Annotated in this window: 52 protein-coding genes and 1 tRNA gene (1 of these 53 running past the window's edge); 8 read left to right on the forward strand and 45 right to left on the reverse strand. The window is 72.3% G+C overall.

Translation table 11 applies throughout. The annotated features are described in order from the left end of the window. A protein-coding gene (gene pgl / locus M3148_RS03295; RefSeq protein WP_251303213.1) for a 6-phosphogluconolactonase crosses the window boundary here: on the forward strand, positions 1-228 show its 3' portion. 549 nt of this gene lie to the left of the window's left edge; only the last 228 of its 777 coding nucleotides appear in the window; its start codon lies beyond the left edge, outside the window; the stop codon is at positions 226-228. A 607-nt stretch (positions 229-835) separates the two neighbouring features. Here the strand turns inward: pgl and M3148_RS03300 are convergent. From M3148_RS03300 to uvrA, 11 genes are all read right to left on the reverse strand, one after another. Further along, positions 836-1189 carry an RNA polymerase-binding protein RbpA gene (locus M3148_RS03300; protein ID WP_251303214.1) on the reverse strand — a complete coding sequence of 118 codons (354 nt, stop codon included), beginning with the start codon at positions 1187-1189 and terminating at the stop codon, positions 836-838. A gap of 15 nt (positions 1190-1204) precedes the next feature. Further along, positions 1205-1447 carry a preprotein translocase subunit SecG gene (secG, locus tag M3148_RS03305; RefSeq protein WP_110851082.1) on the reverse strand — a complete coding sequence of 81 codons (243 nt, stop codon included), beginning with the start codon at positions 1445-1447 and terminating at the stop codon, positions 1205-1207. Between the two features lie 152 nt (positions 1448-1599). After that, positions 1600-2385: a triose-phosphate isomerase gene (gene tpiA / locus M3148_RS03310; RefSeq protein WP_251303215.1), complete on the reverse strand. Its 786-nt coding sequence runs from the start codon at positions 2383-2385 to the stop codon at positions 1600-1602. Positions 2386-2389: 4 nt separating this feature from the next. After that, positions 2390-3580, reverse strand: a complete 1191-nt coding sequence (locus tag M3148_RS03315; RefSeq protein WP_251303216.1) for a phosphoglycerate kinase — start codon at positions 3578-3580, stop codon at positions 2390-2392. Positions 3581-3676: 96 nt separating this feature from the next. Further along, positions 3677-4684 carry a type I glyceraldehyde-3-phosphate dehydrogenase gene (gene gap / locus M3148_RS03320; protein ID WP_251303217.1) on the reverse strand — a complete coding sequence of 336 codons (1008 nt, stop codon included), beginning with the start codon at positions 4682-4684 and terminating at the stop codon, positions 3677-3679. A 225-nt stretch (positions 4685-4909) separates the two neighbouring features. Further along, on the reverse strand, positions 4910-5890 hold the full coding sequence (whiA, locus tag M3148_RS03325; RefSeq protein ID WP_251303218.1) for a DNA-binding protein WhiA: 981 nt from the start codon (positions 5888-5890) through the stop codon (positions 4910-4912). A 91-nt stretch (positions 5891-5981) separates the two neighbouring features. Beyond that, positions 5982-6980 (reverse strand): gluconeogenesis factor YvcK family protein, encoded by a 999-nt coding sequence (locus M3148_RS03330; protein ID WP_251303219.1) that lies wholly within the window; start codon positions 6978-6980, stop codon positions 5982-5984. Then, a complete protein-coding gene (rapZ, locus tag M3148_RS03335) occupies positions 6977-7945 on the reverse strand; it encodes an RNase adapter RapZ (protein WP_251303220.1) in 969 nt (322 codons plus the stop codon). Before rapZ ends, M3148_RS03330 begins: the two co-directional genes overlap by 4 nt. Before the next feature lie 4 nt (positions 7946-7949). Further along, the gene (gene uvrC, locus M3148_RS03340) at positions 7950-10133 is read right to left on the reverse strand and encodes an excinuclease ABC subunit UvrC (protein WP_251303221.1); all 2184 of its coding nucleotides are present in this window, start codon (positions 10131-10133) and stop codon (positions 7950-7952) included. A 5-nt stretch (positions 10134-10138) separates the two neighbouring features. Then, a complete protein-coding gene (locus M3148_RS03345) occupies positions 10139-10624 on the reverse strand; it encodes an OsmC family protein (protein WP_251303222.1) in 486 nt (161 codons plus the stop codon). A gap of 47 nt (positions 10625-10671) precedes the next feature. Next, complete coding sequence (gene uvrA / locus M3148_RS03350; RefSeq protein WP_251303223.1) at positions 10672-13512, reverse strand: excinuclease ABC subunit UvrA; 2841 nt, start codon at positions 13510-13512, stop codon at positions 10672-10674. Between the two features lie 84 nt (positions 13513-13596). Between uvrA and M3148_RS03355 the strand changes: the two genes are divergently transcribed. Continuing rightward, a complete protein-coding gene (locus M3148_RS03355) occupies positions 13597-14238 on the forward strand; it encodes an MBL fold metallo-hydrolase (protein ID WP_251303224.1) in 642 nt (213 codons plus the stop codon). Between the two features lie 49 nt (positions 14239-14287). On the opposite strand, the gene M3148_RS03360 is transcribed toward M3148_RS03355, so the two are convergent. The 10 genes from M3148_RS03360 to polA form a co-directional block, all read right to left on the reverse strand. Beyond that, positions 14288-15292: a TerC family protein gene (locus M3148_RS03360; RefSeq protein ID WP_251303225.1), complete on the reverse strand. Its 1005-nt coding sequence runs from the start codon at positions 15290-15292 to the stop codon at positions 14288-14290. A 203-nt stretch (positions 15293-15495) separates the two neighbouring features. Then, entirely contained in the window at positions 15496-17589 is a 2094-nt protein-coding gene (gene uvrB / locus M3148_RS03365) for an excinuclease ABC subunit UvrB (protein ID WP_251303226.1), read from the reverse strand. Between the two features lie 62 nt (positions 17590-17651). Further along, positions 17652-18695, reverse strand: a complete 1044-nt coding sequence (locus M3148_RS03370) for a hypothetical protein (RefSeq protein WP_251303227.1) — start codon at positions 18693-18695, stop codon at positions 17652-17654. Continuing rightward, positions 18688-19041 (reverse strand): PadR family transcriptional regulator, encoded by a 354-nt coding sequence (locus tag M3148_RS03375; RefSeq protein WP_251303228.1) that lies wholly within the window; start codon positions 19039-19041, stop codon positions 18688-18690. The genes M3148_RS03370 and M3148_RS03375 overlap by 8 nt, the downstream gene beginning before the upstream one ends. A gap of 21 nt (positions 19042-19062) precedes the next feature. Further along, complete coding sequence (gene coaE / locus M3148_RS03380; protein WP_251303229.1) at positions 19063-19686, reverse strand: dephospho-CoA kinase; 624 nt, start codon at positions 19684-19686, stop codon at positions 19063-19065. Position 19687: 1 nt separating this feature from the next. Further along, entirely contained in the window at positions 19688-20302 is a 615-nt protein-coding gene (locus M3148_RS03385; RefSeq protein WP_251303230.1) for a pyroglutamyl-peptidase I family protein, read from the reverse strand. Positions 20303-20372: 70 nt separating this feature from the next. Next, a complete protein-coding gene (gene rpsA, locus M3148_RS03390; RefSeq protein ID WP_251303231.1) occupies positions 20373-21881 on the reverse strand; it encodes a 30S ribosomal protein S1 in 1509 nt (502 codons plus the stop codon). Between the two features lie 174 nt (positions 21882-22055). Further along, positions 22056-23081, reverse strand: a complete 1026-nt coding sequence (locus M3148_RS03395; protein ID WP_251303232.1) for a 6-phosphofructokinase — start codon at positions 23079-23081, stop codon at positions 22056-22058. Positions 23082-23341: 260 nt separating this feature from the next. Then, positions 23342-24133, reverse strand: a complete 792-nt coding sequence (locus tag M3148_RS03400) for a class I SAM-dependent methyltransferase (RefSeq protein WP_251303233.1) — start codon at positions 24131-24133, stop codon at positions 23342-23344. 28 nt (positions 24134-24161) lie between these two features. Beyond that, the gene (gene polA, locus M3148_RS03405; protein WP_251303382.1) at positions 24162-26789 is read right to left on the reverse strand and encodes a DNA polymerase I; all 2628 of its coding nucleotides are present in this window, start codon (positions 26787-26789) and stop codon (positions 24162-24164) included. Positions 26790-26922: 133 nt separating this feature from the next. On the opposite strand from polA, the gene M3148_RS03410 reads away from it, so the two are divergent. Further along, on the forward strand, positions 26923-27345 hold the full coding sequence (locus tag M3148_RS03410; RefSeq protein ID WP_251303234.1) for a PaaI family thioesterase: 423 nt from the start codon (positions 26923-26925) through the stop codon (positions 27343-27345). 14 nt (positions 27346-27359) lie between these two features. Here M3148_RS03410 and M3148_RS03415 read toward each other — a convergent pair whose 3' ends face one another. Further along, on the reverse strand, positions 27360-27980 hold the full coding sequence (locus tag M3148_RS03415) for an ANTAR domain-containing response regulator (protein WP_251303383.1): 621 nt from the start codon (positions 27978-27980) through the stop codon (positions 27360-27362). Between the two features lie 185 nt (positions 27981-28165). Here M3148_RS03415 and M3148_RS03420 point away from each other — a divergent pair. Then, positions 28166-28239 (forward strand) — tRNA-Leu (locus tag M3148_RS03420). A gap of 16 nt (positions 28240-28255) precedes the next feature. On the opposite strand, the gene M3148_RS03425 is transcribed toward M3148_RS03420, so the two are convergent. From M3148_RS03425 to M3148_RS03435, 3 genes are all read right to left on the reverse strand, one after another. After that, on the reverse strand, positions 28256-29437 hold the full coding sequence (locus tag M3148_RS03425; RefSeq protein ID WP_251303235.1) for an FAD-dependent oxidoreductase: 1182 nt from the start codon (positions 29435-29437) through the stop codon (positions 28256-28258). Between the two features lie 74 nt (positions 29438-29511). Continuing rightward, on the reverse strand, positions 29512-30393 hold the full coding sequence (locus M3148_RS03430; RefSeq protein WP_251303236.1) for a manganese catalase family protein: 882 nt from the start codon (positions 30391-30393) through the stop codon (positions 29512-29514). 76 nt (positions 30394-30469) lie between these two features. Beyond that, the gene (locus tag M3148_RS03435; protein WP_251303237.1) at positions 30470-31183 is read right to left on the reverse strand and encodes a hypothetical protein; all 714 of its coding nucleotides are present in this window, start codon (positions 31181-31183) and stop codon (positions 30470-30472) included. Between the two features lie 105 nt (positions 31184-31288). On the opposite strand from M3148_RS03435, the gene M3148_RS03440 reads away from it, so the two are divergent. From M3148_RS03440 to M3148_RS03450, 3 genes are all read left to right on the forward strand, one after another. Continuing rightward, positions 31289-32527, forward strand: a complete 1239-nt coding sequence (locus M3148_RS03440) for a sensor histidine kinase (protein ID WP_251303384.1) — start codon at positions 31289-31291, stop codon at positions 32525-32527. Then, positions 32511-33197, forward strand: coding sequence for a response regulator (locus tag M3148_RS18260; RefSeq protein ID WP_251303238.1), 687 nt, complete (start codon positions 32511-32513; stop codon positions 33195-33197). The genes M3148_RS03440 and M3148_RS18260 overlap by 17 nt, the downstream gene beginning before the upstream one ends. 128 nt (positions 33198-33325) lie before the next feature. Beyond that, on the forward strand, positions 33326-33544 hold the full coding sequence (locus M3148_RS03450) for a hypothetical protein (protein WP_251303239.1): 219 nt from the start codon (positions 33326-33328) through the stop codon (positions 33542-33544). 69 nt (positions 33545-33613) lie between these two features. On the opposite strand, the gene M3148_RS03455 is transcribed toward M3148_RS03450, so the two are convergent. Then, positions 33614-34471 (reverse strand): DUF1353 domain-containing protein, encoded by an 858-nt coding sequence (locus M3148_RS03455; RefSeq protein WP_251303240.1) that lies wholly within the window; start codon positions 34469-34471, stop codon positions 33614-33616. A gap of 78 nt (positions 34472-34549) precedes the next feature. Between M3148_RS03455 and M3148_RS03460 the strand changes: the two genes are divergently transcribed. Next, entirely contained in the window at positions 34550-35263 is a 714-nt protein-coding gene (locus M3148_RS03460; RefSeq protein ID WP_251303241.1) for a hypothetical protein, read from the forward strand. 115 nt (positions 35264-35378) lie between these two features. On the opposite strand, the gene pyk is transcribed toward M3148_RS03460, so the two are convergent. The 19 genes from pyk to M3148_RS03555 all read right to left on the reverse strand — a co-directional run bounded on the left by pyk (position 35379) and on the right by M3148_RS03555 (position 56992). Further along, a complete protein-coding gene (pyk, locus tag M3148_RS03465) occupies positions 35379-36803 on the reverse strand; it encodes a pyruvate kinase (protein WP_251303242.1) in 1425 nt (474 codons plus the stop codon). 71 nt (positions 36804-36874) lie between these two features. Further along, positions 36875-38371 (reverse strand): glutamate synthase subunit beta, encoded by a 1497-nt coding sequence (locus M3148_RS03470; protein ID WP_251303243.1) that lies wholly within the window; start codon positions 38369-38371, stop codon positions 36875-36877. Beyond that, on the reverse strand, positions 38364-42935 hold the full coding sequence (gltB, locus tag M3148_RS03475) for a glutamate synthase large subunit (protein WP_251303244.1): 4572 nt from the start codon (positions 42933-42935) through the stop codon (positions 38364-38366). Before gltB ends, M3148_RS03470 begins: the two co-directional genes overlap by 8 nt. 249 nt (positions 42936-43184) lie before the next feature. Next, entirely contained in the window at positions 43185-43613 is a 429-nt protein-coding gene (gene nusB / locus M3148_RS03480) for a transcription antitermination factor NusB (protein ID WP_251303245.1), read from the reverse strand. Between the two features lies 1 nt (position 43614). Next, positions 43615-44178: an elongation factor P gene (gene efp / locus M3148_RS03485; protein ID WP_251303246.1), complete on the reverse strand. Its 564-nt coding sequence runs from the start codon at positions 44176-44178 to the stop codon at positions 43615-43617. A gap of 28 nt (positions 44179-44206) precedes the next feature. After that, on the reverse strand, positions 44207-44578 hold the full coding sequence (locus M3148_RS03490; protein ID WP_251303247.1) for a hypothetical protein: 372 nt from the start codon (positions 44576-44578) through the stop codon (positions 44207-44209). Then, on the reverse strand, positions 44575-45192 hold the full coding sequence (locus M3148_RS03495; RefSeq protein WP_251303248.1) for a hypothetical protein: 618 nt from the start codon (positions 45190-45192) through the stop codon (positions 44575-44577). The genes M3148_RS03490 and M3148_RS03495 overlap by 4 nt, the downstream gene beginning before the upstream one ends. Before the next feature lie 46 nt (positions 45193-45238). Beyond that, positions 45239-46318 carry a 3-dehydroquinate synthase gene (gene aroB / locus M3148_RS03500; RefSeq protein WP_251303249.1) on the reverse strand — a complete coding sequence of 360 codons (1080 nt, stop codon included), beginning with the start codon at positions 46316-46318 and terminating at the stop codon, positions 45239-45241. Continuing rightward, the gene (locus tag M3148_RS03505; RefSeq protein ID WP_251303250.1) at positions 46315-46860 is read right to left on the reverse strand and encodes a shikimate kinase; all 546 of its coding nucleotides are present in this window, start codon (positions 46858-46860) and stop codon (positions 46315-46317) included. The genes aroB and M3148_RS03505 overlap by 4 nt, the downstream gene beginning before the upstream one ends. Further along, entirely contained in the window at positions 46857-48068 is a 1212-nt protein-coding gene (aroC, locus tag M3148_RS03510) for a chorismate synthase (RefSeq protein WP_251303251.1), read from the reverse strand. The genes M3148_RS03505 and aroC overlap by 4 nt, the downstream gene beginning before the upstream one ends. Before the next feature lie 58 nt (positions 48069-48126). Further along, a complete protein-coding gene (locus M3148_RS03515; protein WP_251303252.1) occupies positions 48127-48714 on the reverse strand; it encodes a prepilin peptidase in 588 nt (195 codons plus the stop codon). Further along, positions 48704-49639 carry a shikimate dehydrogenase gene (locus tag M3148_RS03520; RefSeq protein WP_308203205.1) on the reverse strand — a complete coding sequence of 312 codons (936 nt, stop codon included), beginning with the start codon at positions 49637-49639 and terminating at the stop codon, positions 48704-48706. Before M3148_RS03520 ends, M3148_RS03515 begins: the two co-directional genes overlap by 11 nt. A gap of 2 nt (positions 49640-49641) precedes the next feature. Further along, on the reverse strand, positions 49642-50811 hold the full coding sequence (gene mltG, locus M3148_RS03525; protein ID WP_251303253.1) for an endolytic transglycosylase MltG: 1170 nt from the start codon (positions 50809-50811) through the stop codon (positions 49642-49644). Then, on the reverse strand, positions 50808-51302 hold the full coding sequence (gene ruvX / locus M3148_RS03530) for a Holliday junction resolvase RuvX (RefSeq protein ID WP_251303254.1): 495 nt from the start codon (positions 51300-51302) through the stop codon (positions 50808-50810). The genes mltG and ruvX overlap by 4 nt, the downstream gene beginning before the upstream one ends. Beyond that, a complete protein-coding gene (gene alaS / locus M3148_RS03535) occupies positions 51299-53995 on the reverse strand; it encodes an alanine--tRNA ligase (RefSeq protein WP_251303255.1) in 2697 nt (898 codons plus the stop codon). Before alaS ends, ruvX begins: the two co-directional genes overlap by 4 nt. Positions 53996-54033: 38 nt before the next feature. Then, entirely contained in the window at positions 54034-54267 is a 234-nt protein-coding gene (locus M3148_RS03540) for a hypothetical protein (RefSeq protein WP_251303256.1), read from the reverse strand. Then, positions 54267-54614 (reverse strand): DUF948 domain-containing protein, encoded by a 348-nt coding sequence (locus M3148_RS03545; RefSeq protein WP_251303257.1) that lies wholly within the window; start codon positions 54612-54614, stop codon positions 54267-54269. Before M3148_RS03545 ends, M3148_RS03540 begins: the two co-directional genes overlap by 1 nt. Positions 54615-54722: 108 nt before the next feature. Further along, the gene (gene rpsD / locus M3148_RS03550) at positions 54723-55355 is read right to left on the reverse strand and encodes a 30S ribosomal protein S4 (RefSeq protein ID WP_110851040.1); all 633 of its coding nucleotides are present in this window, start codon (positions 55353-55355) and stop codon (positions 54723-54725) included. Positions 55356-55654: 299 nt separating this feature from the next. Continuing rightward, positions 55655-56992 carry a replication-associated recombination protein A gene (locus M3148_RS03555; protein ID WP_251303258.1) on the reverse strand — a complete coding sequence of 446 codons (1338 nt, stop codon included), beginning with the start codon at positions 56990-56992 and terminating at the stop codon, positions 55655-55657. Positions 56993-57068: the final 76 nt, after the last annotated feature.

Genomic DNA, 57068 nt, shown 5'->3' on the forward strand with positions numbered 1-57068 from the left:
GAGCGGGTCAGCCTCACGCTCCCGACGCTGTGCTCGGCGCACCAGGTGTGGCTCGTCGTCTCCGGCGAGGGCAAGGCCCCGGCCGTCGCCGCCGCTCTGGCGCAGACCTCGCTGCCCGAGGAGGACGGCCGCACCGGCGACGGCGAGAGCGTCCCTGCCGGCCGGGTGCAGGCGAGCGGCCGTACCCTGTGGCTCGTCGACCTCGCCGCCACCTCCGCCCTCGCCTGAGCTGAGCCCACCGCCCCGCCCCTGCACCCCCCTCCCCGCCGACAGCCGGATTCCTCCGCCGCCGACGCCGGCACCCCACCCGCCGACAGCCGGATTCCTCCGCCGCCGACGCCGGCACCCCACCCGCCGACAGCCGGATTCCTCCGTCGCTGCGACGGCCCGAGCGATCTCGCTAGGACGCTGCGAGCCGTGGTGTGCGGCAGGCTCCCCGCTTACCGACTGCACCGCGTGGGCGTACCGAAGGTGGGCTTCCCGGCGCAGCGGAGGGTTCGGGCCGTCGCGGCAGGGGTGCGACCGGAGGAATCCGGCTGTCGCGGCGGGAGCGCGACCGGAGGAATCCGGCTGTCGCGGCGGGAGCGCGACGGGAGGAATCCGGCTGTCGCGGCGGGAGCGCGACGGGAGGAATCCGGCTGTCGCGGCGGGAGCGCGACGGGAGGAATCCGGCTGTCGCGGCGGGAGCGCGACGGGAGGAATCCGGCTGTCGCGGCAGGGGTGCGACGGGAGGAATCCGGCTGTCGCGGCAGGGGTGCAACGGGAGGAATCCGGCTGTCGCGGCAGGGGTGCGACCGGAGGAATCCGGCTGTCGGCGTATGAGGTGCTGGTGCTGCTAACGCGTCGTGCCGCGGCGGGCGCGGAGGGCGGTGAGGGCTTCCTCGAGGAGGGCCTCACCGTCGGCGTCCGTGCGACGCTCCTTCACGTACGCGAGGCGCGTCTTGTACGGCTCGTTGCGCGGGGGCTCCGGCGGGGCCTCACGGTCCTGGCCGGCGGGCAGCCCGCAGCGCGGGCAGTCCCAGGTCTCGGGCACGACGATCTCCGGCTCCGTGGCGAAGCTCGGGCTCGTCTCGTGCCCCTTGGCGCACCAGTAGGTCACCCGGACGCGAGGGGCGGCCTCGCCGCGCTCGGCCTCGCCCATGGGGCCTGCACCGACGCGGGACCCGCGGATCGCACTTCCTCCAGCCATGGTGGTTCTCCCCGCTCAGACGAAACGCTGCATGAGGCCGAGGAGGACGATCGCCGTCCCCCACAGGAGGGAGATGCCGATGGTGATGCGGTTGAGGTTCCGCTCGGCGACCCCGGAGGAGCCGATCGAGGAGCTGATCCCGCCACCGAACATGTCCGAGAGGCCACCACCCTTCCCCTTGTGCATGAGGATGGACAGGATGAGGAAGATGCTGGTGAGGACCAGCAGCACCTCGAGAACGATCCGGAGGGCATCCACGAGCCGGAGGCTCCTTTCGGTGAACGGGCGGGCGGCGGCGCAGCCGCAACCCGACCAGGATAAGTGATGACGGCCTCGTCGTGGACCAACTTGGCCGGGACACGCCACGGCCCCCGGTCGCAGGTCGCGTCCGGGGGCCGTGGCGGGGCGTGTCAGGCGTGCTGCTGGTAGCGGACGATCGCCGCGAACTCCTCGGCCTGGAGGCTGGCGCCTCCGACGAGGGCGCCGTCGACGTCCTCCTTGGTCATGATCGAGGCGACGTTCCCGGACTTCACCGAGCCGCCGTACAGGACGCGGACGGAGTCGGCGACCTCCTGGCTGTACAGCTCGGCGAGGCGGCCCCGGATCGCGCCGCAGACTTCCTGCGCGTCCTCCGGGGTGGCGACCTCGCCGGTGCCGATGGCCCACACGGGCTCGTAGGCGATGACCGTCTTCGCGGCGGCCTCCGCGTCGAGCCCGGCGTAGGCGCCGTCGACCTGCGCGAGGGTGTAGGAGACCTGGTCGCCCGCCTGGCGGACGTCCAGCCCCTCCCCGACGCAGATGATCGGGCAAATGCCGTGGGCCAGGGCGGCCTTGGCCTTCGCGCCGACGAGGGCGTCGTCCTCGGCGTGGAACTGGCGCCGCTCGGAGTGCCCGACGACGGCGTAGCTGACGCCGAGCTTGGCGAGCATCGCGGCGGAGATCTCACCGGTGTAGGCGCCCTTGTCGTGTGCCGAGACGTCCTGCGCACCGTAGCGGACCTCGAGCTTGTCGCCGTCCACGAGGGTCTGCACGGAGCGGAGGTCGGTGAACGGCGGCACGACGACGACCTCGACGGCCGAGTAGTCGTGGTCCTTGTCCTTGAGCTCCCAGGCGAGCTTCTGCACGAGGTGCGTGGCCTCGTGGTGGTCGAGGTTCATCTTCCAGTTGCCCGCCATCAGCGGGGTGCGGTTCGTCATGGGCTCAGTCTTCCAGAACCGCGACGCCGGGAAGGACCTTGCCCTCGAGGTACTCGAGGCTCGCGCCGCCACCGGTGGAGATGTGGTCGAACTTGTCCTCGTCGAAGCCGAGGACGCGGACCGCGGCGGCGGAGTCGCCGCCCCCGACGATGGTGAAGCCGGCGGCATCCTGCATCGCCTGGGCGACGGCCTTGGTGCCGGCGGAGAAGGCGTCGAACTCGAAGACGCCCATCGGGCCGTTCCACACGATCGTCTTCGCGTCGGCAATCTTCTCGGCGAAGAGGCGGCCGGAGTCGGGGCCGATGTCCAGGCCCATCTGGTCGGCGGGGATGGCGTCGGCCGGGACGACGGTGGCGGGTGCGTCGGCCTTGAACTCCGGCGCCACGACGATGTCGGTGGGCAGGACGATCTCGACGCCGTTGGCCTCCGCGTCGCGCAGGTAGCCCTTGACCGTCTCGACCTGGTCCTCCTCGAGGAGGGAGGTGCCGACGTCGTAGCCCTTGGCCGCGAGGAAGGTGAAGACCATGCCGCCGCCGATGAGGAGGCGGTCGGCCTTGGTGAGGAGGTTGCCGATGACGCCAAGCTTGTCGGACACCTTCGAGCCACCGAGGACGACGACGTAGGGCCGCTCCGGGTCACCGGTCGCCCTGCTCAGGGAATCGATCTCCTTGAAGACGAGCTGCCCGGCCGCGTGCGGCAGACGCTGGGCGACGTCGTAGACGCTCGCCTGCTTGCGGTGCACGACACCGAAGCCGTCGGAGACGAAGAAGTCGGCGAGGAGCGCGAGCTCGTCGGCCAGGGCGCCACGCTCGGCCTCGTCCTTGGACGTCTCGCGCGCGTCGAAGCGGATGTTCTCCAGGAGGAGGACCTGGCCCTCCTCGAGGTACTGGGCCTTGGCCTTGGCGTCCTCACCGACGGTGTCCTCGGCGAGGAGGACCTCGCGGCCGAGCAGCTCGCCGAGGCGCTTCGCGACGGGCGCGAGGGAGTACTTGGGCTCCGGCGCGCCCTTGGGGCGGCCGAGGTGAGCGGTGACGATGACCTTCGCGCCGGCGTCGAGCAGGGCGGTGAGGGTCGGCAGGGCGGCGCGGATGCGGCCGTCGTCGGTGATGGTCGTGCCGTCGAGCGGGACGTTGAAGTCGGAGCGGACGAGGACGCGCTTGCCGCGCAGGTCGCCCAGGGTGTCGATGGTCTTCATGGCTCTCCTAGAGTCGGGTGCGGACGCACGGACGCCCGCGTGCCGCGTTCGGCGGCACGCGGGCGTCCGTGTTCACTGCTGGGTGGAGGCGACGCCTCAGAGACGCGCGCCCACGTAGCTGGCGAGCTTGACCAGCGAGCTGGAGTAGCCGAACTCGTTGTCGTACCAGCTGAGCACCTTGACCTGGTCGCCGATCACCTTGGTGAGGCCGGCGTCGAAGATCGAGGTGTGCGGGTCACCGACGATGTCGGAGGAGACGATCGGGTCCTCGGTGTACTTGAGGATGCCCTGGAGCTCGGGGGTCTCGGCGGCGGCCTTCATCGCGGCGTTGACCTCCTCGACCGTCACCTCCTTCTCGACCGTGAAGGTGAGGTCGGTGGCGGAGCCGGTCGGGACCGGCACGCGCATGGCGTAACCGTCCAGCTTGCCCTTGAGCTCGGGGAGCACGAGGGAGACGGCCTTGGCCGCACCTGTCGTGGTCGGCACCATGTTGAGAGCCGCGGCGCGGGCGCGACGCAGGTCCTTGTGCGGGCCGTCCTGAAGGTTCTGGTCAGCCGTGTAGGCGTGGATCGTGGTCATGAGGCCACGGACGATGCCGAAGTTCTCGTGCAGGACCTTGGCCATCGGGGCGAGGCAGTTGGTCGTGCAGGAGGCGTTGGAGAAGATGTGGTGCTGCTCGGCGTCGTAGTCGGTGTGGTTGACACCCATGACGAAGGTGGCGTCCACGTCCTTGCCGGGCGCGGAGATGATGACCTTCTTGGCTCCGGCGTCGAGGTGCGCCTTGGCGGCGTCACGGGCCACGAAGCGGCCGGTGGACTCGATGACGATGTCGGCACCGAGCTCGCCCCATGGGAGCTGGGCCGGGTCCTTCTCCGCGGAGACGTGGATCTTCCTGCCACCGACGGTGATGGACTCCTCGTCGTAGGAGACCTCCTCGTCGAGCACGCCCATGATCGAGTCGTACTTGAGGAGGTGGGCGAGGGTCTTGTTGTCGGTGAGGTCGTTGACGCCCACGATCTCGAGGTCCGAACCGCTCTTGAGGGCGGCGCGGAAAAAGCTACGGCCGATGCGGCCGAAGCCGTTGATACCGACGCGGATGGTCACTATGTCCTCCTCTAGTGCGCCGCTCGGCGCACACACAAGTCGACTGTCGAAGTAGCGCCCGTGGGGCGCCGTGGGGGGCCCGCCATCAAGGCTGGGCCACCAGCACCTACAAACCTACACCGGGACAAAAGGGGTCGCAGGGACGTAGGTCCGACGTGGACACGACCGATCTGTCCGCTCTCGGCGAACCCCGTCCTGCGGCCGTGACACGGGTCACTCCGCGGCTCAGAGGTCGTACATGTCCGGGGTGAGGACCGCCTCGGTGTCACCGACGCCGAGCTCGTGGGCGCGCTTGTCCGCCATGGCGAGCAGCCTGCGGATCCGGCCGGCGACCGCATCCTTGGTGAGCGGCGGGTCGGAGAGGGCGCCGAGCTCCTCGAGGCTCGCCTGCTTGTGCGCGAGTCGTAGCTGACCGGCCTGGAGCAGGTGGTCGGGCACGCCCTCGCCGAGGATCTCGAAGGCGCGCTCCACGCGGGCGCCGGCCGCGACGGCGGCGCGCGCCGAGCGGCGCAGGTTCGCGTCGTCGAAGTTCGCCAGGCGGTTGGCGGTGCCGCGCACCTCGCGCCGGGTGCGGCGCTCCTCCCAGGTGAGGACGGCGTCGTGCGCGCCCATGCGGGCGAGGAGCGCGGAGATGTCGTCACCGTCGCGGACGACGACGCGGTCGACGCCGCGGACCTCGCGGGCCTTGGCCGACACGTCCATCCGGCGAGCCGCGCCCACGAGCGCGAGCGCGGCCTCCGGGCCGGGGCAGGTGATCTCGAGGGCCGAGGAGCGCCCGGGCTCGGTGAGCGAGCCCCGGGCGATGAAGGCGCCGCGCCACGCGGCGACGGCCTCACCGACGCCGCCGGACACGACCCCCGGCGGGAGCCCGCGCACGGGGCGGCCACGGCCGTCGAGCAGCCCGGTCTGGCGGGCCAGGGACTCCCCGTCCTTAACGACGCGCACGACGTAGCGGTTGCCGCGCTTGAGGCCGCCGCCGGAGACGACGACGACGTCGCTGGAGTGGCCGTAGATCTCCGCCATCGCTTGGCGCAGGCGCCGGGCCGCGACGCCGAGGTCGAGCTCGGCCTCGATGACGATGCGCCCGGAGATGATGTGCAGCCCGCCCGCGAAGCGGAGCGTGGCTGCGACCTCGGCCTTGCGCGTGGACATCCTGTCCACCTGCAGCCTGGCCAGCTCGTCCTTGACGGACGCCGTCAACGACATGGCCGACTTTCTCCCGCTCACCGTGCTCCCTCGTCCCACGGCCCCCGCGCGGGGGCCAGCCTGCACCTTCTCATGGTCTGCCGCTCGATCCTCACGAGGGCCCCGTGGCCTCGCCCACATCGCCCAGCACGTCGTCGAACGCGTCGCGGTAGGCGGCGGCCAGCCGGAGCGGGTCGTGGCGGGGCGTCCCGTCGCCCGCGCGGACCTGCCGCAGGAGCACGCGCGCACCCAGGCCGCGGGCCGCGGCGAGCAGGCCATCGATGTCGTCGACGGCGGCAGGGTCGGCGAGGACGACGTCGATCCGCAGGTCGGGCGCGTGCTCGACGAGCGTGTGGAGGTGGTCGGCCGCCGACATGCCCTCCGTCTCCCCCGCCTGCGCCGAGAGGTTGAGCGTGACGGCGCGCCGTGCGTCGGTCTCCGCGAGGGCGCGGGCGAGCTCGGGCACGAGCAGGTGCGGGATGACCGAGGTGTACCAGGAGCCGGGACCGAGGACGACCCACTCGGCCTCGCGAACGGCGCGGACGGCCTCAGGATGGGCGGGAGGTTCCTCGGGGATGAGGCGGACCGAGCTGATGTTCCCGCTCGTCACCGCCACCCGGGACTGGCCCCGCACGACCCGCTCCTGCTCCGTGCCGTTCATCCGCACGCGCGCCTCGATGTCGAGCGGCACCGCGGCCATGGGCAGCACGCGGCCCCGGGCGCCGAGCAGTCGGCCCACCCAGTCCAGGCCGGAGACCTCGTCGCCCAGCAGGTCCCACAGCGCGACGATGAGGAGGTTGCCCAGCGCGTGCCCGTTCAGCGGTCCGGACGAGCTGAAGCGGTGCTGGAGGACGTCACGCCACGTGAGCCCCCACTCGGAGTCGTCGCACAGCGCGGACAGCGCCATGCGGAGGTCGCCGGGGGGCAGCGCACCGAGCTCGTGCCGCAGGCGGCCGGAGGACCCGCCGTCGTCGGCGACGGTGACGACGGCGGTGAGGGCGCTGCACACGTGGCGCAGCGCCCCGAGGGTGGCGGCCAGGCCGTGCCCGCCGCCGAGAGCCACGACGCGCGGCCCCCGGACGCCCGCTGAGGGCCACTGCTCCGCGGTCACTCCCGCCCCACGTCTCGGTGGAGGGTGCGCACCTGCAGCCCACGGTCACGAAGCTCCTCGCCCATCGCCTCCGAGACGGCCACCGACCGGTGGCGCCCCCCGGTGCAGCCGACGGCGATCGTCACGTTGTTCTTCAGCTCACGCTCGTAGCCGGCGATCACGGGCTCGAGGGTGTCGACGTAGCGGTCGATGAACTCCCGCGCGCCGGGCTGGTCGAGAACGTACCGGTTGACGGCCTCGTCCTTCCCGGACAGGTGCCGCAGCTCGGTCACCCAGTACGGGTTGGAGAGGAATCGGACGTCGACGACGTGGTCGGCGTCGAGCGGCAGGCCGTGCTTGAAGCCAAAGGACACGAGGGTGATCTGGACCGGCTGGGCACCGGCCTCCCCGACGCGCTGGCGGATGTGGCGCGCGAGGTCGTAGGGGCTGAACTTCGTCGTGTCGATGATGGAGTCGGCGCGGCGGCGCAGCTCGGCGAGCAGCTCGCGCTCCTGGGCGATGCCGTCGAGGATGCGGCCGTCCCCCTGGAGGGGGTGGGTGCGGCGGACCTGCTCATAGCGGCGCACGAGCTCGGCGTCGTCCGCCTCGAGGAACAGGATGCGGTACTCCAAGCCATGGCCACGCAGCTCGTCGAGGATGCTGAGGAGCTCGGCGAAGAACTCCCCGCTGCGGACGTCGACGACGGCCGCCAGGCGCTGCACCCCTCCCCCGGAGGCGGTCATCATCCGGGCGAGCGGCTCAAGCATCCGCGGCGGCAGGTTGTCGACGACGAACCAGTCCATGTCCTCGAGCGTGTTGGCCACCCGGGTGCGGCCGGCCCCGGACATCCCGGTGATGATGAGGAGCTCGCGGCGGTCCGCCCCCGGGGGCGGCGTCTCCGCCTCGAGCAGCGGGATGCCCTCCGGCACGGTCTGCGGTGCGCGCTCGTCGCCCTCGGCCGGGCCCTGTCCTCCTGAGGTGCTCATCTCCCTAGGATGCCAGGCCGGATCGGTCGCCGTCGGCGTCCTCGGCCGCGAGGCCGTCCCCGGCAGCGACGGTGGCGTCCGGCCCAGCGGCGGCGTCGGACGTGGCGCCGGTGGTGCCCGCGACGGCCTCCCCGGCAGCGTCGCTCGGAGAGGTGACGGCCTCCCCCGCGGCGTCCGGTGTGGCGCCGGTGGGAGCGGTGACCTCCTCGGCCGAGGGGCCGCTCGGTGCGGTGGGCGCCGTGCGGAGGGCGTCGACGACGGCCTGCGCGGTGCGCGGACCGACGCCCTTGACGGCGGCGATCTCCTCCGCCGTCGCCTTGCGCAGGCCGGCCACCGACCCGAAGTGGGCGAGCAGCGCCTTGGCGCGGGTGGGACCGAGGCCGGGGACGTCGTCGAGGACCGAGCGGGTCATCGCCTTGCTCCGCCGCCCGCGGTGCGCCGCGATGGCGAAGCGGTGGGCCTCGTCGCGCAGCCGCTGGAGGAGGAAGAGCCCGGGGCTGGTCCGCGGCAGGACGAGGGGGAAGTCCTCCCCCGGCAGCCACACCTCCTCGAGGCGCTTCGCGAGGCCGACGAGGGCGACGTCCTCGACGCCGAGCTCCTCGAAGACCCGCTGCGCCGCCGCCACCTGCGGCTGCCCGCCGTCCACGACGACGAGGTTGGGCGGGTAGGCGAAGCGGGTGGGACGCCCCGTCTCGGGGTCGACCGGGCCGGAGACGAGCGGCTTGCCGTCGTCGTCGACCGCGCCCTCGCGGGCGGAGCGGTAGTGGCGGAACCGGCGGGTGAGCACCTCGGCGATCGCCTCGGTGTCGTCCCGGGCGCCGCTGCCGTCCGCGCCGCGGACGACGAAGCGGCGGTAGGCGTTCTTGCGGGGCAGGCCGTCCTCGAAGACGACCATGGAGCCCACCTGGTGGGTGCCCTGGGTGTGGGAGATGTCGTAGCACTCGATGCGGAGGGGCGCCTCCTCGAGGTCGAGGGCCTCGGCAAGGTCCGCCAGCGCCTGGGAGCGGGTGGTGAGGTCGCCCGCCCGCCGGGTCTTGTGGAGCACGAGGGCGTGCTCGGCGTTGCGCCTCACGGTCTGGGCGAGGGCGCGCTTGTCCCCGCGCTGCGGGACCCGCACGGACACGGCGGAGCCGCGCAGGCCGCTGAGCCAGTCGGTCACCTGGGGCAGGTCGGCGGGCAGGACCGGCACGAGCACCTCCCGCGGGACCGCAGAGGTACGGGACGACTCCGTCTCGTCGTCGGCGTCGGTGCCGAGGTCGCCGTAGACCTGCTGGAGGAGCCGCTCGACGAGCTCGGCGTCCGTCGCCTCCTCAACCTTCTCCACCACCCAGCCCCGCTGGCCGCGGACCCGCCCGTCCCGGACGTGGAACACCTGGACGGAGGCTTCCAGCTCGTCGGAGGCCATCGCGAAGACGTCGGCGTCGGTGCCGTCCGGCAGGACGACCTCGTTCTTCTCCACGACCCGCTTGAGGGCGCCGAGGTCGTCGCGCAGGCGGGCCGCGCGCTCGAAGTCGAGCTCGCCGGCCGCGGCCTTCATCTCGCTCTCAAGGCGGCGCACGAAGGGGCGGGTCTGGCCGCCCATGAACGCGCAGAAGTCCTCGGCGAGGCGGCGGTGGTCCTCCACCGAGATCCGCCCGACGCAGGGTGCCGCGCACTTGTCGATGTAGCCGAGGAGGCAGGGGCGCCCGGAGCGCTCGGCACGCCGGTACACGCCGTTGGAGCAGGTGCGCACCGGGAAGACGCGGAGCATGAGGTCGACGGTCTCGCGGATCGCCCACGCGTGGCCGTAGGGCCCGAAGTAGCGGTTGCCCTTGCGGCGGGCGCCGCGCATCACGGTGGCGCGGGGCACCGTCTCGGACATCGTCACCGCGAGGTAGGGGTAGGACTTGTCGTCGCGGTACTTGATGTTGAAGCGGGGGTCGTACTCCTTGATCCAGGAGTACTCGAGCGCGAGGGACGCGACCTCGGTCTCGACGACCGTCCACTCCACCGAGGCGGCCGTCGTCACCATCTGTCGGGTGCGCGGGTGGAGGTTTGCGATGTCCTGGAAGTAGCTGCCGAGCCGTGAACGGAGGTTCTTCGCCTTGCCGACGTAGATGACACGGCCGTGAGCGTCGCGGAAGCGGTAGACGCCGGGCGACGTCGGGATCTCCGACGGACGAGGGCGGTAGGTGGACGGGTCGGCCATACCGCTCAGCCTACGTGCGCCTCCCGGGCGGGCGGCGCCGGCTGCACCCGCACGGGGCAGCTGAGCGAGCGCGCGATGTGGTTCTGCACACGGGCGTCCTCGTGGAGGCGCACGGCCGCCTCCTCGCTGATCGGCAGGGCGTAGGTGACCCGCGGGCGCAGGACGATGTCGGAGAACGGTCCGGAGTTGGCGCCCTCGATGCGCTCGGTCGCCGTCGCGACGTCGGTGTAGCCGACGACGACGACGCCCTGCGCCGCCGCGGTGCGCAGGAACCACAGCATCTGGGACTGGGAGACCGCGCCGACGAAGAGCTCCTCGGCGCGGTACCGGGACACGTCAGCAGCGACCTTGCGGTCGGAGGTGGCGAGCAGGGTCGGCTTGCCCTCGACGCGCACCTCGTGGTCACGGGAGTAGGAGGTGTAGCTCCGCGTCCCGGTGTCGTCCGCGCCGGTCCAGTCCACGGTCACCGTGTAGGTCTGCAGTGCGCCCATGGCGCCACCCTAGCCCGCGGTGACCGTCGTCACGTCGGCTTTGCCACTCAGCCGCCCAGGACTTCCGCGAGGAAGCGGCCGGTGTGCGAAGCCTCGACCTTGGCCACCTGCTCAGGGGTGCCCTCGGCGATGACCGTGCCACCGCCCGAACCGCCCTCCGGACCCATGTCCACGACCCAGTCCGCGTTCTTGATGACATCGAGGTTGTGCTCGATGACGATGACGGTGTTGCCCTTGTCGACGAGGTTCTGCAGCACCTCGAGGAGCCGGCGGATGTCCTCGAAGTGCAGGCCCGTCGTCGGCTCGTCGAGGACGTAGGCGCTGCGGCCGTTCGTGCGGCGCTGGAGCTCGGAGGCGAGCTTGACGCGCTGCGCCTCACCACCCGAGAGGCTCGTGCCGCTCTGGCCGAGGCGGACGTAGCCGAGGCCGACGTCGACGAGGGTGTTGAGGTAGCGGGAGATCTTCTGCGAGGCGGAGAAGAACTCGGCGGCCTCGGAGATCGGCATGTCGAGGACCTCGGCGACCGTCTTGCCCTTGAAGCGCACCTCGAGGGTCTCGCGGTTGTACCGCGCGCCGTGGCACACCTCGCAGGGGACGTAGACGTCCGGGAGGAAGTTCATCTCGATCTTCAGCGTGCCGTCCCCCTTGCACGCCTCGCAACGCCCGCCCTTGACGTTGAAGGAGAAGCGCCCGGGCCCGTAGCCGCGAACCTTGGCCTCCGGGGTCTCGGCGAAGAGCTTGCGCACGTGGTCCCACACGCCGGTGTAGGTGGCGGGGTTGGAGCGTGGCGTGCGGCCGATCGGGCTCTGGTCGACATGGACGACCTTGTCGAGGTGCTCGAGGCCGGTGACGCGGGTGTGGCGGCCGGGGACGCGGCGGGCCCGGTTGAGCTCGTTCGCCATCACCGTGTAGAGGATGCCGTTGACGAGGCTGGACTTGCCCGAGCCGGACACCCCGGTGACGGCGACGAGCACCCCGAGGGGGAAGTCGACCGTGACGTTCTGGAGGTTGTTCTCCCGCGCACCGACGACGCGCACCTTACGGCCCTTGTCGATCGGACGGCGGACGGCGGGCATCGGGATGGAGCGCCGGCCGGAGAGGTAGGCGCCGGTGAGCGACTCCTCGTTCGTCAGCAGCTCGGGCAGGTGGCCGGAGTGGACGATGTGGCCGCCCTGCTCCCCCGCGCCCGGGCCGATGTCGACGATCCAGTCGGCGACCCGGATCGTGTCCTCGTCGTGCTCGACGACGATGAGGGTGTTGCCGAGGTCGCGCAGCCGCACGAGGGTGTCGATGAGCCGGCGGTTGTCGCGCTGGTGCAGCCCGATGCTCGGCTCGTCGAGGACGTAGAGAACGCCGACGAGGCCCGAACCGATCTGGGTGGCGAGGCGGATGCGCTGCGCCTCCCCGCCGGACAGGGTGCCGGCCGGGCGCGCGAGGGTGAGGTAGGTGAGGCCGACGTCGACGAGGAAGCCGAGGCGCGCGTAGATCTCCTTGAGCACCTGGCCGGCGATGGCCCGCTCGCGGGCGCCGAGGTCGAGGGTGTCGAGGAAGGGGGCGATGTCCTCGATGGGCATCGCGCACAGGTCGGCGATGGACAGGCCGCCCAGCTTGACGGCGAGGACCTCGGGCTTGAGGCGCGCGCCCTTGCAGACCGAGCACGCCACCTCGCGCATGTAGCCCTCGTAGCGCTCCCTGGAGGAGTCGGACTCGGTCTCGGCGTGCTTGCGCTCGACGTAGGTGACGGCGCCCTCGAAGCCGGTCGAGTAGGCGCGCTCCCGGCCCCAGCGGTTGCGGTACCGCACGTGGACCTCGTGGTCCTTGCCGTGGAGCACCGCCTCCTTGGCGCGGGCGGGAAGGCTGCGCCACGGGACGTCGACGGAGAAGCCGAGCTCCTCACCGAGCGCGCGGAGCAGGCGCACGAAGTACTCCGAGGACGCGCGGGCCCACGGCTGGACGGCGCCGTCGGCGAGGGTGAGCTCCTCGTCGGGGACGATGAGCTCGGGGTCGACCTCCAGCTTGGAGCCGATGCCGGAGCACTCCGGGCACGCGCCGTAGGGCGCGTTGAAGGAGAAGGTCCGCGGCTCGATCTCCTCCAGCGACAGGGGGTGGTCGTTGGGGCAGGCCCGCTTCTCGGAGAAGCGGCGCTCCCGCTCGGGGTCGTCCTCGGGAAGGTCGACGAGCTCGACGACGAGCAGACCCTCCGCCAGGCGCAGGGCGGTCTCCACGGAGTCCGTGAGGCGCTGGCGCATGGACTCGCGCACGACGAGACGGTCGACGACGACGTCGATGTCGTGCTTGAGCTTCTTCTCCAGCGTGGGCGGCTCCGCGAGGGAGACGACGGCCCCGTCCACGCGTGCGCGGGAGAAGCCGGTGGACTGGAGCTCACGGAAGAGCTCGAGGTACTCGCCCTTCCGGCCGCGCACGACGGGCGCGAGGATCTGGAAGCGGGTGCCCTCGGGCATCTCCTGGAGGCGGTCGACGATCTGCTGCGGCGTCTGCGCGGTCACCCGCTCACCGCACACCGGGCAGTACTGGGTGCCGGCGCGCGCGTAGAGGAGGCGCAGGTAGTCGTAGATCTCGGTGATCGTGCCGACGGTGGAGCGCGGGTTGCGGCTCGTCGACTTCTGGTCGATGGCGACGGCGGGGCTCAGGCCCTCGATGAAGTCGACGTCGGGCTTGTCCATCTGCCCGAGGAACTGCCGCGCGTAGGAGGACAGCGACTCGACGTAGCGGCGCTGGCCCTCGGCAAAGATCGTGTCGAAGGCGAGGGAGGACTTGCCGGAGCCGGAGAGCCCGGTGAACACGACGATGCTGTCGCGAGGAAGCTCGAGGTCGACGTTGCGGAGGTTGTGCTCGCGCGCACCACGGACGAGAAGCTGATCACTCACTCGGCGATGATACGAGCCCTGCCGCTCGGGCGCCTGTACATGTGTTCGACGTCACGGGCGTGTTGCGGCTGGCAGGATCGGGTCATGACCGACCTGACCCCGCTGGGCGGTGCCAGCCTGGAGCGGCTGGCCGTCTCCGCCATGGACAACAACGTCTACCTCCTCACCGCGCGGACCGGCGAGCAGCTGCTCGTCGACGCCGCCGACGACGCGGAGGCGATCCTCGCGATGCTCGGCGACGGCCCGCTGCGGAACGTCGTCACCACCCACGGCCACTGGGACCACCACCGTGCGCTGCCCGCCGTCGTCGCGGCGACGGGTGCGCGGACCGCGGCGGGCGCCCCGGACGCACCGGACCTGCCGGTCCCGGTGGACGTGCTCCTGTCCCACGGTGACCAGCTCACCGTCGACGCCGCCGGCGACCTGGTGCTCGACGTCATCGCCCTGCGCGGCCACACGCCCGGGTCGGTGGCCCTCGCCCTCACCGAGCCCGACGACGCGCCGCACCCCGGGCGCGTGCACCTCGTCACCGGCGACAGTCTCTTCCCCGGTGGCGTGGGCAGGACGACGAGCCCCGCCGACTTCACCAGCCTGCTCGACGACGTCGAGGAGCGGCTCTTCGCCGTCTACCCCGACGACACCGTCGTGTGGCCGGGCCATGGGCTGCCGACCACGCTGGGGACGGAACGGCCGCAGCTGGCCAAGTGGCGCAGGCGCGGCTGGTAGCACGACGGCCCGGCACGCCCCCGAGGGGCGGCCGGGCCGTCGGCGCGCGTCAGCGGTCGACCTGGTCGGCCTCGCGGGCGGTCTTCTTGTTCTTGGCGATGCTCGCGAGCACCGTCACCGTGAGGACGCCGAGGATCCACAGGAGCGAGACGGCGATGCCCGGCTCGGGCAGGCCGTGCCACTCCTCGCCGCCGTTGACGAAGCCCAGCTCGTTGGTGTGCAGGGCGTGGATGACGAGCTTGATCCCGATGAAGCCGAGGATCGCCGCCAGGCCGTAGTGGAGGTAGACGAGCTTCTCGAGGAGCCCGTCGATGAGGAAGTACAGCTGGCGCAGGCCGAGGAGCGAGAAGGCGTTCGCCGCGAAGACGAGGTAGGGCTCCTGGGTGAGGCCGAAGATGGCGGGGATGGAGTCGACCGCGAAGAGGATGTCGGCGCTGCCGATCGCGAGGATCGCGAGGAGCATCGGGGTGATCATCCGCTTGCCGTCGACCTTGGTGACGAGCTTGCCTCCGACATAGTCCTCGGTGACCGGGACGAAGCGGCGCACGAGGCGGACGAAGCCGTTCTCCTGGTACTCCTCGTCCTCGGACACCGTCTCCACGCCCTGCCGCGCCTGGGAGATCGCCGTCCACACGAGGAAGGCGCCGAAGAGGTAGAAGACCCAGGAAAAGTTGTCGATCGCCGCGGAGCCGAGCGCGATGAACACACCGCGCAGCACGATCGCGATGACGATGCCGGCGAGCAGGACCTCCTGCTGATAGTTCCGGGGGACCCGGAACGCCGCGATAATGATGACGAAGACGAAGAGGTTGTCGACCGACAGGCTCTTCTCGGTGATGTAGCCGGCGAAGTACTCCCCGCCGTACGTCGAGCCCCAGATCATCCAGACGATCACGCCGAAGACGAGCGCCATCGCGACGTAGGCGACCGACCACCAGGCCGCCTCGCGCAGCGTCGGTGCGTGGGGAGTCTTGACGTGGCCGACGATGTCGACGGTGATCATCGTGACGATGACCGCGAAGAGGGCGATCCAGGCGATGGCGTGGACGTCCACAGTGCCTCCGGTACGTAGGTGTCGAGGTACCGGAGGTCTCTTCCGCGCACGGACCGCCGGTGGGTCCGACGTTGTGCGCCGGTGGCACCGAGCGGGCATGGACCCGCTGTGATGACGACACCACCGTTGGGGAATACTCCCCTCCGCCGCACGACCCTACGACAAGTCGGGCACCCGGGCACGCAGTCGCCCGGTGAGCGGCGTCACTGAGCCGCCTGCATCTGGCGCAGCTCCTTCTTGAGGTCGCCGATCTCGTCCCGCAGCCGGGCCGCGAGCTCGAACTGGAGCTCCTCGGCCGCGCCGCGCATCTGCTGGTCGAGCTGATGGATGAGGTCGGCGAGGTCGCTTGCGGCGGCGGTGCCCAGGCGGTCGCGCAGGGCGGAGCCGGTCACCTGCCTCTCCTTGGTGCTGGGGCCCTTGCCCGCCTTGCGGTAACCGCCCTCGAGGAGCTCGGCGGTGTCGATCGACTCCCGCGCGAGCATGTCGGTGACGTCGGCGATCCGCTTGCGGAGCGGGGTCGGGTCGATCCCGTGCTCCTCGTTGTAGGCGACCTGCTTCTCGCGGCGCCGGGTGGTCTCCTCGATGGCCTCGGCCATCGCGGCGGTGATCGAGTCCGCGTACATGTGGACCTCGCCGGAGACGTTGCGGGCCGCGCGGCCGATCGTCTGGATGAGGGAGGTCGCGGAGCGGAGGAAGCCCTGCTTGTCGGCGTCGAGGATCGCGACCAAGGAGACCTCGGGCAGGTCCAAGCCCTCGCGCAGGAGGTTGATGCCGACAAGGACGTCGACGACGCCCAGGCGCAGCTCGCGCAGCAGCTCCACGCGGCGCAGGGTGTCCACCTCGGAGTGGAGGTACTGCACCTTGACGCCCCGCTCGAGGAGGTAGTCGGTGAGGTCCTCGGCCATCTTCTTCGTCAGCGTCGTCACGAGGACGCGCTCGTCGCGCTCCGTGCGCGCGCGGATCTCCCCGAGGAGGTCGTCGATCTGCCCCTGGGTGGGCTTGACGACGACCTGCGGGTCGACGAGGCCGGTGGGCCGGATGATCTGCTCGACGACGCCGTCGGACTGGGACAGCTCGTAGCTGCCCGGCGTCGCGGACAGGTAGACGGTCTGGCCGATCCGCTCGAGGAACTCCTCCCACCGCAGCGGCCGGTTGTCCATGGCGCTGGGCAGCCTGAAGCCGTGCTCGACGAGCGTGCGCTTGCGGGACATGTCGCCCTCGTACATGGCCCCGATCTGCGGGACCGTCACGTGCGACTCGTCGATGACGAGGAGGAAGTCCTCCGGGAAGTAGTCGAGGAGCGTGTGCGGCGCGGTGCCCGGGCCACGGCCGTCGATGTGCCGGGAGTAGTTCTCGATTCCCGAGCACGTCCCGATCTGGCGCATCATCTCGATGTCGTAGGTGGTGCGCATGCGCAGCCGCTGCGCCTCGAGGAGCTTGTTCTGGGACTCGAGCTCCTCCAGCCGCTCGGCGAGCTCCTGCTCGATGGTCGCGATGGCGCGCTCCATGCGCTCCGGGCCCGCGACGTAGTGGCTGGCCGGGAACAGGTGGATCGACTCCTCGCGCCGCACGACCTCCCCGGTGAGCGGGTGCAGGGTGTAGAGCGCGTCGATCTCGTCACCGAACATCTCGATGCGGATCGCGAGCTCCTCGTACACCGGGATGATCTCGATCGTGTCCCCCCGGACCCGGAAGGTGCCGCGCGTGAAGGCGAGGTCGTTGCGGGTGTACTGCATCTGGACGAAGCGGCGCAGGAGGTCGTCGCGCTCCATGGTGTCGCCGACCTTGAGCTGGACCATCCGGTCGACGTACTCCTGGGGCGTACCCAGGCCGTAGATGCACGAGACGGAGGCGACGACGACGACGTCACGGCGGGTGAGGAGGTTGTTGGTCGCCGAGTGGCGCAGGCGCTCGACCTCGTCGTTGATCGAGGAGTCCTTCTCGATGAAGGTGTCCGTGCTCGGGACGTACGCCTCGGGCTGGTAGTAGTCGTAGTAGGAGACGAAGTACTCGACGGCGTTGTTGGGCAGCAGCTCGCGGAACTCGGTGGCCAGCTGCGCTGCGAGTGTCTTGTTCGGCGCCATGACGAGGGTGGGGCGCTGGACCTGCTCGACGAGCCACGCAGTCGTCGCGGACTTGCCGGTGCCGGTGGCACCGAGGAGGACGATGTCCTTCTCCCCCGCCTTCAGACGTTCGGTGAGCTCGGCGATGGCGGTGGGCTGGTCGCCGGAGGGTGTGTACTCCGAGACGACCTCGATCGGCGCGACGGATCGCTGGAGGTCGGTGACGGGACGCATGGCATTACGGTACGTCGGGCCACCGACATCGGCGGGGCGACTTCGCGAGGGGCGGACGCCGCTCAGCGGGAGCGCAGCACGCGTCGCCAGGCGGAGAGTGCGAGCCCGCCGGCGAGCAGCAGCCAGAGCAGCGCGGACAGGTGCGGTGAGCCCCACCGCCAGCCCTCCTCGAGGACGTCGCTCACGAGCAGCGCCGCCGGGAACGCCGACAGCACCGTGTAGAACCAGGCCCGCCTGCGCTCGACGACCGGCTCGTCGGCCGGGAACCGCCCGGCGTACTCGGCGGTCGGGCCGAACTCCTCAGCCAGCGGGGTCCCTGCCTCGGCGGCGTGGGACCGAGTCTCCGCCAGGACTTGGGCGACCCGGCGGTCGGTCATGTCACCGCGCTGTCGCAGCGCTGCCGCGAGCCCGGCGAGCCAGGCGTCGTCGTCCGTGTCCGCCGCCACCGGAGCGACCGCGCGCTCCGGCCACAGGCTGCCCACGAGGGCAGCGAGGGCGGCGTACGCCGCGGCGGACAGGACCAGCCACAGGTTGCTCACCTCGATGACGACCGCCTCACTGGTGCCGAGGAAGAAGGCGGCGAGGGCCGCGGCGAGCGCGAGGACGGCAGCGGTGGCGGCGAGCAGCGCCGCGCGCTGCGACCGGGCGCGCAGCACGCGCTCGTGGACGCCGCGCACCACCTGTCCCGTCGTCGCGAGCAGGAGCGGTGCCAGAAGGAGGGGCCACGTGTAGGACTCGCGCCACTCCCGCTGAAGAAGCCTGGCGACGAGGAGGAACACGGTGACGACCGCTGCACCGACGAGGGACGCGATGACGAGCTCGCGCACCGGGGTCTGCCGTGGTGGCTCGGTGAAGGTCTCCCCCTCCGCCCGCCAGTCCTCACGCTGGGTGCGAACCCACGCCACGGGGTCGCCGTAGAGCTCCACGGGGGACTCACCGGACTCGGCGACCTGCCGGTGCGCATCGCCGAGCGCGCGCCGGGCGAGCTCGAGGCGCACGTCCTCCAGGACGAAGCGGGCGGCGGCGACACGCGCCCACTCGGCGTCGGCGGCGACACCGCGGGCGGCGCCGAAGCCATCGGCCAGGTCGAGCAGGGTGTCAGCCATGGTGCTCCTCCGGGTGGTGCGGGCTTCCGAGGGCGTCGGCGAGAGCGGTCCACGCACGGCGCTCGTGCTGGAGGCGCTCGGCGCCCGTGGTGGTCAAGGCGTAGGTGCGGCGGCCGGGGCCGCTCTCCCCCTGGTCCCAGGAGGCCGTGACCGCCCCGTCCGCCTCGAGCGCGCTCAGCAGCGGGTAGAGCGAGCCGCCGCGCGGACGGCCGAGGCCACCGGCGGCGAGGCGCTGGGCGATCGCGTAGCCGTGCAGGGCACCGTCCTCGAGCGAGGCGAGCACCGCCGTCGGGAGCGCGGCGCGCACCCACGGTGTGGGCCAGCGAGGCTCGGATGCGTCGGTCACGTTTCTAAGTACAGCACGTACCTAGATATGCCTGCAAGACCTATCGCCGTCGCGCCTCGGCCGGAGCCGCTCCTCCCACAGCCGGCGCACCTGCGTGAGCAGCTCCTCGGCGCTGCCGGAGTTGTCGAGCCACACGTCGGCGACCGCGCGCCGTTCGGCATCGGTGGCCTGGGCGCGGATCCGGGCGAGCGCGTCCTCGCGCGACATGGCCCGGTCGCGGACGAGCCGCTCGAGGCGCACCTCCTCGTCGGCACCGACGACGGCGACGAGGTCGTAGCGGTCGGCGAGGCCGCGCTCGACGATGAGCGGAACGTCGTGCACGACGACGGCTCCCCGCGGCAGGTCCATCACCCGGCGTGCCGTCTCCGCGGCGATGAGCGGGTGGGTGATCTCCTCGAGACGGGCGCGCGCGGCCGGGTCGGCGAAGACCATCCGACCGAGCGCCGCCCGGTCCAGGGCACCGCCCGCGGTGAGGACCTCCTCCCCGAACTCGGCCACGACCGCCGCCAGCCCCGGGGTGCCGATCGCGACGACCTCGCGGGCGATCGCGTCGGCGTCGACGACGACGGCCCCGAGCCGCTCGAGCTCGCGGGCCACCGTCGACTTGCCGGCACCGATGCCTCCGGTGAGGCCGAGACGGAGCACCTCAGTCCTCCCGGCCGCCGGGGACGACGACGTCCACCGGGTCGGCGAGCACGGTGTCGAGCACGAGGCCCAGGGCGGTGACGACGTCGGCGACGGGCACGACGTCGGCGGCGGGCACGTGGACGAAGCCGGCGGACACGCCGTCGGGCACGGCCGCCAGGGCGGCGTACATGACGGCGTTGCACACGTAGGTGCCGGCGGAGAGGGACAGCTCGGCGGGCAGCCCGGCGGCCCGCACGGCCGCGAGGGCCGCCTTGACGGGGAGCGTCGTGAGGCGGGCCAGCGGCTCCCCCGGCAGGACGGGGACGTCGACCGGCTGGGCGCCGTCGACGTCGGGGATGCGGGCGTCGAGGAGGTTGAGGGCCACGCGCTCCAGGGAGATCCTGTCCCGCCCCGCTGCGAGCCCGACGCCGAGGACGACGGCGGGCCGGTGCTCCACGACGAGGGCCGCGACGCGCTCGGTGGCGCGGGCGAAGGAGACCGGCAGGGTCTCGGTGACGACCGTGACGTCGTCGGGTGGCGACCACTCGCGGGCGAGGGCGTCGACCGCGAGGGCGGAGGGGTTGTCCGCGTGGTCGGAGAAGGGGCCGAAGCCGGTGACGAGGACGGTAGGCACCGGCCGAGCCTAACGACAACAGGCCAGCGGCCCGCCACCCTCTCGGGTGACGGGCCGCTGGTTGCTCGGGTCAGTTCCCGGTGAGCTTCTCACGAAGCGCGGCGAGCGCCTCGTCAGAGGCCAGCGTTCCCGCCGCCTCGACCGGGGCCGAGGTGTAGGACGTGGCCGAACCGGCGCCGGCAGAGGAGCTGCTGGAGCTGGAGCTCGAGGTGGAGCTGGAGCTCGTGGTGGTCGACGCCTCGACGTCGGCCTCCATCGCAGCGGCAACCTGCTGCTTGTGGGCCTCCCAGCGGGAGTGGGCCTCGGCGTACTGCGCCTCCCAGGCCTCGCGCTGGGTGTCGTAGCCCTCGAGCCACTCATTGGTCTCCGGGTCGAAGCCCTCGGGGTACTTGTAGTTCCCCTGCTCGTCGTACTCCGCGGCCATGCCGTAGAGCGACGGGTCGAAGTCGTCGCTGCTCGGGTCGACGCCCTCGTTGGCCTGCTTGAGGGACAGCGAGATCCGACGACGCTCGAGGTCGATGTCGATGACCTTGACGAAGACCTCGTCACCGACCTTCGCGACCTGCTCGGGCACCTCGACGTGGCGCACGGCCAGCTCGGAGATGTGGACGAGGCCCTCGATGCCGTCCTCGACACGCACGAAGGCGCCGAAGGGGACGAGCTTGGTGACCTTTCCGGGGACGACCTGCCCGATCGCGTGGGTGCGGGCGAAGGCCTGCCACGGGTCCTCCTGCGTCGCCTTCAGCGACAGGGAGACACGCTCGCGGTCCATGTCGACGTCGAGGACCTCGACGGTGACCTCCTGGCCGACCTCGACGATCTCGCTCGGGTGGTCGATGTGCTTCCAGGACAGCTCGGAGACGTGGACGAGACCGTCGACGCCGCCGAGGTCGACGAACGCACCGAAGTTGACGATCGAGGACACGACGCCCTGGCGGACCTGGCCCTTCTGCAGGGTCTGCAGGAAGGTGGAGCGGACCTCGGACTGGGTCTGCTCGAGCCACGCACGACGCGAGAGCACGACGTTGTTGCGGTTCTTGTCGAGCTCGATGATCTTGGCCTCGAGCTCCTTGCCCACGTAGGGCTGCAGGTCGCGCACGCGGCGCATCTCGACGAGCGAGGCGGGAAGGAAGCCACGCAGGCCGATGTCGAGGATGAGGCCACCCTTGACGACCTCGATGACGGTGCCGGTGACGACGCCGTCCTCCTCCTTGACCTTCTCGATCGTGCCCCAGGCCCGCTCGTACTGCGCGCGCTTCTTGGACAGGAGAAGCCGGCCCTCCTTGTCCTCCTTCTGGAGGACGAGCGCCTCGATCTGGTCACCGACGGAGACGACCTCGTCGGGGTCGACGTCGTGCTTGATCGACAGCTCGCGGGAGAGGATGACGCCCTCGGTCTTGTAACCGATGTCGAGGAGAACCTCGTCCCGGTCGACCTTGACGACGGTGCCCTCGACGATGTCTCCATCGTTGAAGTACTTGATGGTCTCGTCGATAGCGGCGAGGAGCTCCTCGGCCGACCCGATGTCGTTGATCGCGACCTGCGGGGCAGTCGGCTGAGTGGGCGTAGTGATGGTCATTGAGTTACGGACTCCGATGCGGACAGGGAATAGTGCGGATATGGGTTGTCGGCTCGCACACCGCGCGACCCACCACACGCCCAGCGGAGCTCCGTCCACCAAGGTGTCGCCAGCCGCGAGCACACGTCACCTCGGGTGATCCTACTCGTCCCGACCGGCGGGGACAAGAATCGCTCAGGCCAGCGCGTTGGCCACCCGGATGAGCTCCTCCGGGACCGGCTTGGCCTTCCCCGCGACCTCCTCGAGGGGCACGAGGACGACCTCCTCGCCACGCAGCGCCGTCATGACGCTGGTGCGGCCCTGCTGGAGGGCGTCGACGGCGGCGACGCCGAAGCGAGAACCGAGGATGCGGTCGGAGGGCAGCGGGGTGCCGCCACGCTGAACGTGACCGAGCACGGTGACTCGCGTGTCGAACCCGGTGCGCGCGGCGATCTCCTCGGCGACCCGCTCACTGATGGCGCCGGAGACGATCTCCCCGAACTTCCCGTACTTGGTCTCCCACTCCATCGAGGAGCCCTCGGCCGGGATGGCCCCTTCGGCGACGACGACGATCGAGAAGGAGGCGTGGGCCCGGTGCCGGTGCTTGAGGTAGCGGGTGACCCTGTCGATGTCGAAGGGCTCCTCGGGGGTGAGGACGACCTCCGCGCCGCCGGCGATCCCGGCCTCGACGGCGATCCACCCGGCGGAGCGGCCCATGAGCTCGACGACCATGACGCGGTTGTGGCTCTCCGCCGTCGTGTGGAGCCGGTCGATGGCCTCCGTGGCGATGTGGACCGCGGTGTCGAAGCCGATCGAGCGGTCCGTACCGGCGACGTCGTTGTCGATCGTCTTGGGGATCGCGACGATCTTGATGCCCGTCTCGGCCACCTTGCTCGCCGCGTGGAGGGTGCCGTCGCCGCCGATGCAGATGAGCGCCTCGATCCGCTCGGCCTCGAGGGTGGCGCGCACGGCGTCCATACCGCCGTCGGCGGAGTGCGGGTGGTAGCGGGCGGTGCCGAGCAGGGTGCCACCGGTGTCGAGGACGCCGCGGATGTCGTTGCGCGTGAGCGGCATGATGTCGCCCTCGGCGACGCCCTTCCACCCGTTGCGGAAGCCGATGATCGAGTGCCCGTACTCCCCCAGTGCGCGCTTGACGACCGCTCGGATCGCCGCGTTGAGTCCGGGGCAGTCACCGCCACCGGTGAGCAGACCGATTCGCACGTGTGGGCTCCTGTACTTCGGGGGTGGCGCCGGGGCGCCGGGACCACGAACCACCCTATCGGCGCCCCGCCGTGCCACTCGCCGCCGAAGGTCCCCCGCCGACGCCGCCACCAGCCGCCGACAGCCGGATCCCGCCCGCCGCTCCCGGTCGCCGGCCCTCACTCCCGTCATCGACAGCCGGATTCCGCCCGCCGCTCCCTGTCGCCGGCCCTCACTCCCGTCACCGACAGCCGGATTCCGCCCGCCCCTCCCGGCCTCGGTCAGGCGCGGTGGGTGACGAAGATGGCGGTGCCCGGGACGTAGCGCCCGCGGAGCGGGCCCCACCCGCCCCAGACCTGCCGGTTCTCCTCCTGCCACTCCGGCTCGACGACGTCGTCGACGACGAGCCCGGCGCCAGTCACCTCCCGGACGTGGTCCCCCATGGTGCGGTGGTACTCGGCGTAGAGGGGTGCGCCGTCGCCGTCGGTCTCGACGTAGGGGGTGCGGTCGAAGTACGAGCGCAGCACCCGCATGCCGGCGGACGTGGGGTCGTCGGGGAAGACCCAGCGCACCGGGTGGACGACGGCGAACACCCAGCGGCCCCCGGGGCGCAGCACGCGGGCGACCTCGGCGTGGACGCGCGCGGCGTCGGGGACGAAGGCGATCGCGCCGAAGGACGTGAAGGCGAGGTCGACGCTCTCGTCGGCCAGCGGCAGGGCGCGGGCGTCGGCGACGACGGCCGGTACCCGCCGGCCGGTGCGGCGGTCGAGCTCGGCAGACTGGGCGAGCATGCCGGGGGCGATGTCCGTGGCCAGCACGTGTGCGCCGCGCCCGGTGAGCCACCGCGAGCACTGGGCGGCACCGGCGCCCACCTCGAGCACGCGGAGGCCGCTGACGTCACCGAGCAGGCCGGCGTCCTCCTCGCGCAGCCCCTCGGGGCACCAGCGGAAGTCGGCGTCGCCGAGGAAGGCCCCGTGCTCGTCGATGTACTCGGCCGCGTTCTCGCTCCACCACCTGCCGTTCGCGCGCGCTGCCGCCGCCGAGTCGACCTCCCAGAAGCCCACCCCGCTCATGCTCGTGACCTGCCCGCCACTGCCGGCCTCAGTGGGCGGCCTCGTGCCAGGAGCGGCCGTGACCGACGGAGACGTCGAGGGGCACCTGGAGCTCCGCGGCGGCGGCCATCCGCTCCCGGACGAGCGTCTCGACGGTCTCCTCCTCCCTGGGTGCCACCTCGAGGACGAGCTCGTCGTGGACCTGGAGCAGCAGGCGCGAGCTCAGGCCGGCGGCGTGGAGTCCGCGCTCGACCTCGACCATCGCGACCTTGATAATGTCGGCGGCGCTGCCCTGGATCGGCGCGTTGAGGGCCATCCGCTCGGCCATGTCCCGGCGCTGGCGGTTGTCGCTCGTGAGGTCGGGGAGGTAGCGCCGCCGGCCCATGATCGTCTCGGTGTACCCGGTGCGGCGCGCCTCGTCGACCACCCCGCCGAGGTAGTCGCGCACCCCGCCGAAGCGCTCGAAGTAGTCGTCCATGAGCGTGCGGGCCTCACCGACCTCGATCCGCAGCTGGCGCGAGAGTCCGAAGGCGGACAGGCCGTAGGCCAGGCCGTAGCTCATCGCCTTGATCTTTGCGCGCATCGCGCTCGTCACCTGGTCGGTGGGTACCTCGAAGACGCGCGAGCCGACGTAGGAGTGGAGGTCCTCCCCGCTGCGGAAGGCGTCGATGAGGCCCGGGTCCCCCGAGAGGTGCGCCATGATCCGCATCTCGATCTGGGAGTAGTCGGCGGTCAGCAGGGTGGCGAAGCCCTCGCCGACGACGAAGCCGCGGCGGATCCGCTGGCCCTCCTCGGTGCGCACCGGGATGTTCTGGAGATTGGGGTCGGTCGAGCTGAGCCGGCCGGTGGCGGCGATCGTCTGGTGGAAGGTCGTGTGGATGCGGCCGTCCGGGGCGACCGAGCGCAGCAGCCCCTCGACCGTCTGCCGCAGCCGAATCGCGTCTCGGTGGGCGAGCAGGTGGGCGAGGAAGGGGTGCTCCGTCTTGGCGAAGAGGTCGGCCAGGGCGTCGGCGTCGGTCGTGTAGCCGGTCTTGGTCTTCTTCGTCTTCGGCATCTCCAGCTCGGTGAAGAGCACCTCCTGGAGCTGCTTCGGGGAGGAGAGGTTGACCTCGTGACCGATGACGCCGTACGCGGCGGCGGCCGCGTCCTCGACGGCGGTGCCGAAACGGTCCTCGAGCTCGCGGAGGTACTCGAGGTGCGCCGCGATCCCGGCGCGCTCCATGCGCGTGAGGACCCCGAGGACGGGCAGCTCGAGGTCGGCGAGGAGGTGGCCGGCGCCGCGGTCCTCGAGCTCGCCCTGGAGGACGGTGGTGAGGTCGCGGACGGCGACGGCGCGCACTCCGGCCTGCCGCCCGGCGGCGGAGTCGTCCAGGACGAGCATCCCCTGCCCGCCGGCACCCTCCTCGGCGACGAGCTCGCGGCGCAGGTGGCGCAGCGTGAGGTCGGCGAGGTCGTAGCGGCGCTGGTCGGGGCGGCACAGGTAGGCGGCCACGGCGGTGTCGAAGGCGATGCCCTCGAGGGTCAGGCCGCGCCCGGACAACGCGTGGGCCGCGGCCTTGGCGTCGTGGAGCGTCTTCGGTGCGGCGGGGTCGGCCAGCCACGCCGCGAGGACGGCGTCGTCCTCCGGGGTGATCGTGGTGAGGTCGAGGGTAGCGGCGGAGGCGGCGTCGTCGGCGAGGGCGAGTGCCCACGCGTCCCCCGTGCCCTGCGCGGAGGTCCCGGTGACCTCCAGACCGAGCAGCCGCCCGCGGCGCGGCTCGAGCCAGCCGGCGAGCTGCCCCGGCCCGAGGGCGGTGACGTCGACGTCGACGCCCTGGTCGGCCGCGGGGGCCGCCTCGGCGGGCAGGCTGGCGAAGAGCCGCTCGCGCAGGACGGCGAACTCGAGGGCGTCGAACACCGAGTGGACGGCCTCACGGTCCACCGCCTTGCGGGCGAGGTCGTCCACCTTGACCGGGAGCTCGACGTCGGTGAGGAGGCGGTTGAGCTTGCGGTTGAGGGCGACCTGCTCGAGGTTGTCGCGCAGCGACTGCCCGGCCTTGCCGGTGACCTCCTCGGCGCGCGCGAGGATGCCCTCGAGGCCGTCGTAGACGCCGATCCACTTGGCGGCCGTCTTCGGTCCCACCCCGGGCACGCCCGGGAGGTTGTCGCTCGTCTCGCCGACGAGGGCCGCAACGTCCGGGTAGCGTTCGGGCGGCACCCCGTACTTATCGAGGACCGCCTGCGGGGTCATCCGGGCCAGCGAGGAGACGCCCTTGACCGGGTAGAGGACGGTGACGTCCTCACGGACGAGCTGGAAGGTGTCGCGGTCACCGGAGATGACGAGCACGTCGAGGCCGTCGGCCGCGCCCTGCGTGGCGAGCGTGGCGATGATGTCGTCCGCCTCGACGCCCTCCTTGGTGAGGTGCGGGATGCCCATCGCGTCGAGCACCTCGACGATGAGGGCGACCTGCCCGCGGAAGGGCTCGGGGGTGGCGTCCCGGGTGGCCTTGTACTCGCTGTACTGCTCGGTGCGGAAGGTGGTGCGCCCGGCGTCGAAGGCGACGGCGATGTGGGTGGGCTCCTCCGCGGCCAGCAGGTTGATCAGCATCGACGTGAAGCCGAAGACGGCGTTGGTCGGCTGGCCGGTCGTCGTCGAGAAGTTCTCCACGGGCAGGGCGTAGAAAGCGCGGAAGGCCATGGAGTGGCCGTCGACGACGAGGAGGCGGGGGCGGTCGGTGCTCGTGCTCACGCCCCCAACCCTAGGTGGCGGCACCGACACCGCGCTCCAGCGACGAGCCGGTGGGCGCCCGGGGGCGTGGCAGGCTGGGCCCATGACGAGCACCGACCCCGACCTCCTCGCGCGCCTCCAGGACTCCGTCGGCGACCTGGGCACGCTCACCCAGCGCCTCGGCATCGAGCTCCTCACCGTGAGCTCGGAGCGCGTCTCGGCCCGGATGCCGGTGGAGGGCAACACACAGGTCGTGGGTCTGCTCCACGGCGGCGCGTCGGCCGCGCTGGCCGAGACGGTCGGCTCCGTGGCGGCGACGCTCCACGCCGGGGCGGGCCGGGGCGCGGTCGGCGTCGACCTCAGCGCCACGCACCACCGCGCGGTCCGCTCGGGTTTCGTCACCGCCGTCGCCACCCCCCTCCACCTGGGCGGGCGGCTGGCGACCTACGACGTCACCATCACCGACGAGGACGGGCGGCGCGTGTGCACCGCCCGTCTCACGTGCATGCTCGTCGACCGCACGTAGGCGGCCGACGGCGACTACTTGGCGCCGACCTGGTCGATGACGGCGTCGGCGACCTCACGCATGGTGAGGCGGCGGTCCATCGAGGTCTTCTGGATCCAGCGGAACGCCTCGGGCTCGGTGAGGCCCATCTTCGTCATGAGGAGGCCCTTGGCGCGGTCCACGCGCTTGCGGGTCTCGAAGCGCTCGTTGAGGTCGGCGATCTCCGACTCCAGGGAGCTGATCTCCTGGAAGCGCGAGATGGCGATCTCGAGCGCGGGCAGGAGGTCCGCCGTCGTGAACGGCTTGACGACGTAGGCCATCGCACCGGCGTCACGGGCCCGCTCGACGAGCTCGGCCTGGGAGAAGGCGGTGAGCATGACGACGGCGCAGGTGCGGTCGGCCATGATCTTCTCGGCCGCCGAGATGCCGTCCATCCCGGGCATCTTGACGTCCATGACGACGACGTCGGGCTCAAGCTCGGTGACGAGCCGCACCGCGGTCTCCCCGTCCGGTGCCTCGCCGACGACGTCGAAGCCCGCCTCCTTCAGGGTCTCGACGATGTCGAGACGGATCAGCGTCTCGTCCTCGGCGACGACGACGCGGCGCGCGTCCCCCTCAGGAGCCTTCGGCACGTCCTCGCGGACGGGCAGGACGATGTCATCGGCAGTGGCAGCCTCGACCGGGCCGGCCTCGTTGTTCTCACTCACGGCGACAACACTACTCGCCCGCCCGCCTCGACTGCCCGGCGGCACCCCGACAGAACAGTGATCCTCCGCATCTTCTCCACACCCGGGCCGGGTTGGGCAGTGGGAGACGCGACCGCTAAGGTGACGGTGCGCTCGCCCCGGTAGCCCAATTGGCAGAGGCGGTTGACTCAAAATCAGCACAGTGCGGGTTCGAGTCCCGCCCGGGGCACCGATGCGCGTGAGGCTCAAACCTTGCCCTTGAGCAGGCGCCGGTAGTAGACGACCGGCTCGACGTAGCGGTCGAAGAACCACAGCGGCCGGCGGGGGACGGTGAGGTCGACCGCGCTGATGCTCGGCGTGGGCGTGCCGTGGCGGTCGAACTCGGCGAGCAGCAGCCGGCGGCGGTCCACGGTGATCGGGATGACCGTGTAGCCGTCGTAGCGCTGGAGCGGTCGGCCGGTACGCGCGGCCCGGATGTTGTCGGCGAGGATCGCGACCTGGCGGCGCAGCGCGCCGCCGGAGGGCCGGGTACCGGTGTCGGCGACGTCACCCAGGCTCCACAGCCGCGGGACGGTGCGGTGCGCAAGGGTCTCCGCGTCGATGTCCACGAGACCGGCGGGGTGCTCCCCCGCGAAGGGCCGCACCCAGCCGGGCGCGCGGTAGCGCGGGACCACCGAGGCCCAGCTGACGTCGTCGAGCTCCCGGGTGCCGTTGTCGCTCGCGACCGTGACGGTCCGGCCCCGGGCGTCGACTCCGGCGACGGTGGCCCGGTGGTGGACGGTGACGCCGAAGCGCTCGAGCGCCGGCTGGAGGTGGCGGTCGACGAAGGGCAGGTCGAGGACGGCGTCGTAGGGCGTGACGAGGTGGACGTCGATGCTGCCGAGGACGCCGCGGGCGCGCCAGAGGTCACAGGCGAGGAAGAGCGGTTTGAGGGCGGTCCCACCGGCCGGCGCCGGCTCGGGCGGGATGGTGAACATGACACGCCCGCTCTCGGTCCCGCGAATCGCGTCCCACGTGGCCTCGACCGTGTCACGCAGGTAGGAGGTCCGTGACCAGCCGAGGTCCATGGCCTCCCCCAGCCCCGGCGTCGCCGCGATGTCAGGCTCCAGGCCGGGAGCGAGGACGAGGTCGGTGTAGCCGATGCGGGTACCGGACGCGAGGGTCACCTCGCGCGCGTCGGTGTCCACGGACACCGCGGGGCTCGCCTCCCACGTGCAGCCCTCGGGGAGCACGTCCCGCATCGGCCGGGTGAGCCGGTCGAAGGGTGCTTGGCCGCCCGCGACGAAGTTGAGCAGCGGGCGGTAGAGGTGGTCCTGATCGGGCGTGACGACGCAGACGTCCGGGCACCCGAGCCGGCGCAGGCGTGCCGCCAGGGAGATGCCGGCGTTGCCTCCGCCGACGACGACGACATCGTGCCGCCTGGTCATCGTGACTCCAGTCTCTCGGGGTGGTGCTGACGGGGGCCGCGCCGCGTGACCCGGCCCCCGTGCACCGGGGCGGGTTACTCGCGGTGCAGCTTGTCCTGGACCGCGCCGGCGATCTTCTCCACGCGGTTGGGCACGTCGGTCGTGCCGTAGATCCGCGCGTCAGGACGCGTGGGCGGCGGCATGGGCGCCGACGTCGTCGGGCCGTCGTGGTAGGTGTGCTCACCCTTGCCGTCGATGGACGGGCCGGAGGCCCAGCTGCCGTCCTTGGCGTGCTCGCCGTCGGAGAAGTTGAGGTACTGGTAGGACACCTCGGTGTGCTCCTTCTTCTGCGGGAAGTTGCTCGGCACCGGCAGCTCCTCCAGGCCGTCCGCCTTGAGCTCCTCGACCGCTCGTAGCCACTGGTTCTGGTGCATGGTGTCGCGGGCCAGCAGGAAGGCGAGCATGTCCCGGACGCCGGAGTCGTCGGTCATGTGGTAGAGCCGGGCCACCTGGAGGCGGCCCTGCATCTCGGCGTTCGCGTTCGCCATGAAATCGGCGAGGAGGTTGCCGCTCGCGGTGACGTACGAGCCCTGCCAGGGGTTGCCCATCGAGTCGACCGGGCGGGCGCCCGCGCCGGCGACGATCGCGTGCTGGACGTCGGTACCCCCGATGACCGCGGCGACGGTGGGGTCGGCCTGCACGGCGTCGGCGGTGATGCCGAGCGGGGACTTCTCGAGCAGCTGGGCGATCATCACGGCGAGCATCTCGACGTGGCCGAACTCCTCGGCGCCGATGCCGAACACGAGGTCGCGATACTTGCCCGGGATGTGCATGTTCCAGCCCTGGAAGGCGTACTGCATGGCGACGGTGATCTCACCGTACTGGCCGCCGAGCACCTCCTGGAGCTTGCGGGCATACACGGCGTCCGGCTTGTCGGGAGTGGCGTTGAACTGCAGCTCTTGCTTGTGGAAGAACATCCTGCCTCCTCATGGGTCGCCCGGTCGGCGGTGTGGGCCGGGTCATGGCCTGCCCACTATCACGCCGTCGTGGGCGTCACGCACCCCGGCGCCGACGCCAGCGCGAGGGCGGGGACCACTGCCGCGAACGGACGTAGGACGGGTCGCGCGCGAGCCGCACGCACGGGTACTGGCTCACGCCCGCGGGCAGGTGGCGGACCGGGTCGAAGCGCAACGGCGGGTCCGGGTCGGGGTGCACCGGCCGGGTGGTCGTGACGAGCCGGCCCGCAGGCTCCCAGGGGCCGCTGGCCCGCGCCGCGGCGAGCAGCCACGTCCGGGTGGCGGGGCCGGACGCGACCGGCGTGAGACGCAGGAGGAGCGGGCCGGTGGGCGTGCGGACCGGGAGGAGCGTGGTCATCGGGCAGCGCTCGGTGAGGCGCGGGAGCAGGACGTAGCGCGTGAGGGGACCGACGCCGGTGGTCGACAGGAGCAGGTCCACCGGTCCCGTCGGCTCCTCCAGGCGCAGGGCCAGGCCGCGGACGTCCGGCAGGGGCGGTGGCAGCCCTGCGGCGCGGGAGACGCGGACGACGCCGCGGTGCTCGCCCGCCTCGTCGAGGAGAGGGACCTGCCAGGGGCGCTCGACGCCCCAGACCGTGAGGAGCGCCTCGTGGACGGTGCCGCGCGGGTGCAGGGGCTTGCCGCGCCGCAGCCGGCCGAAGGCCCCGAGCACGACGCCGGCGAGCTGTCCGCCTGCCGCGGCGGCCGCCCGTGCGACGGTGGCGGGGACGGAGCGGGAGACTCGTGGTGCCATCGGGCCAGGATCGACGTCGCGGCCGCGACGCGCACCCGGACCGCTCGCCCGCGCCACGCGGAAACGCGTCCCGCGCGGCACCCGGGTGTGGAACGATTCGCGGTGATGGACCTCAGAGGACGTTTCAGCACGGCAACCGCTCGTGCGGCCTCCCGCCTCGGCCGGGAGCCCGACACGAAGAGGCGCTGGGCCGCGCGCGCCCGCGTCCTGCTCTACGTCGGCGTCACCTGCCTGCTCGGCTGGGAGCTGTACATCAGTCAAGTCGATGACCTGCCGACGACACTGACGATCGTCCAGGTCACCGCCGTCCTCGTCCTGTACGGCTTGGCGCGGTGGCCGGTCGTGGCCGCGGCACTGTCCCTCCCGCTGGTCGTCGCAGAGGTGGTCCTCGGTTTCCATCCCTTCTCCCTGACGATCGTCGCCTCGCTGCTCATTGCCGGCGTGCTCGTCGCGTCCCGACCGCGTCAGATCGGGTACCTCTACGTCCTCGCGGTCGTCGTCCTCCTCACGGTGGTCGAGCCCACCGACATCCCGCTCGCCGACCTCGTCACGTGGCTGTCGATCTTCCTGCTCCCCTGCGTCATCGGGGAGGCCGTCCGATCGATGCTCAAGTCGGTGGACCGGATCCAGCGCACCTCAATGGTGCAGCTGGCCCGCCAGCGTCGTGATCTCGCCCGGGAACTCCATGACACGTCTATCCACGACATCACCTCGATCATCATGGCGCTCGAGCGTGCCAAGCTCGCGGGCATCGATGACCCGAAGGTGCTCGAGGAGATCGACCATGCGATAGCCATCGGCCGCCAGTCCGTCGTCAGCATGCGCGGTGTGCTGAAGATCTTGCGGACCGAGGACAGCAGCAGCCGGCGGCCAGACGCGGAGAACATGCCGGCTGCGATCGCCGCTGCCGCCCCGACGCTCCAGCGGGCGCTCGACGAAGCCCGTGCCTCCCTGGAACGCGCAGGCCACTCGTTGCAGGTGCACGTCGAGGACCACGTGGACCTCCCGCTGCCGTTCTCCGTGCGCACCGCACTCGTGCGCGTCATCCAGGAGTGCACGGCGAACATGGTGAAGTACGCCCAACCCGGCGCGCCGTGCACCGTGATGATCGAGCGCACTGATGTCGAGACGCGGGCGCTGTTCCTCAACGACGCCCGTGAGGGCGCGGAGGCGGACAGCGCACTCAGCTCGGGCGTGGGCCTTATCGGCGTGCGGGAACGAGTCGAGGCGGTCGGAGGCAGCCTGGCCGTACGTCATCATGATGGGAGATGGATCATCCAGGCCTCCATCCCGACGATCAGCTCCGTGAGCGAAGGACAGGTAGAGCGTGCCGCACAGCACTGAGGGTGTCGCAGGACCCACCGACAAGGACACGATCCGCGTGCTCCTCGTGGACGACGATCCCATGGTCCTCACCACGCTCCAGAGCTACGTGGCGACGGCGGACGACATCGACGTCGTCGGCACGGGCGAGGACGGCTCGCAGGTGCGCGACCTCGTCCGTACGCACGATCCGGACCTCGTCATCATGGACATCCAGATGCCGGTCATGACAGGCATCGAGGCGACCGTCCAGCTGCGCAAGGAGTTCCCCCAGCTGCGCATCGTCCTCCTCACGACCTTCGACGAGGACGAGTTCCTCCTCGAGGCGCTCGACGCCGGCGCGGCCGGGTTCCTCCTCAAGAACACCAGTCCGCAGGACCTCGTCCAGTCGATCCGCCGCGCCCACCGGGGCAACCGGGTGGTCTCTCCGGGGCCGACCGACCGGCTCATTGACAACTACCTGCTGCGCACCCCCAGCTCCGCCGAGGCCTCGGACATCGGGCTCTCCTCCCGCGAGCACGAGGTCCTCGAGCTGCTCTGCCGCGGCCGGTCCAACGGCCAGATCGCCGAGGAGCTCTTCGTCGCGGAGACGACGGTCAAGACACATGTCTCGTCAATCATGCGAAAGATGGGGGTCGGCTCACGGCTCGAGATCGTCGTGTATGCCTACGAGAGGCGCCTGGTGCGCTGATCGGCACTTGACCACAAATCGTCCTCCAGGGGGAGTGTCTTCCTACTTTCGAAGGATGACTCTCACGACGTTGGGCGGGGACGATGTGGAGAACCCTCCACCCCTTTCTCCTGAAGAATGAGGCCCTGATGAAGAGCACCATCGTCCGCACCGCGGCCGTCGCCCTGGCGGTCGTCGGTCTGTCCATGGCGCCGGCGGCCGCGTCCGTGCCCGGGAGCCACGAGCTTCCCGGTGGCCCGACTCCTGTCGTCACACAGCCCGTCGTCTCCACGCCGGGTGGCGGCGAGATCACCCCGCAGGTCTCCTTCTGCACCGCGGTGCCGTGGTGGATCTGGTGCCGCATCTGAGTCAGTGACTTCTCCATGACCGCGGAGCCGGGAGACCGGTCTCCGCGGTCATGCTGTCTTCCGGGCCCGTCAGTCCACCGACGGCTCTGCACGCACCGGCACCCGGGCCAGCAGCGGTGACCACGTGATCCGCGCCGTCGGTGCCGTCTCCTCCACGGGGCGCCCGGGGTGGGCCACCGGGCTCTCCCCCAGCTCGACGACGACGCGCACGAGAGTCGTGACGACGATGACGACGATGATCGGCGCCGCGGCGACGAGCACGAGCGCAGACGCGCCCAGCAGCGGGCCCAGGCTCGCCGGACGCAGCCGCGCACGCCCGTCAGAGCCCTCCTCGACGCTCGTGACGACCAGGGCGACGAGAAGCGCCACCAGCGCCGCCACGACGGCCGCCAGCGCGACCGGCGGCGCCGTGAGCAAGCCGCCCAGCGCGAGGACGCCCACCCCCAGCAGGACGATCCCGAGCACGACGAGCGGGACGACGACCGCTGGGCTGCCGAAGGTCCGCACCCCCGCCCACATGAGCCACTGCCGTACTGGCCCCACCCCGGTGAGCCGGAGGGTGGTGCGGAAGAGCGTGTCCGCCTCCCGGCGCAGGCGCCGAGCTCTCGTGGCCCGCGCGGCGCGTGCAGCGGCATAGAGCGTGTCGTGGAGCACCGCCGGGAGGGTCTGGCGGCCATAGCTCGCGATGACGCCCCACAGGACGGACGGGACGGAGGCGAGGTCGGTGACGAAGCCGGCCGGCACGATGTGCTCGACGGCGGCGCGCGACCACGTGGGGCCGGTGGCGTCGCGCTCGTCCGGAGGCAGCCGCGTGTAGCCGAACTCCTCGAGGACCTCGAAACGGGTGCGCCCGTTCCCAGCCAGCTGGCGCAGGTCCACGGTGGGGCACGTGCGCCACCGTCCCTCGCGCTCCCTCACGAACGGCATGCCCCCACCCCCTTCTCTCCCGAGGCTACGGCCGGGGACCGACATCCACCCGGGCACGCCGTCGCTAGACTCCCGAGCGTGAGCTTCTTCGAGTTCGTCGGCGCCTACTGGTGGCTCGTGTTCCCGCTCGGGGCGGCCTTCGGTGGCTCGGCGGGCGCCGTCGTCAAGAACGTGCGCAAGTGGGACGAGCGGCGCCGCCGTGACCGGCTCGAGCTGGCCCGGATCAAGTACGGCGCCCGCGTCGCGGCGGCCGAGCAGGCCACCGCCACACGGACCGAGGTGGAGCGCACGGTGGCCCGGCACGACGCCGTCAACGCCCGCTGGCTGCGCTACGAGCTCGACGTCGCCGCGCTCATCGACTACCCGCTCATCACCGACATGCGTGAGCCGCTCACCGTCGACTTCCACCGGGCACGGCGGGACGCCGAGGCCGCGCGGCCCGAGGACCCGGAGCAGCTCCTCACCGAGCCGGCCGACCTCGCCGCCTACCGGGAGGCGGTGCGCCACTACGAGACCGCCTTCGACCGCGCCGAGCAGGAGGCACGGCGACGGCGCACCTCCGACTTCTCGCCCAGCGAGCAGCAGGCTCTCGTGCGCGCCAAGCGCTTCCTCGCCCTCGCCGAGGACCCCGCCGCCGGCCAGGCCGAGCGGCAGTCCGCCTACCGTCGCGTCACGCGCGAGCTCGAGGGACTCGTCGTCCTGCCCACGGCCGCCACCGACGCCGTCGAGCAGCGGATCGCGGGGGCGCTCGGTGCCCCGCCCGCGACCGGCGGCAGCGCGACCACCGCCTGAGCCCGCCCTCCGCGGTCACGCCGGCGCCGGTGCCCCGTCCCACGTCGTCGTGGGACGACTCAGCCCCGCCGGGCGGACCCGGCGGGGCTGTGCGTCAGTCGGTGGCGACCGTCTGTCAGTTCGAGCTGGGCAGCTCGCCGACCTTGTGGACCCGGATGGAGTTCGTGCTGCCGACCTGGCCCGGGGGCATGCCGGCGACGATGACGATGTGGTCGCCGTCCTCAGCCAGGCCCGAGCTCGTGAGGACCTTGTCCACCTGCGCGACCATCTCGTCGGTGTGGGCGACCTCGGGGACCTCGTAGGTCTGCACGCCCCAGCTCAGCGCCAAGGTGCTGCGCGTGGCCGAGAGCGGGGTGAAGGCGAGCAGCGGGATCGAGGAGCGCAGGCGCGACATCCGGCGCGCGGAGTCACCGGACTGGGTGAAGGTCACGAGGTACTTCACGCCGAGCAGCTCGGCGATCTCGGCGGCCGCCTTGGTGATGACACCACCGCGGGTGTGCGGGGTGGTGCCCAGCGGCGCGATCCGCTCCCCGCCCTCCTCCTCGGTGTGCTCGACGATGCGGGCCATCGTGCGGACGGACTCGATCGCGAACTGGCCGACCGAGGTCTCGCCGGAGAGCATGACCGCGTCCGCGCCGTCAAGGATGGCGTTGGCGCAGTCCGAGACCTCGGCGCGGGTGGGGCGGGGGCTGGAGATCATCGAGTCGAGCACCTGGGTGGCGACGATGACCGGCTTGGCGTTGCGGCGGGCGAGCTCGACGGCCCGCTTCTGGACGATCGGGACCTCCTCGAGCGGGAGCTCGACGCCCAGGTCACCGCGGGCGACCATGATGCCGTCGAAGGCCTTGACGATCTCGGCGAGGTTCTCCACGGCCTGCGGCTTCTCGATCTTGGCGACGACGGGGACGCGGCGTCCCTCCTCGTCCATGATCGCGTGGACGTCGTCGATGTCCGCGGCGAAGCGGACGAAGGACAGGGCGATGACGTCGGCGCCGAGGCGCAGCGCCCAGCGCAGGTCCTCCTTGTCCTTCTCCGACAGGGCCGGGACGCTCACGGCGACGCCGGGCAGGTTGAGGCCCTTGTTGTTGGAGACGGGGCCGGCGACCTCGACGCGGGTGACGACGCGGGGGCCGTCGACCTCGAGGATCCGCACGGCCACGCGGCCGTCGTCGATGAGGATGCGGTCACCGGGGGTGCAGTCACCCGGCAGGCCCGCGTACGTCGTCGACGCGATCTCCGCGGTGCCCGGGACGTCCTCGGTGGTGATGGTGAAGGTCTGGCCCTCGCTGAGCTCGACCTCCCCCTCGACGAACCGCCCGAGGCGGATCTTCGGCCCCTGCAGGTCGACGAGGACGGCGACGGCGCGGCCGGAGGCCTGGGCGGCGTCCCGGACGCGGTTGTAGACGACCTCGTGCTCGGCAGCGGAGCCGTGGCTTCGGTTGATCCGGGCCACGTCCATGCCGGCATCGACGAGCGCCTGAATCTGGTCGGCCGACTCTGTGGCCGGGCCGAGGGTGCACACGATCTTTGCTCTACGCATGGTGACCAGCCTATAGCCCGACTCGTCCAGGTGAGAGGGACGTTCGCCCGGCGAACATCCCTCCCGGTGGTCTAGGCGCCCAGGCTCGAGATCCCGGCTCCCAGCGGGGCGCTGGACGCCGTCACGGGAACGGGCAGGCCGCTGCCGCCGTCGAGGTACCGGTCCACCGCAGCCGCGCAGGACCGGCCTTCCGCGATCGCCCACACGATGAGGGACTGGCCGCGGCCGGCGTCACCGGCAACGAAGACGCCGGGCACGGACGTGGCGAACATCTCGTCGTGGACGACACGCCCGCGCTCGTCGACGGCCACGCCGAGCTGGTCGGCGAGCCCCCCGCGAGGCACGCCCTCGAAGCCGACGGCGACGAGGACGAGCTGCGCGGGGATGAGCCGCTCGGTCCCCTCGACCGGCGTGGTGGAGCGGTCGGCGTGCCGGACGACCTCGACCATCCGGATGTGCGTCACCTGCTCGGGACCGGCGCTGCCGTCGGAGACGAGCTCGAGGGTGGCGGTGCCGAAGAGACGCTCACCGCCCTCCTCGTGGGAGGTCGAGACCGTGAAGACCCGCGGGTCGGTCGGCCACGGCTCCCCCGGTGCGCGGTCCTCGCCGCGGCGTACGTTGATGTCGACCTGGGTGACCGAGCGGGCGCCCTGCCGGCGTGCCGTGCCGAAGCAGTCCGAGCCGGTGTCGCCGCCACCGATGATGACGACGTCCTTGCCGGCCGCCGTCACCTGCTCCGGGACGTCGTCGCCGGCCACGGCCCTGTTGGACTGGACGAGGTAGTCCATCGCGACGTGGACGCCTCCGAGGTCCCGGCCCGGGACGGGCACCTCGCGCGGGACCGTGGAACCGAGCGCGAGGACGACGGCGTCGTACCGCTCCCGGAGCTGCTCGCCGGTGACGTCGGTGCCGACGTCCACGCCCGGGCGGAAGATCGTGCCCTCGGCCGCCATCTGCGCCACCCGGCGGTCCACCTGGGCCTTCTCCATCTTGAAGTCCGGGATGCCGTAGGTGAGCAGGCCGCCGATGCGGTCGTCCCGCTCGAGCACGGCGACCGTGTGGCCGGCGCGCGTGAGCTGCTGAGCAGCGGCCAGGCCGGCCGGGCCGCTGCCGACGACGGCGACCGTCCGGCCGGTCTGCCGGTCCGGCACCTGGGGCATGACGAGCCCCCGGTCCCAGGCGGTGTCCGCGATGGACTGCTCGATGTTCTTGATCGTCACCGCGGGCTGGTTGATGCCCAGGACGCACGCGCTCTCGCAGGGCGCCGGGCACAGGCGGCCGGTCCACTCCGGGAAGTTGTTCGTCGCGTGGAGCCGGCCGATCGCCGCCTCCCAGTCCTCGCGGCGGGTGAGCTCGTTCCACTCCGGGATGAGGTTGCCCAGCGGGCAGCCGGCGTGGCAGAAGGGCACGCCGCAGTCCATGCAGCGCGTGGCCTGGCGGACGAGCGCGGGCGCGTCCTCCTGCCGCCGCTCGTAGACCTCGCGGAAGTCGAGGATCCGCACCGGGACGGGGCGGCGGGCGGGCAGCTCGCGCTGCCGGTAGGCGAGGAAACCGCGGGGGTCAGCCATTGGACACCTCCAGGATGGTGCTCCACACGTCCGGGGAACCGGCGTCCAGGCCCTCCTGGGCGGCGTCGGCGAGGGCGGCGGAGACGGCCGCGAAGCGGCGGGGCAGGACCTTGGTGACGCGGGCGCACGCGGCGTCGGCGTCGGCGAGGAGCTCGGCGGCCACGGCGGAGCCGGTGTGCTCGCGGTGGCGGCGGAGCAGGTCGAGGACGATCGAGCGGTCCTCGGCGTCGAGCGCGACGAGGAGCAGCTCGCCGTCCGCCACCGCGGGGGCGTTGACCCGACCCCGGTCGAGGTCGAGCACGTAGGCGGTGCCGCCCGACATGCCCGCCCCGAGGTTGCGGCCGGTGGGCCCGGCGATGAGGACGGTGCCACCGGTCATGTACTCGAGGGCGTGGTCACCGACGCCCTCGACCACAGCGGTCGCGCCGGAGTTGCGCACGCAGAACCGCTCGCCGACGCGGCCGGAGAGGAAGAGCTCACCGGACGTCGCGCCGTAGCCGATGACGTTGCCGGCAATGGTGTTCTCCGCGGCGACGAGCCGCGACTCCTCCTCCGGCCGGACGACGACGCGACCGCCGCACAGCGACTTGCCGACGTAGTCGTTGGCGTCGCCGAGCAGGCGCAGCGTGATCCCCGGCGGCAGGAGCGAGCCGAAGGACTGGCCCGCGGTCCCGCGCAGGGTGATGTCGATCGTGCCGTCGGGCAGGCCCGCGGCCCCGTGGCGCTTGACGACCTCGTGGCCCAGGCGCGTGCCGACGGTGCGGTTGACGTTGCGGACCGGCAGGTCGAGGCGGACCGGGACGCCGTCGTCGAGGGCGGGGCGCGCCCGCTCGATGAGGGTGACGTCCAGGCTCTTCTCCAGCCCGTGGTCCTGGGCACGGATGCGGCGGCGGGCGGTGCCGGGCGCCGGATCGACGTCCGCGAGGATCGGCGAGAGGTCCAGCCCGGCGGTCTTCCAGTGCCCGGCGGCCTCGTCCGTGTCGAGCAGGTCGACCCGGCCCACCGCCTCGTCGAGGGAGCGCAGGCCGAGGGAAGCGAGCAGCTCGCGCACCTCCTGGGCGATGAACTCGAAGAAGGCGACGATGTGCTCGGCCTTGCCGGTGAAGCGCTCGCGCAGCTCGGGGTTCTGCGTCGCGATGCCGACCGGGCAGGTGTCCAGGTGGCACACGCGCATCATGATGCAGCCGGCGACGACGAGCGGCGCCGTCGCGAAGCCGTACTCCTCCGCGCCGAGCAGGGCGGCGATGACGACGTCGCGGCCCGTCTTCAGTTGCCCGTCGGTCTGGACGGTGATCCGGTCGCGCAGCCCGTTGACAATGAGGGTCTGCTGGGTCTCGGCCAGGCCGAGCTCCCACGGGCCGCCAGCGTGCTTGAGCGAGGTGAGCGGGCTCGCCCCCGTGCCGCCGTCGTGGCCGGAGACGAGGACGACGTCGGCGTGCGCCTTGGCGACGCCGGCCGCGACCGTGCCGATGCCGACCTCGCTGACGAGCTTGACGTGGACCCGCGCCTCGGGGTTGGCGTTCTTGAGGTCGTGGATGAGCTGGGCGAGGTCCTCGATCGAGTAGATGTCGTGGTGAGGCGGCGGCGAGATGAGGCCGACGCCCGGGGTGGAGTGCCGGGTCCCGGCAACCCACGGGTACACCTTGGTGCCGGGCAGCTGCCCGCCCTCGCCCGGCTTGGCGCCCTGCGCGACCTTGATCTGGATGTCGTCCGCGCTGGTGAGGTAGTCCGCGGTGACACCGAAGCGGCCCGAGGCGACCTGCTTGACCGCCGAGCGGCGCCGCGGGTCGTGAAGCCGGTCGGTGTCCTCCCCGCCCTCGCCGCTGTTCGACTTCGCGCCGAGGGAGTTCATCGCGATCGCGAGGGTCTCGTGCGCCTCGGCGGAGATCGAGCCGTAGGACATCGCGCCGGTGGAGAAGCGCTTGACGATCGCGCTGACGGGCTCGACCTCGTCCACCGGGACGGGGGCACGCTCGCGCAGGCGGAACAGCCCGCGCAGCGTCATGAGTCGCTCGGCCTGCTCGTCCACGCGGCGGGTGTAGTCGCGAAAGACGTCCATGCGGCGGCTGCGGGTGGCGTGCTGGAGCCGGAACACCGTCTCGGGGTCGAAGAGGTGGGGCTCGCCGTCGCGGCGCCACTGGTACTCCCCGCCGGTCCGCAGCTGACGGGAGGCGGGTGAGATGCCCGACGGCGGGTAGGCGGTCGCGTGGCGGGCAGCGACCTCGGCCGCGAGGACGTCCAGGCCGACGCCGTCGAGCGGGGCGGGGGTGCCGGTGAAGTAGCGGGCGATGAGCTCGCGGGACAGGCCGAGGGACTCGAAGACCTGCGCGCCACGGTAGGAGGAGACCGTGGAGATCCCCATCTTGCTCATCACCTTGAGCACGCCCTTGCCCAGGGCGCGGATGAGGTTGGAGACGGCCTGCTCCGGGGTGAGCCCGGTGACGACGCCCGTGTGGACGAGCTCCTCGGCGCTCTCCATCGCGAGGTAGGGGTTGACCGCGGCCGCGCCGTAACCGATGAGGAGGGCCACGTGGTGGACCTCGCGCACGTCCCCCGCCTCGACGAGGAGGCTGACCTTGGTCCGGGTGCGGTGGCGCAGCGTGTGGTGGTGCACGGCCGCGGTGAGCAGCAGCGAGGGGATCGGGGCGAGGGCGGCCGTGGAGTGGCGGTCGGACAGGACGATGAAGCTCGCGCCGTCCTCGATCGCGGCGTCGACGTCGGCGAAGATCTCCCCCAGCCGCTGCTCGAGCGCCGCTCCCCCACCGGCCACCGGGTACAGCCCGGAGACGACGACGGAGCGCAGCCCCTTGCCGGCGCGCGCGCTGCCGACGTTGACGACCTTGGCGAGCTGGTCGTTGTCGATCGTCGGGAAGGGCAGGACGAGCTTGCGGGCGTGCTCGGGGTCCTCCGCGAGGAGGTTCGGCTCGGGGCCGATCGCTCCACCGAGGGAGGTGACGAGCTCCTCGCGGATCGCGTCGAGCGGCGGGTTGGTCACCTGGGCGAACTGCTGGGCGAAGTAGTCGAAGAGCGTCCGTGGCCGGGTGGACAGGACGGCGAGGGGCGTGTCGGTGCCCATCGAGCCGAGCGCCTCCGCGCCGGTGCGGGCCATGGGCGCGAGGAGGATGCGCAGCTCCTCGTCGCTGTACCCGAAGACCTGCTGGCGGCGCCCCACCGAGGACCGGGAGTGCAGGACGTGCTCACGGTCGGGCAGGTCGGCGAGGTGGAGGGTGTGCTCGGCGAGCCAGTCGCCGTAGGGGGCGGAGGCGGCGAGCTCGTCCTTGAGGGCGTCGTCGTCGACGACCTCCCCGGCGGCGGTGTCGACGAGGAACATGCGGCCCGGCTCGAGGCGGCCCTTGCGCACGACCGTGGCCGGGTCGATGTCGAGGACGCCGGACTCCGAGGCGAGGACGACGAGGCCGTCCTCGGTGACGACGTAGCGGGCGGGGCGCAGGCCGTTGCGGTCGAGGACGGCGCCGATGAGGGTGCCGTCGGTGAAGGTCATCGCGGCCGGCCCGTCCCAGGGCTCCATGATCGTCGCGTGGTACTCGTAGAAGGCGCGCCGCGCCGCGTCCATCTCGGCGTGGTTCTGCCACGCCTCGGGGATCATCATGAGGACCGCGTGGGGCAGTGAGCGGCCACCGAGGTGGAGCAGCTCGAGCACCTCGTCAAAGGACGCGGAGTCGCTGGCACCGGGCGGGCAGACGGGCAGCAGCGGCTCGAGGTCGCCGAGCAGCTCGCTCGAGGCGACGCCCTCACGGGCGCCCATCCAGTTCCGGTTGCCGCGGACGGTGTTGATCTCGCCGTTGTGCGCCACCATCCGGAAGGGCTGCGCGAGCGGCCACGACGGGAAGGTGTTCGTCGAGAAGCGGGAGTGGACGAGCGCCAGGGTGCTGACGAGGCGGGGGTCGCCGAGGTCCGGGAAGAAGCTCGCGAGCTGAACGGTGGTGAGCATGCCCTTGTAGACGAGCGTGCGGGAGGACAGCGAGGCGAAGTAGACGCCGAGCTCGTGCTCGGCACGCTTGCGCAGCCGGTAGGCGAGGCGGTCCAGCGCGACGCCGGAGCGCTCGCCGTCCGCGTCGGCGACGACGAGGTGGCGGAAGGCGGGCATCGTCGAGCGGGCCATCTGGCCGACAAGGTGCTCGACGACGGGCACCTCGCGCCAGCCGAGGACCCGCAGGCCCTCCTCGGCCGCGATGCGCTCGATGGTGGCCACGGCGGCGGCACGCTCGGTCGACGCGCCGTTCCCACCGGGGAGGAGGGCCAGGCCGACGGCGTAGTGGCCGGGCTCCGGGAGCGCGAAGGGCAGCTCGGCGCGGAGGAACGCGTCGGGCACCTGCAGGAGGATGCCGGCGCCGTCGCCGGTGTCCTGCTCGGCGCCCACGGCCCCGCGGTGGTCGAGGTTGGCGAGGGCCGTGAGGGCCGCCTCGACGATGTCGCGGCCCGGGGTCCCACGGAGCGTGGCGACGAAGGCGACGCCGCAGGCGTCGTGCTCGTACGCGGGGTCGTAGAGACTCTGGCGCGGCGGCGCCCCCGGCTGCGGCGTGGTTCCGTGGATCGGGCCCATGGTGCGTTCCCCTTGCTTCGCGACTGTCTTGATCAGACGTGGGACGCCGATGACCCAGCGAGCCAAAACTTTACTCCGCAGTGACCTCCGAATGAATGCATTGAGCCCCAACACGTCCGATGTCTTGCATTTCGGACTCCTCGTGCGTCGACCGGAAGCCCCTCGGCCGACGAGGCCCGGAGGGCGTGCGACATCCGGGGACGACGAGAGCCGGGTCCCCCATGGGACCCGGCTCGTCGGTGGGGCGGCTCAGCGGCCGCCGGCCTCCAGCTGGAGGATGCGGCCGAGGAGGCCGTTGACGAAACGTGGGGAGTCGTCCGTCGACAGCTTGGTGGCCAGTGCCACGGCCTCGTCGACGGCGACGGCACCCGGCACGTCGTCGTTGAACATCAGCTCCCACACGCCCAGGCGCAGGATGGCCCGGTCGACGGCGGGCATCCGCGGGAGCGTCCACTCCTGGGCGTAGGTGGTGATGAGCTCGTCGATCTCGGTGGCGTGGTCCGCCACTCCCTCGACGATCTCCACCGAGTACTGCGGCAGCGCGGTCTGCGCCGCCGTGTGCTGCAGGCGCTGGGCGAGCAGCTCGCGCAGCTCGATGTCCCACCCGGCCAGCGCGCGCTGGTCGGCCTCGTAGAGGACGTCGACGGCGCGGGTGCGTGCCTTGGTGCGTGCCGCCATGTCAGTCGTTCACGCGGCCGAGGTAGTCCCCGGTGCGCGTGTCGACCTTGACCTTGGTCCCCTGCTCGAGGAACAGCGGCACCTGGATCTCGTAGCCGGTCTCGACGGTGGCAGGCTTGGTGCCGGCGGAGGAGCGGTCCCCCTGGAGGCCCGGCTCGGTGTAGGTGATCTCGAGGACCACGGACGCGGGCAGGTCGATGTACAGGACGCGGCCCTCGTGGGTGGCGACGGTCGCCATCTGCCCCTCGAGGAGGAAGTTCGCGGCGTCTCCCACGATGTCGGCGCCGACGAGGATCTGGTCGTAGGTGGACGTGTCCATGAACACGTAGTCCTCGCCGTCCTGGTACAGGTACTGCATGTCGCGGCGGTCCACGGTGGCCGTCTCGACCTTGACGCCGGCGTTGAAGGTCTTGTCGAGGGTCTTGCCGGAGAGCACGTTCTTGATCTTGGTGCGCACGAAGGCGGGGCCCTTGCCGGGCTTGACGTGCTGGAACTCGACGACGGACCAGAGGTTCCCGTCGATGACGAGCACCATGCCGTTCTTGAGGTCGTTCGTGGTGGCCACTGAGGTCTTCCTTTCGAGAGAGCGGCAGTCAGCCTAGCGCGTCGAGCGCCCACAGACCCAGCACGGCGCACGCCCCGGCCCAGGTGTAGGAGATGAGTGTGCCGATGATGAAGCGCTCGGCGGCGGGGCTCACCTTGTCGGGGTGGCTCTCGCGCAGCTCGGGGTAGCGGCCCAGACCCTTGACCGCGAGAACGACGGCGACGCCCTCGGGGAAGCCGGCGATGACGGCGCCGGTGATGGCCGCCCGCTCAAGCATCCCGATCCAGGTGCCGCCCCGCAGCACCCCGTTCGCGGGCGGGGTTGACTGCACGCGGCGCAGGACCAGGCCCGTCACGAGCCGCCCGAGGAGGACGGAGACGACGAGAGCCGCGACGACGATACCGGCACCGGCCCAGCTCATGCGGCCACCCCCTCGGCAGCGGTCAGCAGCCGGGCGGCGAGCGGGTGCAGCCGCACCTCCTCCTGCCACAGGGCGGCGTCCAGGCGCTGGCTCACCGCTTGGGCAGTGATCCCGAGCCGCTCGGCAGCCGCACGCTGGGTGCCGCCCTCGGCGAGGAGGTCGACAACCTCCCAGCCGGCGTCGCTGCGGCGGCGCACGACGGCGGCGAGCAGCTGGAGCAGCGCCTCGGCCTCCTCCGCGGCGCCGGTGGACACGCCGTCGACGGCGAGCGGCACGCTCACGGAGCGCCCCCGGGCCCGCTCGACGGCGGAGCGGGCGAGGATGAAGGCCTCTCCCGCGCTGGCGGGCGCGGACTCGGCGAGCGGCTCGACGACCGGACCGGCCCCGACCCCCACGCTCCACCCGCCCAGCCGCTGGAGCAGCAGGACGACACTGACGACGGCGTGAGAGTCGGCCAGTACCCCCTGCACCTCGTCGCCCACGGTCCGCTCGACCGGCAGCACGAAGGGGTCGGCCGGCTGTCGGCCGCGCCACTCAGCGACGGCGTCGAGCAGGCCGGGCACGGCGTCACCCCGGCTGCGGCTGGCCTTCTGGTCGGCCGTCATGACGAACATGACTCAAGGCTAGATGCTTGATGCGGCCGGATCAAGGGCTCAGCCTTCACGGCGCCAGCGCGACGTAGGCGCCCTCAAGGAGGGCGGGGTCGGGTCCCTCGAGGCGGCCGGGGCGGCCGATGCCGTCGAGCACGACGAAGCGGAGGGTGGCACCGCGGGTCTTCTTGTCGCGGCCCATGGCCTGGAGGAGATCGGGCCAGCGGTCCTGGCGGTAGGCCGTCGGCAGGCCCAGGGAGTCGAGCACCTCCCGGTGCCGGGCGACGTCGGCGCCCGGCAGCCGTCCGGCGGCCCGGCCCAGCTCGGCGGCGAAGACCATGCCGACGGCCACCGCGTCCCCGTGGCGCCAGCGGAAGTCCTCGCTCAGCTCGATGGCGTGGGCGAGGGTGTGCCCGTAGTTGAGGAACTCCCGGCGCCCGGCCTCGCGGAGGTCCTCGGAGACGACCTCCGCCTTGACCTGGACCGCGCGGCGCACCAGCTCGGCAAGCACGTCGGAGCTTGCGTCACGTGCGGCGGCACCGGCGTCCGCCTCGACGAGCTCGAGGATGCGGGGGTCGGCGATGAAGCCTGCCTTGACGACCTCCGCCAGTCCGGCGGCGTGGTCCTCGGGCGGGAGGGTGGCGAGGGTGTCGAGGTCGCAGACGACGGCGCGCGGGGAGTGGAAGGCGCCGACGAGGTTCTTTCCCTCGGGAGTGTTGATCGCGGCCTTGCCGCCGACGGCGGCGTCGACCATGCCGAGGAGCGTGGTGGGCACGTGGATGACGGCGACCCCGCGCAGCCAGGAGGCCGCGACGAAGCCGGCGAGGTCCGTGGCCGCTCCCCCGCCGAGCCCCACGACGAGGTCCTGGCGGGTGAAGGCAGCGAGGCCCAGGCGCGACCACAGCTCGGTGAGGACGGCGGCCGTCTTGGCCTGCTCACCGTCCGGCACGAGGGCGGGGTGGACCTCGTGGCCCGCGGCCTCGAGCGCGGCGCCGAGCCGCGCCGCCCGCTCGGCGAGCGGGGCCTGGTGGACGAGGAGCACGCGCCGCGGCTCCTCGCCCACGGCCGCGGTCACCTCACGGTCCAGGCCGCGGCCGATGACGACCTCGTAGTCGTGCTCGGCCCGGACCGGCACGCGCGCCTCGGTCACGCCTCGCTCCGCGGGCGCAGGTCGCCGCGTTCGAGCGCCTCGGCGACGAGGGTGGCGAGCCGCTCGACGGGCTCGGTGTCGGTGTCGACGACGAGGCCGGCGACCTCCTGGTACAGCGGGCGGCGGGAGTCCATAAGGGCCTTCCACCGGGCGCGGGGGCTCTCGACGAGGAGCGGGCGCGCACCGGACAGGCCGACGCGCGGCAGCGCCTTGGCCATGGAGACCTCGAGGTAGACGACGGGCACGGAGAGCAGCGCGGCGCGGGTGTCGGGGTGCTCGACCGCTCCCCCGCCCAGCGCCACGACGCCGTCGTGCTCGGCCAGCGCCCGCAGCACCTCGGCGTGCTCGAGCGCGCGGAAGTGCGGCTCGCCGTCGTCGATGAAGATGTCGCTGATGGTGCGGCCCTCGCGGCGTTCGACGGCGTCGTCGGTGTCGAGGAGCTCGACGCCGAGCAGCCGCGCGAGGACCTGGCCGACCGTGGACTTGCCCGCTCCGGGCGGGCCCACGAGGACGACGTGGGCGCGGGAGGTGGGCCCGCTCACCGCATGCCCTCCGGGATCGACTCGAGGTAGGCGGTGAGGTTGCGGGCACACTCGGCGACGGAGTCGCCGCCGGTCTTCTCCAGCAGCGCCTCGGCGAGGACGAGGGCCACCATCGCCTCGGCGACGACGGCGGCCGGGGCCACCGCGCAGACGTCCGAGCGCTGGTGGATGGCCGTGGCGGCCTCACCGGTGGACACGTCGATGGTCCGCAGGGCACGGGGCACGGTGGAGATGGGCTTGAGCGCGGCGCGCACGCGCAGCACCTCGCCGTTGCTCATGCCGCCCTCGACGCCGCCGGCGCGGTTGGTCGTGCGGTGCACGCCGTCGGCCTCGCGGACGATCTCGTCGTGGGCGACGGAGCCGCGGCGGCGGGCGGTGCGGAAGCCGTCCCCGACCTCGACGCCCTTGATCGCCTGGATGCCCATGACGGCGCCCGCGAGACGCGAGTCAAGCTTGCGGTCCCCGTGGACGAAGGAGCCCAGGCCGGGCGGCAGCCCGTAGGCGAGCACCTCGACGACGCCGCCGAGGGTGTCCCCGTCCTTGCGGCACGCGTCGATCTCCTCGACCATCGCGGCCGAGGTGGCGGGGTGGAAGCAGCGGATCGGGTCCGCGTCGAGCGCGGCGACGTCGTCGGGACCGGGCGCGGGGGCGTCGTCGGGCACGTCGACGGGGCCGACGGCGACGACGTGGGAGACGAGCCGCACGCCGGCAACCTGCTCGAGGACGGCCGCGGCGAGGGCACCGAGGGCCACCCGGGCGGCGGTCTCGCGGGCGCTGGCGCGCTCGAGCACCGGCCGGGCGTCGTCCAGGGCGTACTTGGTCATGCCGACGAGATCCGCGTGGCCGGGCCGCGGCCGGGTGAGGGGACGGTTGCGCGCGATCTCACGCTGGTCCCCGGTGCCGGCGTCAACCTCGAGCAGGCTGGGGTCGACGGGGTCGGCCGACATCACCGTCTGCCACTTGGGCCACTCGGAGTTGCCGATCTCGATGGCGACGGGCCCGCCCATCGTGCGGCCGTGTCGCACTCCGCCCAGGAGGCGGACCTCGTCCTGCTCGAACTTCATCCGGGCGCCGCGGCCGTAGCCGAGCCGCCGCCGGGCGAGCACCGCGCGCAGCTCCTCGGTGGTGATCGCCACGCCCGCCGGCACGCCCTCGACCACGCCGACGAGGGCCTCGCCGTGGGACTCCCCTGCTGTCAACCAACGCATGCTGGCATCCTGCCACGCCCCGCCGACACGCCCGGTTGACGTCCGTCAGGCGGCGCGCTCACAGCCCGAGCACGGGCCCCAGGCGCACGGTGACGGCACCGGCCGCGGCGGCGCCCAGGAGCATCCACGGACCGAAGGCGATCGCCGTCGTGCGCGTGGCGCGCCCGGCGACGATGAGGACGAGCCCCGCCAGGCCGCCGAGGACGAAGGCGGCCAGCACCCCGAGCACGACGGCGCCCCAGCCCAGCCACCCGAGCCAGGCCCCGAGCAACGCCCCGAGCTTGACGTCGCCCATCCCCAGGCCCGCCGGGCGCAGCAGCGCCAGCACGAGGTACCCCAGGCCGCTGGCCGCGACCGCGAGGACGGCACGCAGCAGCGCGTCCCACGCCCCGGTGACGAGCGCGGCGACGAGGAGCAGCAGCGTGAGCGCGACGGCGGTCGGCGCCAGGACGGCGTTGGGCAGCCGGTGGCTGGCGAGGTCCTCGGCCGCGAGGAGGACACCGGCGACGGCGAGGAGCAGCGCGGGCGGCAGGTCGGCGCGCCACCCGTGGAGGAGCACGGTGAGCGCGACGGCGACGGCACAGGCCCCGGCCAGGACACCAGGGGCCTGCCACCAGCGTGCGGTGGCGCCCGGCTCAGCCGCCACGGCGGGCGAGTGCGTCGGTGAGCGCCGTCCGCATCGCCTCGAGCGGGGCCGGGCGTCCGGTCATGAGGCGCACCTGCTCGGCGGCCTGGTGGAGGAGCATCGCCCAGCCGGGCGCGACGGTGCCGCCCCCGGCGGTGAAGCCGGCGGCCAGACGGCTGGGCCACGGGTCGTAGGCGACGTCGAGCAGGACGCGTCCGGACGTGCCACCGGCGACGCCGAGGTGGTCGCCCAGCTCGTCCCCCGCGCCCGCGGGCAGGGTGGAGACGGTGATGTCCGCGGAGGTCACGGCGTCGGCGGCCTGCTCCGCCGTGGACCAACGGCGCAGGGTGACGTGGACGCCCATCCGGTGGGCCGCGCGCTGGAGCGCACCGGCCCGGGCCGGGTTGCGGACGAGGACGAGGGAGTCGGTGATGCCGAGCTCGGCGAGGGCCGCGAGGGTCGAGGCGGCGGTGGCCCCTCCCCCGAGCACGACGGCGCCGCTCGGGCGCCAGCCCTCCCGGCCGGAGGCCTCGCGCAGGGCGGCGACGATCCCGTGGACGTCGGTGTTGGCCCCGACGACGAGCCCGCGCCCCGGACCGGGCTGAACGATGAGGGTGTTGACGGCACCGACGACCTCGGCGAGCGGGTCGACGACGTCGGCCACCTCGAGGGCGACGTGCTTGAGAGGCATGGTGAGGGACAGGCCTGCCCACTCACCGTCGAGCGAGGCGACGACGCCGCGCAGCTCGTCGGCGTCGACCTCCGCGAGCCCGTAGACCCACTCGATCCCCAGGGCCGCGTAGGCGGCGCCGTGGAGGACGGGTGACAGCGAGTGCCCGACGGGCGTGCCGAGGACGGCGGCCCGCCGAGCCCCGGGCGGCAGCGTGCCGGCCGGGTGCACGTCGTAGGTGGGCAGCACGGGGCCGCCCGGCTCACCGCTGCTCACGCTCAGCCCTCGTCGTCGGTGGGGTTGGTCGCCAGCCACTCGCGGAAGAGCTCCTGGTTCTGCAGGTGCTCGGAGTAGTCCCCGGTGAAGCGCGTCTCGCCGGTGTCGAGGTTGACGGTGACGAAGTAGCACCAGTCCCCCTCGGGCGGGTCGAGGACGGCCTCGATGGCGGCGACGCCGGGGGCACCGATCGGGGTGGGCGGCAGACCGGGGTGGATCCGCGTGTTGTACGGGTTGTCCGCGTTGTCCAGCTCGGAGCGCTCGGGCACACCGCCGGAGCGTCCCAGGCCGTAGTTGATCGTCGAGTCCATGCCGATGAGGCCGTCGTCGCTGCAGTTCTGCAGCCGGTTCTCCAGGACCCGCGCGACCTTCCCGCGGTCCTCGTCGCGGTTGACCTCGTGCTCGATGATCGAGGCGCGCGTGAGGACGTCGTGCTGCTCGTCGGCGGGCACGTCGAGGGTCTCGAAGGTGCTCGTCGTCTGGGCGACCATCGCGGCGAGGATGGCGGTCGCGTCGGCGTCCGGCTCCAGGGTGTAGGTCGCGGCGGCGAACCAGCCCTCGGGGTTCTCCGCGGCCTGCTCGGGCAGGCCGATCGCCTCGCGGTCCGCGGCGGCGGCCTCGACCTCCTCGAGCGGGATCTGGGCGACGCCGGCGATGCGTTCGTAGATCTGCTCGGCGCGCCAGCCCTCGGGCACGGTGATGCGCAGCTCGGACTTGTTCGCGGGGTTGAGCAGGGCGTTGACGGCGTCCTCGGCCCGCATCTGCTCCATGAGCTCGTAGGTGCCGGGCTGGATCTGCGCGGCGTCCGGGTTGGCGCTGAAGGCCTGGACGAAGGCCCGCTCGGAGGCGACGACGCCGGCCTCGACGAGCGTGGTGCCCATCGCGGCGCCGGTGGCCCCCTCCTCGATGACGACGGGCACGCTGCCCGAGCCGGGGCCGGGGTAGTCCTCGCCGGCGGTGTCGTCGGGGCGGTCGAGGAGCGTGCGGACGGCGAGGAACGCACCGAACCCGAGAGCACCCACGAGCAGCAGGCTGAGCACGACGGCGACGGCGGTGCGCCGCCGACGGCGACGCTTGCGCTCGGCACGGTCACGTCGGGCGGAGCGCCGCTCGACGGACGAGCGGGGCTCGGGCTCATCGGCCAGCAGGGCCTGGTCGAAGAGGTCGCTCACGCCTCTGCCTCCATTCCGTGGTCGACGAGCTCCCCCGCCGGCTGACCTGTCCGGCGCTCCTGGTCCAGGGCTGCCTGGAGGATCATGACGGCGGCAACCTGGTCGACCACCGCCCGGTGGCGTCGCCCCGGTCGGCCCGACCGGTGCAGCGCCTGGTGGGCGCTGACGGTCGTCAGCCGCTCGTCGACGAGCCTGACGGGCACGGGGTCGCACGCTCGCGCCAGCTCCTCAGCGTACTCCCGCGCCAGCGCGGCAGCATGCCCTTCGGCGCCGGACAGCTGCCGGGGCAGACCGACGACGACGCCCGTGGCCTCCAGGTCGCGGACGATCTCGGCGACACGCCGCAGCTGGGCAGGGCGCTCACCGGTCACGGTCTCGACCGGGGTGGCGAGCAGCCCGTCGGCGTCGCTGCGGGCCAGACCGACCCGCACCGCTCCGACGTCCACGCCCACGCGGACGCCGCGGACAAAGGCCGAGGCCTGGTCGGTCATCGAGCGACCACGCCCCGCACGTCGTCCAGCACGCCGTCGAGAGCGGACGGGACAGCTGCCGGGTCGGTGCCACCGCCCTGCGCGACGTCGTCCTTGCCGCCGCCGCCACCGCCGAGGCGGCCGGCGGCGCCGCGCACGAGCTGGCCGGCCCGCAGGCCCGCCTCGCGTGCCGCGGCGTTCGTGGCGATGACGACCGCCGGGCGGCCGTTGCTCGTGCCCGCGACCGCGACGACGGCGGGACGCGCCTCGCCGAGCCGTCCCCGGACGTCGAGGACCAGGGTGCGCAGGTCGTCTCCGCCGGCGACCTCACCGGCGTCGTGGACGACGACGAGAGTGCCGTCGACGTCCTGGGCGGAGTCGGCCAGCGTGCCGGCGCCGGCGAGGAGCTGCTGGCGCCGGACGGCGGCGAGCTCCTTCTCGGCGGCCTTGAGGCGGCTCATGAGGGAGGACACGCGCTCGGGCAGCTCCTCGGGGCGGCCGCCGAGCAGGCTGGTGACCTGGCCGACGAGCGCGTGCTCGCGGGCCTGGTAGCCGTAAGCGCCGGCGCCGACGAGGGCGTCGACGCGGCGGACGCCCGAGCCGATGGAGGACTCCCCGAGCAGCGTCACGCGGCCGATGTTGCCGGTGCGGGGCACGTGGGTGCCGGCGCACAGCTCGCGCGACCAGTCCCCGCCGATGGACACGACCCGCACGCGTGAGCCGTACTTCTCCCCGAACAGTGCCATGGCGCCGGACGCCTTGGCGTCCTCGATGTCCATCACCGCGTCGGTGACGTCGAGGTCCTCGGCGAGCAGGGTGTTGACCCGCTCCTCGATCTCGCCGATGACGGCGGAGGGCACCTGGGCGCCGTGGCGGAAGTCGAGGCGCAGGCGGGAGGGCGCGTTCTCCGAGCCGGCCTGGGTGGCCTGCTCGCCGAGCGACTCGTGCAGCGCCTTGTGGACCATGTGGGTGGCCGAGTGCGCGCGGGCGATCGCCGTGCGGCGCGCGGCGTCGATGCTCGCGACACCCGTCTCGTCCAGGGTGACGGTGCCCTCGGTGAGCCGGCCACGGTGGACGACGAGGCCCTTGACCGGGGCCTGGACGTCGTCGACCGTGACGATCCCGCCGCCCTGGAGCCGGATGGTGCCCTGGTCGGCGAGCTGGCCGCCGGCCTCGGCGTAGAACGGCGTGCGGTCGAGGACGACCTCGACGTCGGCGGGGGCCGTGGCGGCGGGCACCGGCCGGCCGTCGACGAGGAGGCCGACCAGCCGGGCCTCCGCCGTCGTGTCGGTGTAGCCGAGGAACAGCGTGCTGCCGCCCAGGCGGTCCTGGAGCTCGCGGTAGTGGGCCGGGTCCACGTGGCCGGACTTCTTCGCCAGCGCGTCGGCGCGGGCCCGCTCGCGCTGCTCGGCCATGAGGTCCCGGAAGCCCTGCTCGTCCACGGCCACGCCCTGCTCGGCGGCCATCTCGAGGGTGAGGTCGATCGGGAACCCGTAGGTGTCGTGGAGGGCGAAGGCGTCGGTGCCGGGCAGCTGCGGGCGTCCGGCCTCACCGGCGGCGGACTTGGCCCGGCCGACGGCGGTGTCGAGGATCGTCGTGCCGGCGACGAGCGTGCGGCGGAAGGCCTCCTCCTCGCCGTAGGCGACGTCGCTGATGGTGGCGAAGTCCCGCTCGAGCTCGGGGTAGGACAGGGACATCGCGTCCTTGACCACGGGCAGCAGCTCGGGCAGGACGGGCTCGTCGACGCCGAGCAGGCGCACCGAGCGCACCGCGCGCCGGATGAGCCGGCGCAGCACGTAGCCGCGCCCGTCGTTGCCCGGGCGCACGCCGTCGCCGATGAGCATGAGGGCCGAGCGGACGTGGTCGGCGACGATGCGCATGCGCACGTCGTCCTCGCCGTCGGCGCCGTAGCGGCGACCGGTGAGCTCCTGGGTCGTGGCGATGAGCGGGTAGACCTCGTCGGTCTCGTACATGTTCGCCTTGCCCTGGAGCAGGTAGGCGATGCGCTCCAGGCCGGCGCCGGTGTCGATGCTCTTCTGCTCGAGCTCACGGATCAGCGGGTAGTTCTTGCCGGTGCCCTCGCCGCGGAGGAACTGGTCGAAGACGAGGTTCCAGATCTCGAGGTAGCGGTCGCCGCCGGGGTCGACCGTGCCGCCCTCGGCCTCGGGGCCGAACTCCGGGCCGCGGTCGTAGTGGAACTCCGCGCAGGGGCCGGCGGGGCCGGGCTGGCCGGTGTCCCAGAAGTTCTCCTCGCGAGGCAGGCGCACGATGTGCCCCTCGTCCACGCCGATGCTCGTGAGCGCACTGTGCGCCTCGGTGTCCTGGTCCCAGGTCGTCACCCACAGGCGGTCGCCGTCCAGCCCGTACCCGCCGTCGGCCTGGGAGGTGGTGAGCAGGTCCCAGGCGAAGCCGATCGCCCCCTCCTTGAAGTAGTCACCGAAGGAGAAGTTGCCGTTCATCTGGAAGAACGTGCCGTGGCGCGTGGTGCGTCCGACGTTCTCGATGTCGTTGGTGCGCAGGCACTTCTGGACCGAGGCGACACGCGGCCACGGCGCCTCCTGCGTCCCGACGATGTAGGGGATGAAGGGCACCATGCCGGCGATCGTGAAGAGGATCGACGGGTCCGGCGACACGAGCGGCACGCTCGGCGCGATGTGGTGGTCGTGCTTGGCGAAGTACTCGAGCCAGCGGGAGCGGATCTCGGCGGTGCGCAATGGGACCTCGGGGGAAGGGTCGGGAGGGACGAAGTGTGTCAGTGGCGGTCGTCGCGGGCACGGGCCGCGGCCTCGACGACGGCGTCGTCGGGCAGCAGGCGCTCGCGCAGCTCGGCCTCACGGTCGGCGTAGTCGGTGCGGAAGCCGGCCACGCGGGCCCGGACGCCGTCGGCGACGGACTCCAGCCGGGCACCCACACCGCGGCGCACGGCCGGGGTGGCGAGCGCGACGACGGCGAGGACCGTGAGGCCGACAACGGCGGTGCGACGCATCAGGCGCCCCGCCGGAAGACCCGCCGCACGGCGTAGGAGAAGGCGGCCACCTTGATGAGCGGGCCCCCGACGGTGGCGGAGACGAGCGTCGTGAGGGCCGAGACGTTCTGGGAGACCTCGGTCGCGGCAGTCGTGACGGCGTCGACCTTGGCCAGCTGGGCGTTGCTCGCCGCGATGGTGGCGGCGGCCTCGTCGACGACGGGCAGGGTGTGAGCGGTGATCTCACGGACCGAGTCGGTCGCGGCGTCGAGCACCTTGCCGACCTTGAGGAGGGGGACGGCGAGGAAAGCCACGAGCGCGAGGAACGCGACGGCTGCCACGATCCCGGCGATGTCGCCGATGTTCATCTGCAGGCTCCTTGGTCTGGCGGGTGCTGCGGGAAGGCTACCCGGAAATGTCCGCGCCCCGGGCACCGGCGTGGCCGGCGCCCGGGGCGCAGTGTCGAGCAGGGAGGGTCAGCGCGAGTAGTACTCGACGACCAGCTGCACGTCGCAGGTGACGGGGACCTCGTCGCGCTTGGGGCGACGGACGAGCTGGACCCGGAGCTTCTCCAGCGCGACGTCGAGGTAGCCCGGGACGTCCGGCAGGACGTCGCGGTGCGCACCGGCGGCGGCGATCTGGAAGGGCGTCATGGTCTGGCTCTTCGGCTTGACCTGGACGACCTGGCCCGGCTTCACGCGGAAGGAGGGGCGGTCGACGAGCTTGCCGTCCACGAGGATGTGGCGGTGCACGACGGCCTGGCGGGCCTGGGCGATCGTGCGGGCGAAGCCGGCGCGGAGCACGAGGGCGTCCAGACGCATCTCGAGCAGCTCGACCAGCGACTCACCGGTCAGGCCGGACTCCTTGCGGGCCTCCTCGAAGACGCGCGTCATCTGGGCCTCGCGAAGGCCGTACTGCGCGCGCAGACGCTGCTTCTCCTTGAGACGGACGGCGTAGTCGGACTCGGTCCGACGACGGGCGCGGCCGTGCTCACCGGGCGGGTAGGGGCGCTTCTCGAAGTGCTTGACCGCCTTGGGGGTCAGCGCGATGCCGAGGGCGCGGGACAGGCGCACCTGGCGGCGCGACCGTGCCTGGTTGTTCTTGCTCATGGGTGTACTTCCTGTCGTTGTGACGTCACGCGAGCGGGAGGACTCCCCTCGCGTGGGGCCGACCATTGAAGGCTGGGACCCCAGGTGGCTGCCCGAAGGCAACCGGACAAGACTACCAGCGCCGCCCCACGCCCAGCGGAGCCCCCCTGTGACCTCCGCCGCACCCAGCGACGCTCCCCCGCTGCCGGCCCCCTCACCGCCCACCCCCCGCGTCGAGAGCTGAGTTCTTACGGAGGAACACGTCAGCTCTCGACGCGAAGGAACGGGGCGGGTGGCTCAGGCACCGCCGTCGGGGTCGGTCAGCCGCTGCCGAGGATGTCGCGGATGCGCTCGAGGCGGGTCGTGATGTCGCGCTCCAGGCCCCGCGGGCGGGGCTCGTAGTAGCGGCGCCCGACGAGCTCGTCGGGCAGGTACTGCTGGGGGGCGATGGCGTGGGGAACGTCGTGGGCATAGACGTACTCGGTGCCGTGGCCGAGCTTCTTCGCCCCCGCGTAGTGCGAGTCGCGCAGGTGCGGCGGGACGGGCCCGGCCTTGCCGGCACGCACGTCGGCGATGGCCTCGCCGATCGCGCGGTAGGAAGCGTTGGACTTGGGCGCGGTCGCGACGTGGACGACGGCCTGGGCCAGGACGAGGCCGCCCTCCGGCATCCCGATGAACGCGACGGCCTCCGCCGCGGCGACAGCGGTGTGGAGCGCCGTCGGGTCGGCCATGCCGACCTCCTCGGCGGCCGCGATGACGATGCGGCGGGCGATGAAGCGGGGGTCCTCCCCCGCGACGATCATCCGGGCGAGGTAGTGGAGCGCGGCGTCGACGTCCGAGCCGCGCATCGACTTGATGAAGGCGCTGGTGACGTCGTAGTGCTGGTCGCCGTCGCGGTCGTAGCGTACGGCCGCGACGTCGATGGCCCGCTCCATGGTCGGCAGGTCGATCGTGTCGGCGTCGTCCGCGGCGCCGGCGGCGGCCTCGAGGATGGTCAGCGCCTTGCGGGCGTCGGCGCCGGCGAGCCGGACGAGGTGGTCGAGGGCGTCGCCGGCGAGCTCGTAGCGGCCGGCCAGGCCGCGCTCGTCCGCCAGCGCCCGCGCGACGAGTGCGCGGATGTCCTGCTCCTCCAGCGGCTGGAGGGTGAGGAGCAGGGACCGGGACAGCAGCGGGGAGATGACGGAGAAGCTCGGGTTCTCCGTCGTCGCCGCGACGAGGGTGACCCAGCCGTTCTCGACCGACGGGAGGAGGGCGTCCTGCTGGGTCTTGGAGAAGCGGTGCACCTCGTCGATGAACAGGACGGTCTCGCCGCCGGTGCTCACGAGGCGCCGTCGGGCGTCCTCGACGACCTGTCGGACGTCCTTGACGCCGGCCGTCACGGCGGACAGCTCGACGAAGCGGCGGCCGGACGCGTGGGCGACGAGGTAGGCGAGCGTCGTCTTCCCGGTGCCCGGCGGCCCCCAGAGGATGACCGAGGACGCGCGCGAGCTGCCGCCCGGCTCGACGAGCCGCCGCAGCGGCGCGCCCGGCCTGAGGAGGTGCTCCTGCCCGACGACCTCGGAGAGGGACGCGGGACGCATCCGCACGGCGAGCGGCGCGTCCGGACGGGCGGCGGGGGTGCCGGCGTCGTCGGCGCCCACGGAGTCGAAGAGGTCCACGACCGGAGCCTACGTCGCGTCGTCGGGTGCGAGCGTCGGCGCGGGATCCGGCTGTCGGTGAGAAAAGGACGGCGGA

Origin of the sequence: Georgenia satyanarayanai (assembly GCF_023715365.1) — a bacterium.
Taxonomy (GTDB): Bacteria; Actinomycetota; Actinomycetes; order Actinomycetales; family Actinomycetaceae; genus Oceanitalea; species Oceanitalea satyanarayanai_B.

Coding starts and splice junctions, on each gene's coding strand:
- M3148_RS03300 (WP_251303214.1), bottom strand. CDS start 1,189: ATGGCTGGAGGAAGTGCGATCCGCGGGTCCCGCGTCGGTGCAGGCCCC.
- tpiA (WP_251303215.1), bottom strand. CDS start 2,385: ATGACGAACCGCACCCCGCTGATGGCGGGCAACTGGAAGATGAACCTC.
- M3148_RS03315 (WP_251303216.1), bottom strand. CDS start 3,580: ATGAAGACCATCGACACCCTGGGCGACCTGCGCGGCAAGCGCGTCCTC.
- whiA (WP_251303218.1), bottom strand. CDS start 5,890: ATGTCGTTGACGGCGTCCGTCAAGGACGAGCTGGCCAGGCTGCAGGTG.
- rapZ (WP_251303220.1), bottom strand. CDS start 7,945: ATGAGCACCTCAGGAGGACAGGGCCCGGCCGAGGGCGACGAGCGCGCA.
- uvrC (WP_251303221.1), bottom strand. CDS start 10,133: ATGGCCGACCCGTCCACCTACCGCCCTCGTCCGTCGGAGATCCCGACG.
- M3148_RS03345 (WP_251303222.1), bottom strand. CDS start 10,624: ATGGGCGCACTGCAGACCTACACGGTGACCGTGGACTGGACCGGCGCG.
- M3148_RS03355 (WP_251303224.1), top strand. CDS start 13,597: ATGACCGACCTGACCCCGCTGGGCGGTGCCAGCCTGGAGCGGCTGGCC.
- uvrB (WP_251303226.1), bottom strand. CDS start 17,589: ATGCGTCCCGTCACCGACCTCCAGCGATCCGTCGCGCCGATCGAGGTC.
- M3148_RS03370 (WP_251303227.1), bottom strand. CDS start 18,695: ATGGCTGACACCCTGCTCGACCTGGCCGATGGCTTCGGCGCCGCCCGC.
- rpsA (WP_251303231.1), bottom strand. CDS start 21,881: ATGACCATCACTACGCCCACTCAGCCGACTGCCCCGCAGGTCGCGATC.
- M3148_RS03400 (WP_251303233.1), bottom strand. CDS start 24,133: ATGAGCGGGGTGGGCTTCTGGGAGGTCGACTCGGCGGCGGCAGCGCGC.
- polA (WP_251303382.1), bottom strand. CDS start 26,789: ATGGCCTTCCGCGCTTTCTACGCCCTGCCCGTGGAGAACTTCTCGACG.
- M3148_RS03410 (WP_251303234.1), top strand. CDS start 26,923: ATGACGAGCACCGACCCCGACCTCCTCGCGCGCCTCCAGGACTCCGTC.
- M3148_RS03425 (WP_251303235.1), bottom strand. CDS start 29,437: ATGACCAGGCGGCACGATGTCGTCGTCGTCGGCGGAGGCAACGCCGGC.
- M3148_RS03430 (WP_251303236.1), bottom strand. CDS start 30,393: ATGTTCTTCCACAAGCAAGAGCTGCAGTTCAACGCCACTCCCGACAAG.
- M3148_RS03435 (WP_251303237.1), bottom strand. CDS start 31,183: ATGGCACCACGAGTCTCCCGCTCCGTCCCCGCCACCGTCGCACGGGCG.
- M3148_RS03440 (WP_251303384.1), top strand. CDS start 31,289: ATGGACCTCAGAGGACGTTTCAGCACGGCAACCGCTCGTGCGGCCTCC.
- M3148_RS03450 (WP_251303239.1), top strand. CDS start 33,326: ATGAAGAGCACCATCGTCCGCACCGCGGCCGTCGCCCTGGCGGTCGTC.
- M3148_RS03455 (WP_251303240.1), bottom strand. CDS start 34,471: ATGCCGTTCGTGAGGGAGCGCGAGGGACGGTGGCGCACGTGCCCCACC.
- pyk (WP_251303242.1), bottom strand. CDS start 36,803: ATGCGTAGAGCAAAGATCGTGTGCACCCTCGGCCCGGCCACAGAGTCG.
- M3148_RS03470 (WP_251303243.1), bottom strand. CDS start 38,371: ATGGCTGACCCCCGCGGTTTCCTCGCCTACCGGCAGCGCGAGCTGCCC.
- gltB (WP_251303244.1), bottom strand. CDS start 42,935: ATGGGCCCGATCCACGGAACCACGCCGCAGCCGGGGGCGCCGCCGCGC.
- nusB (WP_251303245.1), bottom strand. CDS start 43,613: ATGGCGGCACGCACCAAGGCACGCACCCGCGCCGTCGACGTCCTCTAC.
- M3148_RS03490 (WP_251303247.1), bottom strand. CDS start 44,578: ATGAGCTGGGCCGGTGCCGGTATCGTCGTCGCGGCTCTCGTCGTCTCC.
- M3148_RS03495 (WP_251303248.1), bottom strand. CDS start 45,192: ATGTTCGTCATGACGGCCGACCAGAAGGCCAGCCGCAGCCGGGGTGAC.
- aroC (WP_251303251.1), bottom strand. CDS start 48,068: ATGCGTTGGTTGACAGCAGGGGAGTCCCACGGCGAGGCCCTCGTCGGC.
- ruvX (WP_251303254.1), bottom strand. CDS start 51,302: ATGACCGACCAGGCCTCGGCCTTTGTCCGCGGCGTCCGCGTGGGCGTG.
- M3148_RS03540 (WP_251303256.1), bottom strand. CDS start 54,267: ATGCGTCGCACCGCCGTTGTCGGCCTCACGGTCCTCGCCGTCGTCGCG.
- M3148_RS03545 (WP_251303257.1), bottom strand. CDS start 54,614: ATGAACATCGGCGACATCGCCGGGATCGTGGCAGCCGTCGCGTTCCTC.
- rpsD (WP_110851040.1), bottom strand. CDS start 55,355: ATGAGCAAGAACAACCAGGCACGGTCGCGCCGCCAGGTGCGCCTGTCC.